We start from the raw sequence: 57671 nt of genomic DNA, 5'->3' as shown, positions 1-57671 counted from the left end.
ATGAACTTAAAACTCGATTTCTCTCGAATATGAGTCACGAGTTTCGCACACCGCTAAACTCTATTTTGTCTCTGTCCCGCCTACTGCTAGATCGGATGGATGGGGAATTGACAGATGAGCAAGAAAAGCAAGTAAGGTTTATCCGCCAATCAGGTGAAGGCCTTTTGGAGTTAGTTAACGACCTTTTGGATCTGGCAAAGATTGAAGCGGGAAAAATTGTTATTCATCCGAATGAGTTTGAGGTGAGCGAGCTTTTCGGCGCTTTAAGAGGGATGCTGCGTCCTCTTCTCGCCTATAATTCTTCAATTTCTCTGATTTTTGAAGAACCCGTTGGTATTCCCACACTCTACACTGATGAAGGCAAAGTTGCTCAGATTCTGAGAAATTTTGTTTCTAATGCAATCAAATATACAGAAAAAGGTGAAGTTCGCATTGCTGCCAAATTGGTTGGTAGAACGGTAGTTTTTTCGGTGGCTGATACCGGAATTGGCATTGCACCGGAGGATAAAAAGCGAATTTTTGAGGAATTTGTCCAGGTAGATTCCGCTTTTCAAAAGCGGGTTAAAGGCACAGGACTTGGACTTTCTCTATCACGGCATTTAACCGAATTGCTGGGCGGCAATGTTTCTTTAACAAGTGAGCTAGGAAAGGGGTCAACGTTCTTTGCTACCATACCGATTAGCTACAATAATTCCGAGTTTGGGGCAGTGGTGCCAGATGTAAACTGGCAGTTAGATCCGTCTCGTTTTCCTGTACTCGTAATAGAGGACAACGAGGAGACATTCTTTACTTACGAGAAGTATTTCCAGGGTTCAAATTATCAGCTTATTCAGGCGCGATCGCTCCAAGAAGCCCAACTTGCTCTTGAGATGTTTAAACCTGTTGCGGTAATATCTGACATATTACTAAAAGAGCAAAATACCTGGAATTTGATTTCAGAAATGAAACAAAATGAAGCAACGCGGGATATCCCCCTGCTCGTGATTACCGTTATCAATAACGATAAAAAAGCGCTAGAATTGGGAGCAGATGCGTTTTTTGTCAAACCAGTAGAGCGATTATTACTATTGGATAACTTTAATAAACTTATTAATAAAAAGAGACAACAGAAAATTTTGATAATTGACGATGACAAAGTATCCCGATATTTACTAAAGCAATTATTAGCTTATGCTAATTTTACAATCCTTGAAGCCGAAAATGGACGCGAAGGTATCCGCTTAGCGGGAGAAGAAAATCCGGATTGCATTTTTCTGGATCTGGCAATGCCACACATGAACGGATTTGAGGTGATAGAACTTCTAAAAAGCGATCGCGCTACTAGCAATATACCGGTAATTATTAATACATCAAAAGTGCTAGAAGAAGAGGAAAAAAGGGATCTTGCCCGGAGGACGGTAGCGATTCTCTCTAAAGATCCATTGCGGGAAGATGCGATCGCCCGAAGTCGGGAAGCACTGCTTAAAGCTGGGCTAGTGCTGGAACCTGGAGAAAAAAATCATGGATGATAGCGTTGTAACTATTCTGCACGTAGACGACAACGAAACCAACCGCTATGTCGTCAGCCGGATGTTAAAACAAGCCGGATTTCTGGTGAAGGAAGCAGCAACAGGCGAAGCTGGTCTGCGAATGGTGGTAGCACAACAACCCGACTTAATAATCCTTGACGTAAAGCTTCCAGATATCGATGGGTTTGAGGTATGTCGCCGGATTAAGGAAAACCCTGAAACGTCCTTTATTCCCGTGTTACATTTATCCGCTAGTTTTGTCAAGAGCCGAGATAAGGCACAGGGATTAGAAGGCGGTGCAGATGGCTACCTAGCCCAACCTGTAGAGCCAATAGAATTGATCGCCACTGTCAAAGCGCTGCTCCGCATCCGAGAAGCTGAGGAATCGGCCCTGGCTTTAGCGAAGGAGTGGCAGACTACCTTTGATGCAATAAGCGACGGTGTTTGTTTACTCGATGCCGAAGGAAAAGTTGTGAGATGTAACAGCGCCATGTGTCAGCTTCTGGAGAAACCCTTCAGCCACATCGAGGGTAGCTTTCACCAGGAACTCCTACAACAAATACTGAGTTCTATCGAGGAGTGTCCCTTTTCTAGCATTCAGCAAACTCAGCGTCGCGAAAGCAGAGAGCTAAAGAACGGTACGCGCTGGTTTGCCATCACCGCAGATCCGATATTTGACCAGAGCAAAGCTTTCACAGGTGCCGTTTACATAGTAGCTGACATCAGCGATCGCAAGTTTGCCGAGGAAGCACAGCGGGTAAGCGAAGAGCGGTTCCACCTGTTGTTGGAAAATGTGAAGGAGTACGCGATTTTCTTTCTCGATACAGAGGCGCGTGTTGTCCGTTGGAGCGCTGGGGCAGAACGCATTTTAGGCTATCAGGAAGCAGAGATCCTGGGACAACATTCTTCAATTATCTTTACCCTAGAAGACCTGGAGCGCGGCGAGGACAAAAAGGAACTCCACACAGCAGAAGCGGAAGGTCGGGCTGAGGATGAGCGCTGGCACGTTCGCCAAGACGGCAGCCGTTTCTGGGCAAGTGGCTTCGTAACACCCTTAAAAGATGAAACTGGGTTGCGAGGCTTTGTCAAAATCATGCGCGACTTCACCGAACGCAAGCAAGCTGAGGACGAACGTGCCCAGCTACTCGCCTCGGAACAGGAAGCACGCGCCGCCGCCGAGGCAGCCAACCGAATGAAGGACGAATTTTTGGCGACACTTTCCCACGAATTGCGATCGCCACTAAATGCCATGCTAGGGTGGCTGCGGCTGCTGAATACTCGAAAGTTTGACGAAGCGACTACTGCTAGAGCTATGGAGACAATTGAACGCTCTGCCAGAGCGCAAGCACAACTGGTTGAGGATTTGCTGGATGTCTCCCGGATTATTCAAGGCAAACTCCGCTTGAGTGTCCGCCCAGTGGAACTGTCCACAGTGATTGAGGCGGCTCTTGATACCGTCCGCCCAGCGGCTGAGGCTAAGGCAATCCGGCTGCAAAGCATACTCGACCCGGCAGCCGGGCCAGTTTCAGGCGACTCAGACCGTTTGCAGCAGGTAATCTGGAACCTGGTATCTAATGCGATTAAGTTTACGCCCAAGGAAGGGAGTGTTCAAGTTAGCCTGGAACGGATTAACTCTCATGTGGAGATTACAATCAGCGATACCGGAGAAGGCATCAACCCCGACTTTGTGCCTTATGTTTTTGAGCGGTTTCGTCAAGCTGATAGCTCTATCACTAGGCAATACAGCGGACTCGGACTAGGTTTAGCGATTGTCCGCAACTTGGTAGAACTGCACGGGGGAACAGTTCGCGCCCACAGCGAAGGCGCGGGGAAGGGAGCGACATTTATTGTCAAACTTCCAGTTATGCCTGTCCGTGTGGAGGCAAGCAATGGGGAGCGGGTACAGCCAGCAGCTGTTGAAAGTGGAGTATCGTTCAATCCGCCCTCGCTGGATGGGTTAAAGGTACTTGTGGTCGATGACAATGCTGATACTCGCCTGTTTCTGACTACGGTACTCGAAGAGTGCAAAGCCCAAGTAAAAGCAGCTGCATCGGTGAGCGAGGCAATGGAGCTGATTAAACAGTCAAAGCCAGATGTTTTAGTCAGTGATATCGGGATGCCTGAAGAAGACGGCTATACTTTGATCACCAAGGTACGAGCGCTATCGCCAGAGCAAGGGGGTCTGATTCCAGCTGCTGCACTAACAGCATACGCTAGGGCTGAGGATCGGACGCGATCGCTTATGTCCGGTTTCCAGATACATTTACCTAAACCTGTGGAACCAGCCGAGTTAGCTGCGGTAGTTGCAAACCTCGCTGGGAGAAGTGGAATTCGGTGCTAATTGCTAATTGCTAAATGTCATTAACCCTTGACTAATACCTGTCATAATCTATCGGGTCATCTCGTCTGCTTTCCAACCGAGGCGGCAGAAACTCAGAACGCCTTCTTTGAGTTACACTTGGCGGATGAGTAGGAATCGGATGAATCACTTGCACTGTCCGGGAATGACGCTGCTGTTGCGAGAACACAACAAAAATTCCTGCAACGACAATGCCACCAAACAAAGTTAAAACGATTCCTCCAAATGCCCAGAGTACACCGGAAAGAATTTGATTATTCGGCTGCCCCGCGGTTGCCAAAGTCGCTGAGTTTACCTGTCCCCCCAGCACATTTGTTTTTGCCTGCGTCGTCAGAGCCTCGATAAGCGTCTGCTGATTCCGCAGTTGAAGTTTCATCTGCTCAGTTTCATTCCGCTGCTGTTCCAGCTGATCTCTGAGACGTTCTGTGTCGTTCTGCTGTCGTAGACAATAGGAAGAAGATTGAGTCTGATCCTGCGGCGCGATCGCGTTAGCAGCAGGAGGAGGCGGCGGCAGCTGCCCGGTCATCGAAGGCTGACCAAGCGGTGGCGGTGGCACCGCAGTATAAGCGGATAGGTTAGTTTGGCCTGCACTACCTCCTGTCTTCAGCAAGACGATAGCCGCAATTCCAGCGAAGGCAGCCCCGGCCAGAAATGCCATACTTTTATCACTCATCGTTCTTGCTTCTTAACTGCAACTTAACCACACACAGAACTGACGCACTCTGACCAACCTCACTTTAACCCGACTTTACTGGCGTTGAACACCGCAACTGAGTATATGGGGTATTGAGCAAATTGTTAACACATCATATCGTTTATGAATACTTCTAATACATTCATGCACCAGAATATTTTAGCTGTCTACTTCAAATTTTTTTACCTAGGCTTTTGCCCACCTACATACTCATCGGTGCTATGCTTGCCACACTAGGCGGTTATCATGTCTTGGGGTCTACCATCGGCATCAAAACCACCGCCATTTAGCCCAAGATTCTGCGAAATGAGCGCATCAGAAGAACTGGTTACTTATGAAGGCGGCTGTCACTGTGGCGCAGTGCGCTTTCGCGTCATAGTGGACGAGCATAAGGCAGATGATTGCAACTGCTCCATCTGTAGAAAGAAGGGTTTTTTACATTTAATCGTGCCACCGGAGCATTTTACCTTACTGTCTGGTGCAGAGGTTTTGACAACCTATACCTTCAACACTGGTATTGCCAAGCACACTTTCTGTCGTGTTTGTGGGATTCACCCATTTTATCGCCCCCGCTCCCATCCCGACTCGATTGATGTCAACGTGCGCTGTTTGGATGGTGATGTCTTGTCTCGTTTTTACATCGTTCCTTTTGATGGCATGAATTGGGAGGAAAACGTACATAAGATTCGCTCTGAAATATCAAAAACCGAGCTATAAATCGGCAAATATCTCAAAAAAAAATTAAAATCAAGCTAAATGGTAGATTAAGTCTGCCAACGATGGGTACTAAAATGCAAGCATGGTCAGGGGCATTGGTTCAAAGAAGCTGTTGAAGGCTCCAAACGTCTGTAGGCAAGCTCTTACCCAACAGCCGTAGCGGTGGGAAAAATTAGCAAGTTCTGACACCGTAAGGGTTCTTTAAGGGTAGGGAACGTTTTAGGCTGACAGCCTTCCTTGGCTTCTAATCTTATAACCTGACATTTATGTAATGGCTCAGCTCTCAAAGCCGAATTTCAGTGGAATGCGATCGCGTCTGGTACGCACAGGTGCCTCAGTATGGAGGCTACCAACAGTTGTAGTGAGTGTGGCAGTCAGTATCTTTGTGGTGGGGGTGCGGCAGCAGGGTCTGCTGGAAACCTTGGAACTGGGTGCTTATGATCAAATGGTGCGGCTGCTACCTGAGAAAGAACCAGACCCCCGGCTGTTGGTGGTGGCTGTCACGGAAGCGGACATCCAAACTTACAAAAAGTACCCAATAACTGATGGCGTGATGCAGCAGTTATTGACAAAATTGCTCTCAAAAAATCCGCGTGCTATCGGGCTAGATATTTATCGCGATTTGCCAGTAGAACCGGGTCATGCGGCATTCTCCAAGCTGATGAGTAGCGATCGCCGCATCGTTCCTGTGTGTGCAGTCAAAGACGGGGAAGCCCCTGGCACGCCACCACCGCCCAAGATTGCCGATGACCGCGCTGGCTTTGCCGATATAGGGAAAACTGATTCTGATGGCGTTATCCGCCGGGGTTTGTTATTTGTCTCTCCATCCGCTCACCAGCCTTGTCCTAACTTTAACTCCTTGGGCTTCCAGCTGGTACAACGTTACTTGGAAAAAGAAGGAATTAAACCAACAGAGAGTGAGGAAGGTTATCTCAAAATAAAAAATGCCGTATTTAAACCGCTAGAAGCCAATGATGGAGGATATATAGGGGAAGATACACGCGGTTATCAAATCCTGCTAAATTACCGCGCCCCCAAATATCCGGCAAAGCAAGTCACAATGTCCCAAGTTCTCAACGGTCAGGTTGACGAAAACTTGGTAAAAGACCGCATCGTTCTCATCGGTGTCACCGCCGCCAGCGTTGATGATGCTTTTTATACTCCTTACAGCGCTGGAGTGACGGGAAACCGCAAAATGCCCGGAGTTGTGATTCATGCCCAGATGGTAAGTCAGATTCTCAGTGCTAGTCTGGATGGCCATCGTCAATTTTGGTTCTGGCCTGAGTGGGGAGAAGCACTTTGGCTGGTAGGCTGGTCTGTAGTCGGCGGACTGGTGGCTTTTCGGCTGCGGCATCCAGGGCATCTGGCACTAGCAGAAGGGGCGTGCTTAGCGGTTTTGTCTGGAACTTGCTGGCTTCTGTTTACTCAGGCGGGATGGGTGCCGCTGGTGCCGCCAGCCTTGGCTTTGGTGATGACTGGTGCTGGGGTGATGGCTTACAATACTCACCAAGCCGAGAAAGAGCATAAAAAGATTGCGCTTTTGGTTCGGGAACAGCAGAACAACCTGCTGGAGATGCAAGCGCTGCTGAAAGAAAAACGGCAGGAGACGTTAGCGACAGGAGCGATCGCTCCTGAACAATCTTGGGCGCTAAAGGATGATGATTCAACAGCGATCGCTCCTGAACAATCTTCGGTCACAGATGATAGTTCGACTGCGGTCTGGGAAGACAATCCAGACGCGACTACCAAAGCCGCCGATCTGCACAACGAGCAATCAAAGCGGCCTCTCTTACCATTGTCCTTAGCCGGACAAATAGGCGATCGCCGGGGTGGTTCCCTACTAGCAGGACGCTACAAAACCGTTCGGGGTTTAGCTTCCGGCGGTTTTGGTCACACATATCTAGCAGAAGATACCAAGCGACCTGGTAATCCCCTGTGTGTAATTAAGCACTTGATGCCTGCTCATCGCGATGAAAAATTCTTGCAACTGGCAAGACGACTGTTTCACACAGAAGCTGAAATTCTAGAACAGTTGGGTCATCATCCTCAAATTCCCCAATTATTAGCTTATTTTGAAGAAAACCAAGAATTTTACTTAGTTGAAGAATTTGTCAAAGGTCATCCGTTGAGCGACGAATTACCAGTAGACAAGCGCCTACCAGAAGCGCAAGTAGCTGAAATACTGTATGGGATTCTGGAAACTTTGGCTTTTATCCATGAAAACTACGTAATCCACCGGGATATCAAACCCAGCAACATTATCCGCCGCGAAAAAGACAATAAACTGTTTTTGATTGACTTTGGAGCGGTTAAACAAATGCAACCCCAAAACCCTAACGAACAGGAAAATCTCACCGTTGCCATTGGTACGAAAGGTTACACGCCGCCTGAGCAATACAAAGGTAAGCCAAACTTCAGTAGCGATATCTACGCTGTTGGCATAATTGGCATTGAGGCGCTGACGGGCATATCTCCCCAAAAGCTTTCAAGTGACGAAACCTGCAACGTCATCTGGCGCGATTTCGCCTCAGTTCAGGAGGAATTTGCCAACATCATCGATAAAATGGTGCGTTACCACTTCCTCGACCGTTACCAGACAACTTTAGAGGTGCTAAACGATTTGAAACGCCTAATAGATTCTGGCACTTTACAACAGTCGGTCATGCCTAGACAAGATTTGGGACTCACAAGTGCGGAGCCAGAAATTAGAAGTACCTCTTCAGGGGTGCCGCGATGAGGGGGATTGGGGACTGGGGATTGGGAATTGGGGGCTGGGTAGCAGAGGGAGCTAGGGGATGACCACTCCATAGTTAATAAAGGGATTGGGGATTGGGGATTGGGTAGCACAGGGAGCTAGGGGATTACCACTCCATAGTTAATAAGGGATTGGGGATTGGGGATTGGGGACTGGGTAGCACAGGGAGCTAGGGGATTAGCACTCCATAGTTGAAAATGTAATCATTTTTAAGTTGTGAATTAGAATTTTTAAGGGATAAAAGTGGCACAATGAAAGTCTGTCAATAACAAGCCCGGAGTAAAAATTCTGTGAGTCCGACTGCCTCAGCGCCTGAAAAAAGAGCAAGCCGTGCGGTTTTTCCTTTCACTGCGATCGTCGGTCAGGAAGAGATGAAACTGGCTTTGCTGCTGAATGTAATTGACCCCAAAATTGGCGGTGTCATGATTATGGGCGATCGCGGCACTGGCAAATCCACCACCATCCGGGCGTTGGCTGACCTATTGCCCGAAATCGAAGTCGTTGCTGATGACCCCTTCAATAGCGATCCCAACGACCCCGACGTGATGAGCGACACCGTGCGCGACCTGGTTGCACAGCAACAGGAAATACCCGTCGCCAAGAAAAAAGTCCAGATGGTTGACCTGCCCCTTGGTGCCACAGAAGACCGCGTTTGCGGCACCATCGACATCGAAAAAGCTTTATCCCAAGGAGTCAGAGCCTTTGAACCTGGACTCCTCGCTAAAGCTAACCGGGGTATTCTCTACGTGGATGAAGTCAACTTACTTGACGACCACCTGGTAGATGTGCTGCTGGACTCAGCAGCTAGTGGCTGGAACACCGTAGAACGGGAAGGCATTTCGATTCGCCACCCTGCCCGGTTTGTGTTGGTGGGTTCCGGCAACCCGGAAGAAGGCGAACTGCGCCCCCAATTGCTCGACCGTTTCGGAATGCACGCTGAAATCCGCACGGTGAAAGAACCAGCGTTGCGAGTGGAAATTGTAGAGCAACGAGCCGAGTTTGACCAAAATCCGCAGCAGTTTCTCGAAAAGTACCAGGACAAGCAACAAGAGTTGCAACAAAAGCTAGTCAGCGCCCAGGAGTTACTACCCTCGGTCAAGATGGAGTACGAACTGCGGGTAAACATTTCCTCTGTTTGCTCAGAATTGGATGTGGATGGTCTGCGGGGTGACATCGTGACCAACAGGGCCGCCAAAGCGATCGCAGCCTTGGAAGGACGCACCGAAGCCACTGTAGACGACATCCGCCGCGTCATTGCCCTTTGTCTACGCCACCGTCTCCGCAAAGACCCCTTAGAGTCGATTGATTCCGGCTACAAGGTAGAAAAGGTCTTCGGGCGTGTCTTCGGACTGGAGATGTCCTCAGAAGAAACTGGCACGGCTACATCGAACGGAGTCCGTCAGGGCGTAAGGTAATGGGATTGGGGATTGGGGATTGGGGATTGGGGATTGGGGATTGGGGATTGGGGATTGGGAAAAAGTCTTATCTAGTCCCTAGCCCCTAGTCTCTAGTCCCCAGCCCCCAGCCCCCAGTCCCCAGCCCCTAACCCTATATGTCTGAACCGCTAATTGAACTAAAGGGAATTTCTAAATCTTTTGGCAGCAGTGTCATCCTAGATCAGGTTAATCTGACGATTTATCAGGGTGATGCGCTGGCAATTATTGGCCCCTCTGGAACTGGGAAATCGACGATTTTGCGAATTATTGCCGGACTGCTGGCTCCCGATGCTGGCGAGATTTATGTCGGGGGGAAGCGTCGTCAGGGTTTAATTGAAGATGCTGAAGATCCGATAAACATTGGCATGGTGTTCCAGCAGGCGGCTTTGTTTGACTCCTTGACAGTGGAAGAAAATGTCGGCTTTCTGCTGTTTGAGCATTCTAAACTAGGGTATCGGCGGATACGAGAACTGGTAGAGGAAAAGTTGGAGATGGTCGGGTTGGGGGGAATGAGCGATCGCTACCCCTCCCAGCTTTCCGGCGGGATGCGGAAGCGAGTCAGTTTCGCTCGTGCTATAATGTCGAATCCAGACAGCTCCCAGGACACGCCAGAAGTTTTACTGTATGATGAGCCTACCGCTGGACTTGACCCCATCGCCTCTACGGTGATAGAAGATTTAGTCCGGCAGTTGCAACGTCAGCAAGGCGGTTGCGGCAGTTACGTGATGGTGACGCACCAAGATAGTACCATTCGCCGCACCTCTGACCGAATTGTGTTTCTCTATCAAGGACAGATACAGTGGTCAGGTGCAACGAGCGAGATTGACACTACAGATGATCCTCTGGTGCGACAATTTTTTAGCGCCAGTGTAACCGGACCAATTCATGTTGTCGGCTAAAATCAATTAAAAATTAAAAATTAAAAATTAAAAATCTGCTTTTTTAATCTTTAGTTTTGCATTTTTAATTTTATGAGGAAGACAGATGCGATCGCGAACAGTTCGAGAAGGCTCCGTCGGTTTGTTAATCCTAGTGTCCCTTTTCTTGTTTGGTGGACTAATCTTTTGGATACGTGACATCAGGTATGGTAAAAAAAGCTACACGGTAATCGCAGAATTTGCCAATGTTGGAGGAATGCAACAAGGCGCTTCCGTCCGCTATCGCGGCGTTAACGTCGGTCAAATTACCGCCATTAACCCTCGCTCTAATGGCGTGGATGTGACAATGGAAATTTCCCCAGCAGACTTGGTAATGCCAAATGAAGTCGTAGTTGAAGCCAATCAATCCGGTCTGTTGAGCGAAACTTCCATCGACATTAATCCCCTCAAGCAGCTCCCCCCTGAAGTTAAAGTTGCGCTGCCACTTGACCCCCAATGCCCGACGGGCCTGATTGTTTGTAACAACGAGCGTGTAAGAGGTCAAATTGGTATTAGTTTCGATGAACTGCTTCGCAGCACTACCCGCATTGCCAATCTGTACAACGACCCAACTTTATTAGCTAACCTGAAAGCAGCCACTAAAAATACCAGCGATGCCGCAGTTGGAGTGGCGCAACTCACTCGCGATTTCTCCGGTTTGAGCGCGACAGTACAACAAGAGATAAAAACCTTCTCAGGTGCTGCCAATGCTGTAACCCGTGCCGCCAACCAAACCAGCGCCCAACTTAATCAAATTGGCGGTACAGCAAATCAATTCGGTTTGGCAGCAAATCAGATTACTAGAACTGCCAATCAATACAGCCTAACTGCCACTCAGTTAAACCAACTGCTTGGCAATGTCAACAGCTTAGTGGTACAAAATCGCTCGACTCTGCTCAGCACTTTAGATAACTTTTCCACCAGCAGCCAGCAACTACGCACTACAGTAAACAGCCTGACAGGACAAGTCAACCAGTTTGGCAATACGCAACTGCGGCGTAATTTAGAAGTTCTTTCGGCCAACGCAGCGCAGGCATCTGTTAATGCGGCGCAGGCATCAGCTAACTTGCGCGACCTTACCACCGCTCTTAATAGTCCAACAAATTTGGTGGTGTTACAACAAACATTGGATTCGGCGCGGACAACTTTTGAAAACGCCCAGAAAATCACATCCGATTTGGACGATCTCACAGGTGATCAAGCTTTCCGTAACAATTTACGAAATTTGGTCAATGGACTCAGCGGTTTGGTGTCTTCAACGGAGCAGCTAGAGCAGCAGGTTCAGATAGCTGAGGTTTTGGAACCAGCAAGAGCGGCGATTAACACGCAAGTTGCCGCCGGAAAAATGAATAAAGACGTTTCTTCATCGTTCTCCTCTAGCCCTTTGACAGATATTAAGGCCCAGAAGCAGTTAAAGTCTAACCCAATTGCTCGACCGAAAGCGATCGCTTTACCCCCTGCCTACTGGCATGAAGAATCAACTCAGCCAGCTGCGGATTTTGAAAAGAAAAAGTGAACTTGCTTTTATTACTCAGGATGAATGACTGTTTCTATCATCCAAACTTCTGCTGCGGCTAACTTCAGACCAGCAGGAGGCAGAAATGCCTAGCCTAGATGTGAATGGAACCCCCGCTAAACGCCAAAGATGTTATAGCGACCCCAGGATGTCAATATAATATTTTACTGGTTCTGTCGCGGAGCGTGTTTAGAACAATCTAGTATGGCAACAATTAACACCAACTACCTGAAGCTGAAAGCAGGCTATCTGTTTCCCGAAATTGCTCGACGGGTGAATGCTTTCGCACAAGCCAATCCTGATGCCAACATTATTCGGCTAGGTATTGGCGATGTCACGGAACCACTGCCGGAAGCCTGCCGCGCGGCTATGATCAAAGCTGTGGAAGAAATGGGTGATCGCGCTAGTTTTAAAGGTTATGGCCCAGAGCAAGGCTACGCCTGGTTACGCGAGAAAATTGCTATTAATGACTTCCAATCGCGGGGATGCGAGGTTGATGCGTCGGAAATCTTCATCTCCGACGGTTCCAAGTGCGATACAGGCAACATTCTCGACATCTTTGGAGATGATAATGCGATCGCTGTTACCGATCCTGTTTATCCGGTGTATGTAGACACTAACGTGATGGCAGGACATACGGGAGACGCTAACGAGAAGGGCGAATTTAAAGGTTTAGTGTATCTGCCGATCACCGCAGAGAACAACTTTACCGCAGAGATACCTCGCGAGAAAGTTGATTTGATTTATCTGTGCTTCCCGAATAATCCTACGGGAGCGATCGCTACCAGAGAACACCTGAAGGCATGGGTAGACTACGCCAAAGCCAATGGCTCCATCATTTTCTTCGATGCAGCCTACGAAGCATTTATCACCGATCCCAACCTTCCTCACTCCATCTACGAAATTGAAGGAGCAAGGGATTGCGCGATCGAGTTTCGCTCCTTCTCCAAGAATGCAGGTTTTACTGGCACCCGTTGTGCGTTAACAGTAGTACCAAAAACGCTCACAGCAAAAGCCACCGATGGTTCTGATGTGGAACTCTGGAAGCTGTGGAATCGCCGCCAGTCCACCAAGTTTAATGGCGTGTCTTATATCGTGCAACGCGGAGCCGAAGCGGTTTACTCCCCAGAAGGTATTTCACAAACTAAGGCGCTTGTCAACTTCTATATGGAAAACGCCAAAATTATTCGCGAGAAGCTGACAGCAGCCGGATTGCAAGTATATGGCGGCGTGAATGCACCTTACGTCTGGGTGAAAACGCCCAATGATTTGTCTAGTTGGGATTTCTTCGATAAGTTGCTGCACACAGCGAATGTTGTGGGAACCCCCGGTTCTGGTTTTGGTGCAGCAGGCGAAGGCTACTTCCGCATCTCGGCGTTTAATAGTCGGGAAAATGTGGAAGAGGCAATGAAACGGATTACCGAGCAATTTAAGGTCTAGGGCGAGTAGTTTTGACTATCGATTCTCGTTGATCATACTAGACCTTGTATTGGTAGTGGTAAGTATAGCAATCCTATCTGAGACGTGAACTATAGCAATTCAAGGATTGGGTGCGATACATCTGTAGGGGCATGGCAATGCCATGCCCCTACCAACGTTAGAACCACAATATATTCCACCCAACTGAGAAACGCTATATATATTTTTCGTAAGCCACGCATACAGTTTACAAATCAAATAGGATTGCTATATGTAATGGAAAATACACTAAACAGTTAATGAGGTATTTATGTATATGTCTACAGTTACCCCGAATATTATCCTATTCGGCATAGTAAGCGTGTGTAAGCTCTGCTAGATTCTAAGCTTTGATGAGTGTGATTTTTTGTATTTATAGTAACCAAGTAAACTAAACGCAGAACTATTCCTTATTATGTAGAGCAATAAACTGCTCAACCCAATTCAATAATGCCTTTGGGTAGATTTAAAGCGATATTAAATCAGTTTAATAAAAAGTATAGTATCCGGCAGGAAGTTCCCCGGATTACTTCTTACCATCATGACGGATAGTAAGTTAAACCGAAATTCCTCCCTGACCAATTGTGAGTGATTTTTGTTAGAAATGAGGTATCAATATGCAACAGCGTTATGCTGATTTAATCAACCGGATTAGCGACAAAGAGCGTGCTTTTGCCCTAGCCATTGGCATCTTCTTTTTGTTTGTAGGCATTGTTGGATTTATACCAGGCTTTACTGCTATGCCTGAAGTTGCATCCGATGCGCCGCTTTATGTACCTAATCTCAAGTTTAGTGACGGATACGGCAATGTGTTGGGACTATTTCCCACCAATTATTTGCATAATGCCGTACACATTGTAGTGGGTATTCTGGGAATTGCTGCGGCTACTAGCCCTAGTGGTGCGCTGGTATTCAATCAAGGTTTTGCTATTGTATATACCTTGATAGCAATTATGGGTTTGTTGCCCTTAACGAACACAACTTTCGGCTTAATGCCAATCTTAGGAAACAATGTTTGGCTTAATGCTCTCACGGCGGCAGCAGCAGGTTATTATGGGTTCTTTAAGCCTGCAAAATTAAAGGATGTTGGTGTATCGCCTGGCGTCTAGTTTGGTAGGGTGCGTTACGCTTGGCTAACGCACCCTACGCTGCAAGTATTTTGTATATTAAAATACAATCTTATTTAACATAAAACTATTCCTTAAGTAGAAGTAAGACAAGCTTTTAGGCTGAAGCTGAAATTTCCCAGGATATCGAAAATAAAAGAAGTATTTGATTCCCTCGGTGTTAATTGCGGATTCAGTTGGCTATGTGGAGGAAGCTCAAGCTGACCCCAGTGTGGGTAAGATTCCAAAAGATGCTGCGATGTTTCAAGCTGTACCTTCAATGCTAGAAACATCCCTTGCACTGCCTGGTAAACATACGTGGATTGAGTTTTTTGCCCCTTATCAAATTAAAGGTGCAGCAGGTACTGGTTTAAACGGTACAGGATGGACTGAGGAGTCGAAAAATCAGGCGGCTTCCGGGATGCCGGGACGCAAGTGTGCGCGGGTTTTTCTGCATAATCAGCGTCCGATTGCTCAGACTCTGGCTGATATGAGTTCTGCTGTGAAATCAACAGCAAAATCTGTCTTAAATATCAAATAGGGAAAAACAAAATTATTATGATTGCACGAGATTTCATTATTTGTTTGCGAGAAACAACCTTCAGTTTTGCACTGAAAAAACCTCAAGAGTGTTTGCTGCATCTTCCCTGTGGGTGTGCTAATCCAGGGCAAGCAATCAAGTGTGAAGACTGTCCTTATCTTGAGGCTTGTTTGTCTCGTTGTAAGCCGAAGAAAGCTAAGGGAAGCAATGTCAAAATTGTTTGATTGTACCAAATTGCATTCATAGGAACTATAGCAATCCTATTTTATGTGTGAAATTTACCTTTTTTTTACGAACCGCAGGGGAAAGAGAGAGCGCAGAAGAGGAGAAAAGGGAGAATCTAAATAAATTAGGATGGCTATAGCAATCTCAAATGATTTGTCAACCCCTGTAGGGACAAGGCATTGCCGTCCCCTTACACCAAGGGAATACTTGTTCACAACTTAAATAGGATGGCTATATATGCGATGCTGAAGACAGCATGACATATTTGAACGCTACTTGATATTACCTAATGCAGCCTAAAGTTATTTTTGGAAACGCTCAGACTGAAGGTAAAAAACGTTGGGGTTGGATTCTTGGTCACTTTGTAACTCCGACGGATGACCCGCGTTCGACCACGGATTTAGAGGTAAAATGGGCTGTCCACCAAGCAGGAGATAGTAGAAATCAGTGGGCAACGAACGAGGAAGCAACTACACTTTCTATTCTGATTAAAGGGCGATTTCGCCTGCAATTTCCGGAGGAAGAAGTATTATTATCTAGTGAGGGTGACTATGTTCTTTGGGTGCCTGGTGTAGCTCATTCTTGGTCTGCTCTTGAAGATTCTATTATTCTGACTGTCCGATGGCCTTCAATTTCAGGCGATAGCATAGAAGTTGGCTAATTGCTAAAACTAATGCCAGCCCTCCCCAACCCTCGCCATTTACGGCGAGGGTTGGGGAAGGTTTTAAAAGACTACAATTAAATTTCTGGAACTAGAATGCGTCCGGTGTTACCTGCATTGTTGTAACGTTCAAGTACGTTTTGCGCGATCGCGCCCGCTTTTCCCGCCTCAACCAAAGCTACGCACGCGCCCCCAAAACCAGCACCAGTCAGCCTCGCACCAAAAACTCCCGGAGTTTCTTGCAAGATCGCCACGAGGGTATCCAGCGCTGGGACGGAAACTTCGTAATCGTCGCGCAAGCTGGCATGTGAAGCATTCATCAATTCCCCAAACCGCTGTGCTGACACTCCTTGCAGAACCTCCAGCACTCGGTTATCCTCGGTGACGACATGACGAGCGCGACGCCGCTGAGGTTCGGGTAAATTTTCCACTGCTTGCGGATCGCTGATATCTCTGAGTGCTTTAACTCCCAGCGATCGCGCCGCTTCTTCGCACTCAGCGCGACGCTGGTTGTATCCGCTAGTCGCCAAAGTGCGCGGTACGCCACTATCGATTACCAAAACTTCTGCACCAGCAGGGAAAGGGATAACTTGGCGTTCTAGCGATCGCGTGTCTAAAAACAGCATAGAATCTGTGTCAGCCAAGCTCGAAGCCATCTGATCCATAATGCCGCAGTTGACGCCAGCATATTGAATTTCCGCCTGTTGTGCTATTTCGGCGATGCGGACATCATCGAGATCGAGATTGAGGAGCGATCGCACTCCCCTGAGCGTTGCAACTTCCAAAGCCGCACTGCTAGACAAACCCGACCCCATCGGTACCGACGAACTAACGTGCAGGTTCAGCGGCGGTATTGCTTGTCCTTCCTGCTGCAAAAGCCTGATGCACCCTAATATATAGCTGGCGAATCCTGGCGGCGTGTGTTCGTTGTCTGAAATGCTTACCCGTTCGTCGAGTTCTTGTGAGTAAAAGTGGTGCTGTCCATCCTTGCTGAAACCCAAATTTACCGTTGTCCGTTGTGGAATCGCTGTTGGTAACACGAATCCATCATTGTAGTCGGTGTGTTCGCCTAACAAATTCACCCGCCCTGGTGCGCTGGCTTGCATTTCAGGTGTTTTACCAAATATCTGCTGGAAGTCCATCATAATTTATTACGAACTAGCGTTACATTGACTTTTTTTCGTATTTTCTCAACGAAAAATTTGGAAAAGTAATTTTTTTGTGGCTGGCTATCCCTAACTGAACCAGGAAAATATAATTTCCCACTAACTATGATATCTATATAAAAACTTGACTTTTATTAACATCATAGTATGCCTCATTTCGTTAACCTTTACCTCAACCAGCAATAGTTATTCTTTCAATATTTAATTTAACTCTACATCTTTTACTATTTTATAATAAGTTTAGTATAATTTATCACAATTGCCCTTAACACTACATCCTACCGCAGATAGTCCTGAAAATTAGCTTTAATTAGCTCCTAGAAAGAGTAAATAATAAGTAGAGCTTTTATAAAATTAATTAGACAAACAGAAATCTTTTAAGAAAACAAAGAGGCTTGGTAATTATGCTTAATATAGGTGATTATGTCCTAAGCAAAAAAACAGGACACATCGGCAAAGTTATCGGCTACGGGCATGAAATAATTGGGAACACTTACACTTCAACACTCAAAGTGTTAGTCGATCATACCGTAGATTTTAGTAAGAAAGGACTTGTGGAGGAAGACATATATTCCGCATGGACAGCTTGGCAGGAAGCTAATAATTCCCAAGCCATAAGTTAAGTGGCATCACTAGGATTAACTAAAGTTGAGAACCTCCTCACTACCAAAATCATTAGGTAGAATAGGCAACCCCTCTAGATACAACTGGAGTTAACCCCGACAGGACGGGATGCCCGGACTTGACCACCTGCTCAACAATATCAGCAGCTCTTTTTACGCCGCCTGATTGACGGATAGATTCCTTCAACTTTAAGGCATTATTTAAGTAAGAATCCTCCGTTAGCACCCGTTGAATAGCTGCTTGCAGTTCAGTCGCGTTCAGGCTAGCCAAAGGAAGCGCTTCCCCAGTCCCTGTCCACTTAATTCGCGCTGCCGTTCCTGGCTGTTCGTATGTAATTGGGATGGCAACCATAGGAACCCCGTGACTCAGCGAATCTAGTACCGTGTTGAGTCCTCCGTGAGTGATGGTTAACCTAGCTTTGGAAAGCAGTTCTAGTTGAGGGGCATATTTTACAACTAAGGGAGAACCGGGCAGTCCTTGCACCGCTTCTACATCCATCCCGCCCCCAAGAGTGATAACCAGTTGCACATCCAGCCCCTCGCAGGCTGCGGCGATGCAGTGATAAATATCCTCTTTAGTATTTTGCACAGTTCCCAACGAAGCATAGATCAGCGGTTGCCCGGTCAACCGTTCGTAGGGAAAGGAAATTTTGCACGGCGAGGGATTGCGAAAAGGCCCGACGTAATGGAAGTGCTTTGGTAGGTTGGTGCAGGGGAAATCAAAAGCAGCGGGTTGCTGGCTAATGTGGGCAAGTCGAGAACGGGAGGCATACAATTTGCGAACGACTGGTAACTTCCACTGTTTACGATACTGATTGAGGGCTTGCAGAAGTGGTTGGCTATTGCGATCTAATAGGTAATAAGCAGCCTGATTGCGAAGACGCGCCCACAACTTATTCTCGTAGTTCCAAAGAGTGAAGAAGGGAGGAATTTCTGCTTTGCGGTGGATAGCTTGGGCGCAGGACACGGTAACAAAAGGGATACCCAAGTATTCGGCTACCGTTTCGCTTGCTGGTTCTAGCTGATCTGCCAGCAGTGCTTCAATTCCCGCTTCTGCAATGGCACGGGGGGCATCCTCGCACATCGTAGCTGTGAAACGTTGGCACACTTCCACTGAATAACGTAGGGATTCTATACCGCTTAATTTACCTAATTCTGTAAAGCTTTCGGCAAGTTCGCCCGGTTGATAAGCAGACTTTCCAATAGGCCAAAAGTTTAGTCCTTCTGAGCGCACTGCTGTTTCTAAATCGGGTATTTGCAGGAAGGTGATGCGATGACCGCGCCGTTGCAGCTCTCGTCCCAAGGCTGCCATAGGATGAATATGACCAGCAAAAGGTGGGCAAATTACACCAAAGTGAGTCATGGCTTGGATCAAATAAAGTTTTAACGATGTTTGGGTTTTATGGGAGTGCTATAGATTCAGAAGATAAACTACCAAAAGTAATCGCCGAGAAATTTGCCTCAAGAGCGATCGCGCAGTTAACTTCTGAGACTGATAGCTAAAAGCTTAAGTCAATAATTAAAGCACGAAAGAGCATAAAAGATTCTTGTCTTATGGTATTTAAACCCTACAAGAATATTTTTTATTAGTTGCTACTAACCAAAGTAATTGCTACTACTTAATCTATACTTCTAGCTAAAGAATAGTCTTACTGTTAAGGTAGGTTGTAATTTTAAATACTAAAAATGTTAGTTCTTGTCAACTAAAAATAAGTGTAAGTTCATTGAACGATAGTAAAACTCAACAAATTCTTATAATAATTGGGGTTCGTTACTCAAGACAACCTACGTAGGTTTTATATTATTAGCCCTAATGTACATGACTTTGGTTTAAGTTTGAATGGCAAACTCTTCCGGGGAAATTCCCCAATTCACCCAACGAATAGCCTCTCGCGCCGATACTACATCAGGCGGTACGCGCAAAACATGAATAAATTTGGTGCTTGGGCAAGTCATCTTTAATAAATATATTGGCTCTATATCAATATCAGTATCAATTTTTAATAAAGTATATTCTTGATATGAATCTAACTCAATTGCCCCTAATTCGTGGGCAATCCTATCGTAGCCAATTCCCTGAATTAACACTCGCCGCAGTTCGGCGTTATTTTCTTCTAAAAGCCATGAAGCTTGCCAGTGGTGCGGGTGATCTGTGCCGTATTTTTTAGGTAATGTCACGCCATGATAGGCGTAGAGACTGTATCCGTCGGCAAACTGTATTGCTGGTGCGCCTTCCCCGTGGAGACGCTGCTGGTTGTCGAAGGAGAGGACGCGAGGGCGATCGCATACGAGGCAAATTTTATCATCTAACAAAATCCAGCCACAATCCTTGACTAGCAGCTTAAATACTTCCCATTCTCTTCGAGGATATGCACAATTTAAGGCTGAAATACAAAAATCAAATCTACTTCCATGAAAGCTCCACACTTCGGATTGAATATACAAACGTGTAATCCAAGAACTACCAAATTGATTTCTGAGTTGATTCTCCAGTTGACTACATAGTGTAATGAACTGCCTGCTTTCCAAGTGCCTCTCTAGTTGCATCCATACTTGACCACATTGGTTTTGCAGTTTGTTCCTTAACTCGCTACACAGTTTTGTAGTTAATTCGGCCCTCATTTGCTCGCCAATCCAGTCACTAAAGCCCTTTAATTGCTGTAAATATCTGAATCCTGAATATGGACTAGAATAAAAAATAACTTCAGGCTGAGACAAGCCTATAAAAGCATAGGCTTTTTTTATCGCTTTTGCAGCTTTTTCTTTATCAATCGGTTCAGTAGAAAGCGCAATCTTTCGCCACTTTTCGCGATAAACAGGGATTAAAGCTTCTTTCTCTGGAGTCAGCTTTTCAATCCTTTCCTGTGACATATTACCCCGCGTTGCTGAATATACCTTTGGCAGAAAATCCCCTGGCGATTAGAAATCGCGGCTATACAAACAAAGTCCGCCTGCGCGGACTTAAGAAAATTTGGTATTTTGAAACCTTTGTAAAGCAGGTTTCGTGTGTATAGCCGCGAATTCCATTCGCTAGGGCATTTCCATTATCCAACTTCCAAGGGTACGGGGCGCAACCTTCCTTCTACCTCTACGCTAGGCCAATTTGGATCTAAAGTCAGATTTTCCAACTTGCCATCATTAGCAAGGACAAAAGTATCTTCAATCTTTGCTCCTGGTACACTTGGATTCCAAGCAACAGCCATATTCTCCGCCAGCGTGTCATTAGTCGTGGGATTGGCTACAACTTCTCGCGCCAAATATCCCGTAGTTCCACCCTGATGATGTTGGCGGATGGCATTAGGAAAACCGTGCTTTTGATAAGCATTAGCCAAAGTGTCATAAACTGCATTAAGCGATACCCCAGGCTTTAAAAAATTTAAAGCTTCCGCTTCAATTTCCCTGACATGGCGGTGTAATTTGGCGCTTTCATCGGACGAACCGAATGACACAAATCGGGTAAGATTTGCATACAAACCATGTTCCCTAGCGCAAAACACTAGCATCGCTTGCTGTCCAATTTTTTCGCCGCTAGCGGTAGCGTGACGGTAAAGCGGTAAACGTCTCTCGCCTGCTACTAGCGTCAGCGCTGGATGTATGCCCCTCGCCCACAAAGCCTCTGCACCCGCACCCGCAAGCTGATATTCTGTCCAATCCGGCTTGGCAGCTTTTAGCACCTCTGTCATCGCTTCGCTTGCTTTACGCCCTAGCTGGCGATATCGCTCCAGCTCACTTGACATCAGGGTTCGTTTATGATGTTGTAGAGACGCGGGTAATCGCTTCTCGACATGAGGAAGCGGGCGATCGCTTAAAACTTTCCCTCCATTAGTAGCTTCCTGCACAAAAGATTCACGCGCCGCAGCATCAGCCCAAGGATTGACGTAAAACTGGAAATTTGCTGAAATTTCCTCATCTTTAAAACGCTGCGCTTCGATTTCGTCAGTTAATATCCAGGCATCTTGGGCTGTCACCAGCACTTCTGCGACTCCGGTTTCTGCGGTTAGCAGTACGGTGCTGGAACCCCCAGCAGTCGCCCACGCGAACCAATCTGTGCCGCGTAGTCGTAAACCCTGCGCGTCGGCTTCAGTTAGGGCTTTTCGGATTAACTCTATTTTCGAGGAAACTTCTTCACTAAATTGATTCATAACTCACCTTTTACACCAGGAAACCCCTCTCCAGCCCATAGCCGGAGTTCTTCCCCCTTCCCTTGCAGGGAAGGGGGGAAGGGGGTTAGGTTTTGATTCACAACCGTACCGGATTTTCAAGTGTTATGGCTACAGCTTGTAAATCCTTAGCTTTCTCCTCCGGAAGCGCATCATTAGCAAACATCCCTGCTGCTAGTTCAGTTCCCGCCAGATACTTAAGCCGATCCTTGGTACGATAAGGCGGATAAAATTCAGCGTGCAGGTGTGCTTCTGGATGCGGTTGTCCATCGGTAGGTGCTTGGAACCAAGCCATCAAGTAAGGAAAGGGACGATTCCACAAACCATCGTATTTAAGAGTAACAGTCTTTAAAGCTTTGGCAAGTCCCGCCCGTTGCTCTGGGGTAAGATCCATGAAAGTTGCAGCAGGCTGGATGGGCGCAAGCCAAACTTCGTAAGGATAACGCGCACAAGCGGGGATAAATGCGATCGCATGCTCATCCTGATAAATTATCCGCTGCTTGTCTTCGATTTCCTTTTGTATCAAATCTTGCAGCAACCCCCGGTTCTTTTCCTGATAATAAGCCTGCTGACGCTCTAGCATTCGGGCGGGAACAGGCGGGACAAAAGGATAAGCGTAGATTTGTCCGTGGGGATGCTGCAAAGTCACCCCCATTTCTACACCCTTATTTTCAAACGGCAACACATACTGAATGTGGGGATTTTCGCCGATAACGCGAGTGCGATCGCTCCAAACTTGGAACAGCAATTCTAAATGATCCAGTTCCAGGGAACCGATAGTAGCCTGCGGATCTTGAGTAAAAACCACCACCTCGCACGCACCATCTGCGGGGAGAGTTTCAACAATGCTGGCGGGTGGGTTATGCGCCGCCAGCGTCATTGAGGGAAAGCGGTTATCGAAAACCGCTACATCATATCGACCTTGGGGTAGTTCAGTGGGAAAGTTAGGATCGGTGGTAGGTGCTAGAGGATTGTATTCTGGGGGCGGCATAAAAGTCCGCCCCTGACGATGCGAAGCATAAGCTATCCATTCTCCCCGCAAGGGATGCCAACGTAGATGAGGATTTGCGGCTACAGGTTCATTGCTGGGACTAGGAGCTATAATTCCCTCCGCAATGGGGTATCTGCTGTACAGCTTCAGAGTGCGACCATCCGGTTTCAACAGATCCAGGGAATGCATTTTTGTCTTGCGACCATCCAGCTTTCATCCCTGAGAGCATAGCGTCTTCCTCGTCTTCGCCGCCCCTACCTAGAGTCGCAGATGCGATCGCTTCTATGGGGAATTTCGGTGTCCGGTCAGCATACAACAGTCCGTTAGCTTCTTGAAAAGTATCCGTTAGCTGGGTGTAACAAAATCCGCTAAATAATTCGACTTTGTTAACCACGTTCAGTAACGCGGTATACCTTACTTCCAGTTCTGAGAGATTCTCAGAACGCACGTATCCCCATATTTTGTTAGAATCAGGGCTTTCCCGATGTGCGTAGGCAATGCCCCCAAACTCAGTCAGCATGATAGGCTGTCCTTGATGAGGATACCCGTCAAGCGTCAAGACGCGCCCACCCGGACGCTGGCGATCGAACAGATCCGATAACTTCACCTCTGGCCCATAGCGCTTGGATAACCGAGTCGGCTTATTATCGTAGTCATGAATAGCCAAAATATCGGTCGCCGCACTTTCCCAGCCATCGTTACCAATTACAGGGCGAGTCGGGTCTAGAGTTTTGGTTAAGTGATAGAGTGCTTGCACGCAGTGGCGATGCGCGTCTGTTGCTGTCAAGTCGGGAACTCCCCAAGATTCGTTGAACGGCACCCAGACTACAATACACGGATGGCTGGCATCGCGTTCGATTACCTCAGTCCACTCCTTCGTAATGCGTTCTACGGCTTTGGGACTGAAGCGATAGGGGCTGGGCATTTCTTCCCAGACCATCAAACCAAGTACGTCCGCCCAATACAAGAAACGGGGGTCTTCTATCTTTTGGTGCTTGCGGACACCGTTGAAGCCCATCGCTTTGGCTAACTCCACATCGCGCCGCAACGCCTCATCTGAGGGTGGAGTCATCAGCGTGTCGGGCCAGTAACCTTGGTCTAGAACCAGCCGCAGATAGTAAGGGCGACCGTTAAGCATAAAGCGATCGCGCTGAGTTGACACAGTCCGCATCGCTGTATAGGATCTTACGTCATCCAACAGCTTGTCATCAGACCACAACTGCACAGAGGCATCAATTAAAGTCGGTTTCTCCGGACTCCACAGTAACTCGTTGCGGTAGTCGTCGATACCAGGGTCAGATAAAGCAATGCGGCGGTGAATCTCCCCGTTAATCACTTCGTAGGTATCGTTTACCAGCAGATGACAGCCGACGGTTAGTTTAACTTTAATTTGGATGCCATCGCGCAGCTCACCCCCAACAAAAGCCTCAAAACCAATCTCCCACCGCTCAAAGTGCGGAGTCCAGCGGATACGCTGAATATAAGTAGAGGGAACGCGCTCAACCCAAACAGTCTGCCAAATTCCACTGGTGCGCGGATACCAGATACTGTGGGGTTCCAACTGCCAATCTTGCTTACCGCGAGGTTTAGCTAAGTCTTGCGGATCGTCTTGCGCCCAAAGTGTTACCCGCTGGGGTTCATCTTTATTCAATACAGATGTAATATCTATAGTGAATGGGGTATGACCGCCCTCATGTTCAGTCATAAACTGACCATTGACCCAGACTTTCGCACAATAATCTACAGCTCCGAAATGGAGGAGTACCCGCCCCTCACCTTCCGGTACGTCAAATTCCCGCTCATACCAGCAATTAGGATGAAAACCCGTATCGCCTATCCCACTTTGGGCGGATTCGGGAGCAAAGGGGACTTGAATGGTATGTGTCCACTCAGAAATATCTGAAGGACGAATTTTTTTGCCATCGTCATCAAATGTAAACTTCCAGGAGCCATTCAGACAAACCCAGTGCGATCGCTCCAATTGCGGACGCGGATACGCTGGTTGCCGATCGTAACAATCAGCGGAGTCAGCAGGATTGCAGGGGATATAACAGTTTTCCAGCCACTTGCCTAAAAATTGCATAACTTCATCTACCCAAGGTTATATATCTAGAGTACCCGCAAGTATCTGACCTGTAACTGTTTTTGGATATTTTATTTAAAAATATTTCAAAGTCTCACACAGTCTAGGTTTCAACAAGTTGAGCCTATATTTATTTTACCCTTTAGTACAATTGCATTACCAGACGTAGTGTGCGCTTTGGAGACCGTAACACAAGCCCAGCCTTCTACTGGACTACTCGAAGCGACTTACAGAACGTAGATTGGGAAGCCAGTACCGTACTGCTTTGTATTTTTATCATTGAGCAACGTGGGTGGCGTTTGAGGAAAATATGCTATTGGTGTCTAAAAGAAACCGCAAGCCACCACACTCATCGCCTAAAATTTCATTATCAATGCCACAGGCAGTATAAGGAAGATATTACCAGTATTTCAACCGTATTAATGCAGTACCAGAACAAACAGTTTATATTGCCTCCCCCAAGGAAAATTCTTATCTAACTTTACACAGATGCAATAGTGAAAAAAATTCTTTTAGTTATACATCAAAAAACATCAGATTCCGGACTTGTTGGGCAAATTCTCCGCAGCAACGGTTATGAACTTGATATCCGTTGTCCCAGCATCGGAGAGGAACTACCACACACGATGGACAGCCACGAAGCTGTTGTCATATTTGGTGGGCCTATGAGCGCAAACGATAGCGAAACCCTACCATTTATCCGTACAGAACTGGATTGGATACCGACTGTTCTCTCTTCTGGTAAGCCTTTTTTCGGAATTTGTTTGGGCGCTCAGTTATTGGCGCGTGTACTTGGTGCATCCATTGCACCTCATCCAGAGGGCATGACTGAAATCGGCTATTTTTCAGTCGAGCCAGCAGACGCAGCACAAGAACCTTTTGACTCCCTTAGATATGTTTATCACTGGCACCTTGAGGGATTTGGACTGCCAACAGGAGCAGTTAAGTTAGCTAAAGGTGAGATTTTTGAAACACAAGCTTTTCGTTATGGAGATAATGCTTACGGCGTACAGTTCCATCCTGAAATGACCAAAAAAATGCTCAGAAAATGGACTACCCTTGGCGCTCATATGCTGACACTTCCAGGCGCACAGTCTCGCGAAGAACAGATACAAAAGCAATTACTTTATGGCAGCGAATGTGAAAATTGGCTAAAGGGTTTTCTTCCCTTCTGGCTGCAAACAACAAAATCAAAAGTGTGACTACTTTTACTCTGGTTCCCAGTCAGAGCCTGGAAACCAGAGATGATAGAGAGCTGCTATTTGGGCATCAAACTGGCGAAGCAATCTTGCAGTAACTCCCGATTCAGCGAGTTATACTTGGTTTGCCCTTCTTTTCGGGTTTGGATTAACCCAGCTTCCAGCAGTGTCTTAGAGTGATGACAAAATAGAGCCAGACTAATCCCTAACTTATTGGCTATCTCGGAACCGCTCTTTTCCCCACACTCGTCGCAAAGAGCTAACATCTCCACAATCCGCAAGCGCGTTGGGTCAGCGAGAGCCGCAAATATTTTCGCCCGACGTTCTATGTCCCCTTGTGCAACTCGATACACCGAGGGGGATTGAACGCTATCGTTGTTATTCATAATTTCTATTTTATGTCTAAAAATAGTTAAATAACTACTTGACTACTATAGAAGATTGTTCTAGTATTTAGTTAAATGGTTGTTTAACTACTAAACCAGTTGATTCGCCTCACGTTGCGCTCCAGCCTGAAGGAGGCTGAAAATTATGTCAGACAACTCTAAGTATGTCATCTTGACAGAAGATAACTTTGAAAACGAAGTCCTTGCTAGTTCAGTTCCGGTTGTTGTAGATTTCTGGGCTGCTTGGTGTGGGCCTTGTCGAATGCTCAATCCTTTGATTGAAGAATTAGCTGCCAATTTTGAAGGAGTTGCTAAGGTTGGCAAGTTGAATATTGATGAGTACGGGCAATTGGCTAATCAATACAAAATTCAAGCTGTTCCAACTGTTTTGTTTTTCAAAGATGGTCAAGTTGTGGATCAAGTAGTTGGGGTAGCGCCTCTGGGGGTGTTTGCTGCCAAAGTCAACGATTTACTTCCACAGAATAACTCAACAATAGAGCAAGCTGCTTAAATTAGTCAGTTTTTATATCGGTGATTTCAGCCAGCGAAAGTATTGTACTAGCTGGCTGAAGTTCCTGATACTTTAATGTCGTTGCAATGGAGATTCTATCTATGAGTGCTAATGTCAATCTTTTCTCACCTGTTAAGTTGGGTTCCTTAGAACTTCCTAATAGAATTGTGATGGCTCCGTTAACTCGGATGCGTGCTGGTGAAGGAAATGTTCCCAGAGCAATGAATGTTACTTATTATGAACAACGGGCATCAGCGGGGTTAATTATTGCTGAGGCAACTCAAGTATCGCCGCAAGGACAGGGATATGCCAATACTCCAGGGATTCATTCGCAAGAACAAGTGGCTGGGTGGCGATTGATAACGGATGCAGTTCATGCGCGTGGCGGGCGGATTTTTCTACAACTGTGGCACGTTGGGCGCATTTCTCACCCGTCACTGCAACCGGGAGGAGAATTGCCAGTAGCACCAAGCGCGATCGCTCCCGTCGGAGAAGCGATGACTAATGAGGGGCCAAAACCCTTTGTAACTCCTCGCGCCCTCTTAACTCAAGAGATTCCAGGGATTGTTGAACAATACCGCCAAGGTGCTGAAAATGCTTTGGCGGCGGGATTTGATGGTGTGGAAATTCACAGCGCTAACGGTTATTTACTTGACCAGTTTCTTCAGGATGGCACGAATAAACGCACCGATGAGTATGGGGGTTCAATTGAGAACCGCACCCGACTTTTGATGGAAGTAACTGAAGCGGTGGTAAGTGTTTGGGGTGGAGAACGGGTAGGAATTCGCCTTTCTCCCAGTGGCACTTTTAACAGTATGTCTGACTCAAATCCAGCAGCTTTGTTCAGCTATGTAGCTTCTGCACTGAACCGTTTTGGTTTGGCTTACTTGCACATTGTGGAGCCGAGACTTGATGGCAATACTACGCTAGAAGTCAATACAGGCGGCTTGTCTGTGGGATACTTCCGCCCCATCTTCAAGGGAATGCTGATTGCGGCGGGAGGATATGACCGCGAGTTGGGGAATGCTGTCTTGGCTTCTGGTGATGCGGATTTGGTGGCATACGGTAGGCTGTATATTGCAAATCCTGATTTGCCAGAGCGTTTTGCAGCTAATGCTCCACTCAATAAGCCGGATCGCGACACGTTTTATGGTGGAGATGAGAAGGGATATATTGACTATCCCAGTCTGGAATTACAAACTGTGTAAATCTCTCGTTCCCAGCCACTGACTGGGAACGAGGAAGGTTACATCAAGCCGCTAAAATTGTCTTCAAACCGCGCACTAATCGCTCAATACCTTCTGCTGCGGTCTCTTGTTGCAATGCACCGTAGGCGACGCGCAAGTAACAACCGTCGTCCATACCAAAGGTTGTACCGGGAATGACAGCTACACCATGTTCGCGAATTAGTCTTTCTACCAGCTCCATTGCGTGCAGATTAGCATGAATTTTCAACAGAAAATAGAATGCTCCGTCTGCGGGGGGAACTGTACAAATATCTTGTATGCCACTAAGTTTTTCTAGTAGGAGTTGACGCACGGATGCGATCGCGCTAATTTTTTCCTGACAGTAAGCAACTCCTGTTTGCAATGCTCCTAATGCTGCATACTGCGAGATGACTGGCGGACAGATTAGAATTGTATCTTGGACTTTCTTTACCGACACCAGCAGATGTTCTGGAATTACCATATATCCGATACGCCAAGAAGCAAAACCGTAGGCTTTTGAGAGGGTATAAAGTGAAATTGTGTAATCGGTATTAGCATAAATTGAGCCTGGAGAAAAGTGTTTTACGTTATTGTAGGTAAAATATTCATAGGCTTCATCGCTAATATGATAAATTGCGCGATCGCGACATATTTGATTAACTTGGCGCAAGGCTTCTGGCGAGTAGACTGCGCCTGTGGGATTATTAGGTGAAATCGTGACGACAGCACGAGTTTTATTTGTGATTGCAGATGCGATCGCATCTGGACGCAGCTGATAATTTTCGTCTGTAGCAACGAGTACCGGACGGCAACTCGACATGGTAATTGCCATTTCATGATTGAAATAATAAGGCGTTTGGATAATAATTTCGTCCCCTGGAGAAGTGATAGCAAGAATCGCATTCATAAATGCCATGTTACTTCCAGCAGAGACGACGATGCAATTTTTTTTATTAATTTCGATATTATTATCGGCTTTCAGTTTTTCCGCAATTACATCTAACAAAGGTGCAATACCTTCTAGTGCTTTGTACTTATGATTTTCTGGTTCGGCTAGAAATTGCGAAATCTGTGCAATTGCCTCTTTTGGCGGATTGTAATATACCACGCCTTGACCCAAGGAAATCGTCCCCGGATGGTTGCGGATTAGTTCTCCGACGACGGGAATTATTGGCGATTGTACCGCCTGCATACGAGCATTTAAGGTTGACATTAAGGAATGGATTGGTGGCTAGGGGTTGGGGACAAAAAAAAGGCTGAGAATAGGTAATTAGGGATTGGGGTAGGGGGAGAATTCAGGGTTATATTCTTCTCTTCCCCAGTCCCTAGTCCCCAATCCTCAGTCCTTCATCCTGAAGAAAGCACTCCTTCTATAAATTGCTGCATTCGTTCATAATGCGCCCCTTTCCAATAAATTTGACTGCATTCAGTACAGCGATGAAATTCATTAATTTGCAAGGCGGTATTGTGTGGTAATTGATCAATGATGGTTTCCTTAGCTACGGGTTTTAATAATCCATTGCAACGCAGACACCTTTGCAATGGCGAAACTCGTTCAAATAAGTTAAAGCGCCGCAGGACTTCCACAATTTGTCGCTCTGGGTTAGTGTCTCTGACATAATATCCATATGTTACTAGACTACGCATTAATAGACCTTTATCGCGAGTCAAGAGAATTCGTTCTTCAGCAGATGAAATTTTGGCTAATTCTTCGTCGTCGTAATCGTTGCGGTAAAGGGTATCAAAGCCTAACATTCGTAAAGATGTTGCCAGCTTACCTAAATGTATATCTAAAACAAAGAGAAAAACATTTAGCGGTTGAGGTCGCACGAGAGAGATTATTGCTGCGTTTTCATCGGCAGCGGAAACCGGATAGACTTGGATGCGATCGCTATCAGCTAAAATATACGAAAAATCTACAGATTTCCCATTAACTAAAATTAAGTCAACTTCCGGATGGGGTACACCCAGAGATTCAATTGTGTCCTTAATCGATGCTCGTTCTTCAAAGAGATGAGTAATTGTTATTTGCCTTCTTTTAGGGGGCAAGAAATCATTGAGTTCTGCATAAAAGCAAAAATCTCCTTTAGCCATATTTAGAAATTAATAAAATTGTGTTTCTCACAATTTTATTTTATAATAGTCCTTGAAGGAGTTGTAATTTTTTTTCGTTTGTAGCGTCTCGTCATGAGAGCAAATTGCCGGATGCTATACCAGGAAAATTTTAAGATTTCCTTGGATTTACTAACCTCAATTATCTTTTCCTCCTGCCTCTTTTAATGGTGGAAAGGACAGCATTGCAATTCCTGCCATGAACGCGCACTCAAACTAATAGCAATGCTTAATAACGTATCCATAATACTCAAATTCAGTCATCAGATAGGGTTGCTGTTGCCAAATCAGCTTCAATTAACTTGGCACCACTTAAGTTAGCACCACTCAGGTTAGTTCCAGTTAAATCAGCGCCTCTTAAGTCTGCCAATTCTAAATTTGCTCCCCTTAAATCGGCTTCGCTGAGATTAGCCTCACTCAAGAAAGCTTTACTCAAATTTGCCCCTCTTAAATCTGCCAGCCGCAGGTTAGCTTTAGCCAGGTTTGTTCTAGCCAAGTTAGCTGTACGCAGGTTGGCTTCGGTCAAGTTGGCTTCAATCAAATCTGCATCACTTAAGTTGGCTTTACTTAAATTGGCTCCACTCAGGTTTGCTAAACTCAGTTTTGCCCAGTTCAGGTTAACTTCACTAAGTAAACACTCACCAAGCCTAGCGCACCTCAAGTTAGCATTGATAAAATGCCTTTCTCCTGCTGCATAACGTCGCCTTAAGTCATCAGCACTCAATCTGCTTGTATGGGCGATTTTGGCACCATTGTAACACCATCGCGCCCCTAACAATTCAGCAGCCGTATTAACCGCTACTTCATCATTTTTAGTTACCAAAACCCCATTACAACCATCCCACTCCCCGTCAATTATAAAGGCAATGTCTTGGGCAGCAAATGAGGAGTCAAATAAGAGAACATCTTGCTTGCTCCGTCCTTCAAAACTATTGAAGTTATTTGGAAAATTTAATATTTTTTGTATTAAGTTTTTCATACCGTACTTTTTCTCACTATCATTGAGGTAAAAACGCTTGACGGCTAAAGTCAATGGCGAACAAACGCGATTAGCCGGATGGCTATATTTGCCTTAAAATAAACTTTGAATAGCCTAGCAAACGCAAATATATTTAGACATCAATCAACAGGCGTATTTATCTTCGGGAAGAAACCGGGGAGAGGGTTTCATTCCAATTGCTGCCTCCGTTGTTATCCCAATTGTTCCCATCAGTGAAAGCAAAATTTAAAGCGGTTTCACTCACTGGTATAGAAATTGTGGTTTCCCAAAAGCCATCATTTCGCTTAAGCATCGGCTTGTCAGCGACGCTTTGCCAGTTGTCGTGTCCCCAGTGTAATTTTAACTGTTCAGAACTCGCCAAAAAACCTTTGTAGTAAATCGTTAAAGCTGTCCCTGGTTGCACAGAAGCTTGGTTGTAATCAACTGTTTTATCCTTATGCGGCTTGTATAAGTTGCTCACATAGCGCTGATAGACAATCTCCGGCATATCCATTACTTTGCCAGTATAATTCGATGCCAACAGCGTGATGTATTCTCCCATCGACCAGGAAAGCGGTGTCATTGATTTCGTTGGAGTTCCTGGCGTAAAACCAGAGGGTGCGTTTAAATCCCACACTTGTTCAGAAATCATGTAAGAACTGTTAGCAAATGCACGCATTGTTGCCAAATAAGAGTCAGCATTTCCACCACTGGCAATGACAAAATGACCGCGTTCTCCGGTGAAAATAGGCCACAAACGCCCGATACCAGCACCAGTATAATCAGCGCCAGTTGATGTTTCACCATAACCATCATGATTGTAGCGAAACCATCCGTCTCCTTTACCGGGAATTGTTTGTTTAATGGTCGAGTCAATGGCAGCAATCGAGGATAAGATATAAGGATTATTTCCAGGTTTTACCCCATGACGTACCAGTTCTAAAAAGCTGGTATCAACGATAGAACGCTCATCATAAGAACCGCCACCGTTGCTTATATTTAAAATGTGTCCGTCGTTGGGATTCCCATTATCATCAATCCGTTGAAAATATTTGCCATTGCCGATAGAACCGCTAGCCGTGAACGTCCAATTTTCCACCATGCCTTGCCAGTAATCTGCTTTCGCGAGATAGTTAGTTTCGCTAGTTGTATCACCGTTGACTTTAGCAATGTCTGCGGCACAGACTAAAGCTGCAATTTCAGATGCAATGGTTCCTGGTGAATAACCTGCATTTTCTTCCCAACGCTCTTGTTGAGTCCACGGCCCATTTTTTACAATATAGTCAGCAGCAGGTTTGATATGATTTGTATAAGTTGTTGCATCGTTACGACCGAGTTTCCAAGCCAAAATAATTGGAAACGCTGTCTCATCCATTTGAATTCCTGTCCAATAAGGCGTACCATCTACAAAAGCATTCTGAAGAAAATGTCCGTCGGGTTGTTGCATGGTAGTTAACAACCAGCCGAGAGCTTTAGAAGCAGTAGCCGAGTCACCCGCTACAATTAAGGCGCTAGCTGTTTTATACAAGTCACGAGGCCAAACTAGATGGTAGCCGCCTTGCATTTCGATGCCTAGCGGATTGCAGATTGAGTAGTTAGAATTACCCCAAGGATTGCCTAAACCTGCAACCATCGCACCAGAAGTTTTGTCAGTAGCTGCCTTTAGTGCCATTGCAGCTACGTAATATTGAGTATCAGCGGTGCCGCCAAAGTTGTTTAAATTATTGGTGTAGCTGTTCCATTGTGCGTTGTAAGCGGACAGCATATCAGGAACATTATCGTTCAGAGTTTCTGCTGCCACTTTTTTAGCGTTGGTTTCGTTGTTGCCAAAGCCGAGAACTAAGTTAAAGGTGACTGATTTCTGTTTAGCATAAGGACTTAAATCAAACATTGCCATTTGTGCAATGTTTCCATTGGTTGCTGATTTATAAGCCCAGTTCATCGTATTATCAATTTTACCACCTTTTAAGTCTTGCCAGCCGTCGCTGTGTCCAACAAAGCCAGAGGACATCATACCTTTTTTGAAATTTAGAGAACTTGCTAGTGCTGATGCCATACCATTGGTTGAATTTTTAGCAATCAGCATCCCAATGCCGTTGTAGGTGGTGTTGTAACCCGTGGTAGATTTTCCATCGTTGCCAATTGCTGGATGGTACAAAGTATAAAGTTTGAAGTTATCTAACGTTCCCCTCAAAGCAGTGAAAGTCACTTGCTGAATTAATGTATTTCGGTTGGGGTCGGTGAATATGGTTTTTTTAATTTGATAGTTGCCATTTTTTGCTTTGTTGGTGATATTCCAAGAAAGCGATCGCGTATTATTTAAATTAACCTGACTGGTAGTATCCTGCTTCTCTTCATCAACCCAAGTGTTAGCACCATCCCCCACTAAAAACTGCCAGTCTACCGTAGCCGCCTTATCAACAGAAGGGTAAAATACCTCACCAATAATGCCATTAAAACCAGTGAACCACACTTGGCTAGTAGGATTTTGGGCAGTACCAAGAAAGGTAAGGGTTGAAGGCGACCAAATGGGACAAGCACCCGGATAACCAAAAGCTTCATCTTTGGTGATAGCAACCGAAAATAAAACTTTACTTAATATAACCAAAGTCATCAACACAATGACTACGATGGCCCTTGCAACCCAATTAAATTTCTTCAAAGACTTTCTCGCACCAGACAACAGATGTGATTTAATCTTACACTTTTATAAATAACTAGATGGTAGGATAGAAAGTCTGTTTACAAACGAAAAAATATTTCACAATCTATTTAAGATTGCTATATATAGCAATTCAAGGGTTGGGTGCGATACATATTTAGGGATATGGCATTGCCATGTCCCTAGCAAGGTGGGGAGAACGTCAGAACCGCGATATATTCCGCCCAACTGAGAAACGCTATATACTAATCTTTATTAAGTCAAAAAGTCTAAGGCGACAACACCGGAGGGTTAGCAATAGAGAAACCCCGACGTGTTTGCCTATACTCAGCCAACTGCACTTGAAAGCTTACCGTATCCATCATTTCACCGCTTTTAGCTTGCAAAGTCCACTTACCAGGACGAAGCTGCCAAAATAGAGAATTGGACGACTGGGTAGTTAACTTCTCCCCATTCAACCACCACTCTACAGGCTGCGTAGGCATTGCCGCCAACCTAAACTCCAACCGTTGCGTTCCTCCTCCCTCTGCGTCCTCTGCGCCTCTGCGGTTCGTTTCTTCACCTGGATGCAACAGGAAAAAATCGCCATTGTGAGGCGACAAAATCTTTAGACTACTAGAAGTAAAACTCGGTTGATCCTGCCTTGCCAACCACTCATCATACTCTGAAGCCAAGTTAACAGTGTGTGACTGACGCTCATAATTGCTAATATCTTCTGTAAACAAATATTCTTGCACTACCGAGGGACAATCTGGCGTAGGCTTCAACCCAGAAATTGCACATATAGGACGTTGCACAAGATTTTTTGGAAGCGGAAAAGCGGCGGGTTCTTGATGCGAGTGCAGGTGTAACATAATTCGATTCCATAGAGGTGCTGCACCTGTCACTCCAGAAACTTGTCGCATCGGTTCGCCGTTGAAATTGCCTACCCAAGTTGCAACAGTATAATCGGTGGTAAATCCCACAGTCCAAGTATCTCGAAAATCGGAAGAAGTGCCAGTTTTTACTGCGGCTGGAAACGGTAAAGCTAGTACAGATTCTACACCAAAAGCTGTAGCACGAGCATAGCGATCGCTTAATATATCAGTAATTAATTCCCATTCCGATTTTCGATTTTGAAATCCCCCCTTTTGTAGATCTCCCGTTTGATAAAATGTGGTTACAAGCGGTGTCGCTTCTCCAAGTCTTGCTAAGGTGACATAAGCCCTCGCCAACTCCCATAGGCTAACTTCACCGCTACCTAAAATTAATCCCAAACCGTAATATTCTGGCGACTGAGTTAAATGCTCAAATCCCAATTGATGTAGACGATTAAGAAAATTTTGTACGCCTACCTTTTCTAACACCCGCACCGCTGGAACGTTTAGAGAATTTGCCAAAGCTAGGCGCACCCGCACTGGCCCTAGAAAGGTTTCATCGTAATCGGTAGGGCTATACAGTTTTGCGCCGGGAATAGCGTAATGAGTTGGCACATCAGCTAAAATTGTATTAGGGCTAATGGTACGATTTTCTAAAGCTAATTCATATAGAAAAGGTTTGAGAGTTGAACCCGGTTGACGCAATGCCTGAACTCCATCATTGCGCCCCAATGATTCTTCATTAAAATAATCGGGAGAACCGACATAAGCCAAAACTTCTCCAGTGTGGTTGTTAATTACCAAAGCAGCCGCATGATGAACATTATTTGGAGTGAGGGCGCGAATTACCTGCTGAACTTGCGCTTCCACAAATTGCTGTAAGGGACGATCTATAGTGGTGCGAATTTGAGAAGAATTATGCTGAGGTAATTGGCTGGCTGCCCAGAATAAAAAGTGAGGTGCGGCAATAATTCCCTGTTGTCGAGGTGCTAGGGAAATTTCTTCTTTATATGCTCGTTCTGCTTGATTACGTGTGATATAATTGTCTTGAACCATGCGATTTAAGACATAAATTTGCCGCTTTTTTAAGCGTTTCCAATGGTCGTAGGGGTTGAAGTAGGTGGGATTATTAGGAACGGCTGCGAGAAGACTAGCTTGGGCAAGATTAAGATCGCTTGCAGGAATATCGAAATAGTTGCGGGAAGCAGCTTCTAAACCATAAATATTTCCTCCCATTGGCAGGCGATTGATGTAAGCAGCGAGAATTTCATCTTTATTCATGCCAGCTGCTAGTCGCCAAGATAGCCAAATTTCCTGTATTTTGCCCGGCAAAGTGCGGGGAACAGGATCTAACATCCGGGCTAGTTGCATAGTAATAGTGGAAGCACCGGACGTAATTCTTTTGCTGTGAATTGCATCTTTAAGCGATCGCGCTACAGCCTTCAGATCCAACGCCCCGTGATGATAAAATCGTTTATCCTCGGCAGCTAAAATAGCGTTGATAAACTGGGGCGAAACTTGATTCAGCGGCACAACAGCAGTATGCTCTTGATCGCGAGTGAGTAACGTGCCGAGAGCAAGTCCATTGCGATCGCTAAATTCTATTGCTTGCGTGTCCTGGGCAATATCTTTGGCGCGAACAGGTGCCAGATAAGGAAGCGATCGCACTGTCAAACACAGCAACACTAAAGCTAACAATACGCGAAATTTCTTGTTTATACGCCAAATCAACCAATTTTTGGGTTGTCTCATCACATAACCCCACTAAAACAAAGACTTACCATTACTTCATTGTGGCGATCGCCTTTACCGGATGAGGGTGTTTTTAGGGGAAGTGCGATCGCATCTTCCCTCTAAGCGCTTGAAACTGGCAGATGGTACGCTTCCACCTCAAGACAATGATGGGTAATTCTTCCTAATCACCCAATAGAGTCCACCAATCGGGTGAAGAAAGTACCCTTAAACCGCCATAGTTTTGTAGTAATACAAGTAACTCATCTATAAAAAGATACGGTAGCCATTATGAAGATTGTTCTACACACTTATGGTTCCCTAGGCGACCTGCATCCTTATATAGCGATCGCCCTAGAATTAAAGGCACGCGGGCATCAAGCAGTAATTGCCACAGCTGAGTTCTACCGTAACAAAATCGCAGCGGCTGGTCTTGAGTTCCACCCAGTCCGTCCCGATTTTCCCGCAGAAGTTGAACAGCAACGAGAACTTGTGCGTCTGATCATGGACAAGCAAAACGGCACAGAATACGTCTTTCGCCAAGCAATCTTACCCTATGTCCAAGAAACTTATGCGGATCTGATGTCGGCAGTGCGCGATGCAGACCTGTTGGTGACACACCCTCTGAGCTTCGCAGGAACGCCCGTTGTTGAGAAAACAGGAATTCGTTGGATTTCCAGCGTGTTGTCTCCGATGTCGTTGCTCTCCGCCTACGATCCGCCAGTGGTGGCGACTTTCCCCAGTTGGCTAAATCTACGCATACTTGGCCCTGGGGTCAATGGAGCGCTCATCCGCCTTGCCAAACGTCGTTTCAGTTCTTGGGGTGAACCCCTGCGACAGTTACGGGCGCAGCTTGGTTTATCTCCCCTTGCCGATCCTATGTTTGAAGGGATGAACTCCCCCGACTTAGTGCTGGCTTTGTTCTCAGAAGTTTTCGCCACTCCCCAACCCGACTGGCCAAAACAGACTTGTGTCACCGGATTTACTTTCTACGATCGCAATGGCAATACTGGTCTATCTCCGGAACTGGCATCATTTTTAGATGCGGGAGATCCGCCAATTGTCTTTACTTTGGGAAGTTCCGCTGTATGGGTTGCTGACGAGTTTTACGTCGAAAGTGCCAAAGCTACCTTAAAGTTGGGTCATCGGGCTGTATTGCTGGTTGGCAAAGATAAACCCTACCTGCCAAAAGAGTTGCAATCTAAGGATATTGCTGTTTTTGACTACGCTCCCTACTCGGAACTGTTTCACCGGGCTGCTGCTATTGTGCATCAAGGAGGCGTGGGGACAACTGCACAGGTGTTGCGTTCCGGTCGCCCGATGTTGGTGGTACCCTTTAGTAACGACCAACCAGACAATGCAGCACGTATTACTCGTTTAGGAGTCGGACGGACTATCGATCGCGATCGCTACACAGCTTCTCGTGCAGCTAAGGAACTCGATCACCTGTTGCGCGAACCTCGCTACCAAGCTAAAGCCGCAGAAGTTGGCACTAAGGTACAGGCAGAAAATGGGGTCAAGGTTGCCTGCGATGCGATTGAAGCACAATTGAAAAAAGATAAGAATCCTACGTTTCATCGTGTGTCCGCCTCGCCTGTTTAAGCATCTTGTGGAGAGATGCGATCGCGCCTTTAGAAGATTGGAGCGATTTTGGATAGACGCGATCGCACCTCTTGCATCAGTAAAATTTGCCAAAACTTTTATCGCTGAATAGGGAGATGACCTTTGGCAATACAGTGTTATAACATACGTAACTACTATCTAATCAAAAGGTGATAGTATGCACGTCATCCAGATTCGACGGATTGGCAATTCTTTGGGAGCAACGTTACCTAAAGAAGTATTGCAGAAACTGAATGTCAACGAGGGAGATGCTATCTTTCTGACAGAAACGGCAGATGGTTTTCAAATAACTGCTTACGATCCTGATTTTGAAGCCGCGATGCAGGCTTTTGCCGAAACCCGCAAAAACTACCGTAATGCCCTTCGTGAATTAGCTAAATAGGATGGAACCGCGATGGATGTCAGAAACAGCACCAATCTCGATCTATGCAGCGTTACTTGAAACTGCTAGTTGGTATTTGGCATATAGTGTAAGTATGGAGTGAATACTATGGCAACACATAACACTTGGGAAAGACTGGGAAATGCTGTAGAATACTTGGCTTCAACGCAAGACAAACTACAAGAAAGACTGATCCGAGCTTTTTGGGCATATTTATCGGCGCTTCAAGTCAAAGATTTTCCGGAAGAATTGAAAGAAAAATTCAGTAAAATACGTGAAGAAATGCTAAAAGAGGCACCTTTTGGAGCAGAACGTAATATTGAGTCAACGATCAAAGTAATGACTGATGAAAAAGCGGAAGAAATAGCTAAAAATATTTTCAATTTATATGACAAAATTACCCGGAATTACTGTACTCCTGACGAATATTAAATTAACAATACAAGGAAGTAGCTCATCAATCTACAGTCATTCATAATACTAAAGTAGGCACTGCTAACCTTACCAAACTTAAAAATTATCGGGGTCTATTCCCTTTTGTCGTAACTTGGCAATTAGCGATTCAAGCTGTTGTTGTGCTTGTTCAGCTTGCTCTTCAGGAGTGAGAAACCGATTTCCCTCAGAGTCGTACCAGTACAACCATTCCCGCGTCCATCTCTCACAAGTGCCTCGTCCCCGCCCAATTCCCAAACCAATTTCAGGCATCCATACAGGCTCACCGGGGCAACGCACATAGTTCCCATTAACCAGGCCATAGACTTCAAAAGGTTCATGTTAGTCACGCCTTGAATATTCAGGATTATAAATTAGGTAATACAACACACCTAACTGAGAATATTTTGTCTGTTTCTCGTCGTATTCTACGCCGTAAGTTTGAGAAACGACTTCTAATGCAAAAATTAAGACAACATAATTTTCTTCCCACAAAACACAGCTTAAAAATCCCCTAGCCTTTTTACGCCGTTCTACGTTCAAGCGGAGAAAATCATCAGGAACGAGAGGAGTTTGACGAACTCTATCTGTCATGTAGTAGATGCCCACGTTTACCCCAAAAAACCAGTCCATGCGCTATTGCCAGAGCAAAGCTAGAATTGCTCTTAGCAAGTTGGAACTAGGTTTTGCAGTCCATCATCCACAGGGGTATCGTCAGAATCAGGTAGTTCTGTTGAGGATGGTAGATAAGGCAATGAGTTGTACTGCTTTCCCTAGACTTTGTTGCCTGGAGCTTAGCCGAGCGTGAGTAGTGCTAGCTCAGCATAAAGTAAAGATTTTAAGCGTAATGATTCAGCTACCCGGAAGGCTGAGTAGTTGAGATGTAGACCTCTTGTTAGTGAGTCATGTAGGAGTAACTCTTGTGGTTTACCCTCCGATGAATTACCTGCAATGAGGGGAAAATTTATGCCAGTTTCAATTCCTGATACAGATTCGCTGTCTTCCCCTTTTGCAGAGGATAGTACAGATAAATCCTTACAACAGATAGGCACAATCGTGAGAATTTGGATGCGGTTTCTGGTTGTCGTAGCACTCGTATTAGCTATCGCTGGATGCGGCGTGATTAATCTCTCTGGAAATGACCTACTTCCAGCCGTTCCATCTTTACCCACTCCGCAATTACCAGATTGGATTGAGCAAATTAGTCCGACTGGGGAAGCTGAACCTCTAAGCCAAATCTTGATCCGGTTTAAAGAGGCTGTAATTCCAGTGGAGAGTCTTGATAGTCCAAATCAGCAGGAAAAACTGCAAAAGTTTGAAATTATACCGCCTTTGCCGGGGCAATTTCGATTTTTGACACCGCGAATGGTGGGATTTCAGGCAGATAAAGCACTGCCAAAATCAACGCGAGTTAGAGTCACCCTCAAGGCAGGTTTAGCGGATCTAAAAAATCATCGTCTGGATAAAGATTTGGCTTGGACTTTCAATACTGAAACGATTAAACTAACTAATTTACCTAACACTAATAGTGAAAATCCCGATGAGCAAGCTATTGATTTAAAGCCAACCCTGAAATTTAACTCAAATGTGGAATTGGATATTGCTTCAATACAAGAACATTCGCAGCTAATTCCAGAAGGTAAGAATAAGGGCGTGCGGCTCAAAGTTGACTTGGAAAAAGATGCAACTCCAGCGGATAATGAGCAGCCGCAGGATAAATTTGACCCTTCAAATCGCACCTGGACGTATACTTTAGTACCGCAACAAACTCTCTTAAAGGCAACTCGTTACCGCTTACAGTTTTCTCCCGGTTTGCGTCCGGCGCGTGGTAATTTGCTTACTGCAATGCCAATTGTCAGTAAAGTAGCAACCTACTCGCCGCTGAAATTTGAAAAAATCCAATATTACGGACAGTCGGATGCAGGCGGAACCTACGGGCGGTTTGTGAAAGGTAGCCCACAACTGCAATTTAATAACGGCATTGTTGCAGATTCAGCTATAGAGAACATTACCATAAATCCTGCACCAAAACAAGCTCCTAAACTGATTCAAGCGGCGGATGGGGATAATTTGGTTAGCCTCAATCCTTGGGCTTTGGAACCTGCTACAAATTATACAATTACCATTGGTGCCATCAAAGATAAGTTTGGGCAAACTTTGGATAAACCAGTGGCCCTGAAATATGAAACAGGCGATGTAGCTGGGGATATTTGGGTGCCTTCCAGCTTGAATATTTTTCCCGCAGGTAAAGATTTACAACTGAATATTTCTACAACAAATTTGCCGGAATCGAAGTATAAAGCAGCTTATCGAGTAGTTCAACCAACAGATTTAGTTTATAGCGATTCTGCTTATCCGAGAGGAGAGGGAAACGATTTATTGCCTAATCCCAATTCTTGGCAAAGCTTCAAGGTATCGGGTAAGAAAAATCAGTCTATTGATGTTACTGTTCCTTTGCGAGAAAAATTGGGTAACGCTACGGGAATGTTAGCTTATGGCGTTCAGGCGCGAACTAATCGCTACTTAGAAAATAATAAGCAGCAATGGCGCGAATCGACGAATTATGGAATGGTGCAATTAACTAATTTGGGTGTATTTACACAGTGGTTTCCAGAGTCAGGTTTCGTCAGAGTGCATCATCTTTCTGATGGTTCTCCTGTAGTAGCTGCACGCCTTGAGATTTATGAATCAAAGTTGGAAGCAAAATCTCGTCCTCAACCTACGCCTTGTGCAACTGGCGAAACTGATCAAAATGGTACGCTGTTGTTAAATCGTCAGAATTTGCAGCAGTGCTTGGGTGGAAATACTGGCTTTGAGAAAGAACCGAAATTGTTAGTAATTGCTCGTGAAAATCAAGATTGGGCATTTACCCGGACAGAGGAATATAGCGGTGCTTATGGCTATGGTATTGATTCTGGCTGGGATGATGGTAAGCCACAATCGCGGGGGGTAATTTTCTCAGATAGACAGCTTTATAAACCTGGGGAAAAGGCGGCATTTACTGGTTTTGCTTACTATTTAGAAAATGGCAGTATCAAGCAGGACAAAAATGCTAGTTATAAAGTAACGGTATTAAATCCAGATGGTCAAAAGACAGATTTAGGCACTCAAAGCACAAATGAATTTGGCACGTTTTCCCTGGAATTGCCCTTGCGAAATAATCAGCCTCTCGGCTATTATTCCATTCAAGCTAAAGGTAAAAATAGTAGGGAAATTTCTGGCGACTTTCGGGTTGCTGAATTCAAACCACCCAATTTTAAGGTTGAGTTAAATTTAGACAAAGAATTTGCTATAGGTGAGCAACAAGTTGAAGCGAAAGCTGCTAGTAATTATCTGTTTGGTTCGCCTGTGGAAGGAGGGAAAGCTCAATATTATGTCACTAGGTCGCAAGCTGATTTTAAACCGAAAGGGTGGGAGCAATTCTCTTTCGGGCGACAGTGGTTTTGGCCGGAGGAAAGTCCTACTGTCGCCAGCGATGTGCTGCAATCAAATCAGGTGTTAGATGGTGGCGGGAAGAGTAGTCAAATTGTCAAAATTGCTAAGGATTTGCCTTACCCGATGATTTATCGGGTGGATGTGCAAGTTGCGGATGTTTCTAATCTGTCTGTCTCTGATTCTAAAACGTTTACGGTATTGCCGAGCGCTCGCTTAATCGGACTTTCCAGCAATTTCGTTGCTGATGCTCTTCAACCTTTCCCCGTCCAGGTTATCGTCACCGATGCTACCGGAAAAGCGATCGCAGGTCAACGGGTGCGCGTCCAACTGCAACAAATAAAGTACAGCAGTGTCACGCGAGTAGTGGAAGGCAGCAATACTGCTAAAAATCAGGTTGAATATAAGACGGTAGGAGAAGTAGAGGTAAAATCGGGAAATAGTCCTCAATCTGTCTCGCTGACTCCGACAGAATCCGGTTCTTATCGGATTCGCGCCAACTTTGCTGATTCTAAAGACGAAGTAACCGCCACAGATTTACAGATTTGGGCAACTGGCGACAACGCGGTAAACTGGGGAGAAAGAGAAAGCGATCGCGTAGAAGTAAAACTCGACAAAGACACCTACAAACCCGGTGAAATTGCTACAGCTTTAATCCAGTCTCCCTATCCGGAAGCAGAATTATACTTTGCAGTTGTCCGCGACAAACCTCTTTATAAAACAATTACCAAAGTTAAAGGTGGTGCGCCGCAAATTAAATTCCAAGTGACACCAGAAATGCTGCCAAATGCAGCAGTAGAGGCTGTCTTGGTTCGACAAGGCGCTAATATAAACCAGGTGGATTTGGGAAATCTGAAAAACTTGATGCGAATTGGTTTTGCACCTTTCAAAACCAACTTGGACGACAAGTATTTAAAAATTGTCGAGACGGTGAATGCACCATCTTTACAACCCGGTGCAGAACAAACAGTACAACTAGAATTGAAGGATGCTACCGGAAACCCAGTAAAAGGACAATTTACTGTAATGGCGGTGAATGAGGCGGTGTTGCAATTGAGTGGATACCATCCGCCGGATTTGGTAAAAACTGTTTATGCAGAGCAGTCTATTTCTACTCGCTTCAGCGATAATCGTCAGAATGTAGTAGTCCAACCCAATCAATTAGCTAAACCCAAAGGCTGGGGTTATGGCGGGGGACAATCAGCAGGCGCAGCAAGTACGCGCATCCGCAAGGATTTCCAAGCTTTAGCTTACTACAATAGCGTCGTCACAGATGAAAGTGGACGAGCTAGCGTGACTTTTAAGTTACCAGATGACTTGACGACTTGGCGGGTCATGGCTGTTGCTACTGATGGAAATTTGCGCTTTGGGAACGCTGAGACGACGTTTATCACAACTAAACCGTTGCTGTCTAATCCTATATTGCCGCAGTTTGCGCGTCCAGGCGATCGCTTGGAAGTTGGTTTATCTGTCACTAACAACACCCAACAAACAGGAAATTTGGCGATTAACGGTGTTGTCGGCGGTTCCTTACAGTTTGCAGACAATCATCGCGGGATACAAACCAAAGCAGAATCTGGAACTCGCGCCTATCGCTTTCCTATAGTTGCAGGTAGTGCAGGCGAATCTCAGGTGAAGTTTACCACGCAGTTGAACGGTATATCTGATGCTTTTGAAGTGCCTTTGCAGGTGAAGCCGTTAGAAATTACTGAACAGGTTGTAGAGTCGGGAACGATCCCCCCTAACCCCCCTTCAAAAAGGGGGGGAGAGGTGAAGATTCCTGTGAATGTTGATAAAAATGTTGTTCCTGATGCGGGAGGTTTGGAGATTTCCCTAGCTAGTACGCTGATACCGGAAATTACCGCACCAGCGAAACAAGTTTTGCAGGATGAACAATTACCTTTCTTGGAACCTGCGGCGAGTCAGTTAGCGATCGCATCCAGCTTACAATCTCTTTCTGAAAAATATGGGAATTTCAAACAATTTAACCCCAGCCAGCAAGCAGCTACAGCTATTTTAAAGTTGCAAAAACTCCAGCAGGCTGATGGTGGTTTTGCTGCTTTCCCCGGACAAGAGAAATCAGATCCTTTTGTGACTCCCTACGCCGCACAAGCTTTGGCTAAAGCCTCTCAAGCAGGATTGACAGTAGATTCTCGAATGATGTCTCGGCTGAAATCCTACTTAAAGAAAATCCTAGCAGCTCCCGGTCAAAATGATTTGTGTTCTCAAGAATGCAAAAATCAGTTGCGACTAAAAGCCCTGATAGCATTATCAGAACTGGGAGAAAAACGCAATGACTTTTTAGCAGATATCTATGCACAACGCAGTCAATTTGATTTAGTTACTCAGATTAAACTGGCGCGTTACTTATCTGGGTTTCCAGAGTGGCAAGAAGAATCGCAAACTCTATGGAATCAATTGCAGGAGAATATCTATCAAACAGGTCGTACAGCTACAATAAATCTTCCCCAAGGCTTATCGTGGCTAAGTTCGCCAACAACTGCACAAGCTGAAGCTTTACGTCTTGCTATTTCTCAAAAGAGTAAGCTTGAAACTTTGGATCGCCTAGTGCAAAGTCTTCTGGGACTGCGGCGCGATGGCACTTGGCCGAATACTTATGATAACGCCCAAGCATTGACAGCTTTGGTGGAATACACTCAACTCCAGCCAACACCGCCTAATTTTGCCGCCACTGTGAAACTAGCTTCGCAAAATTTAGGTTCAGCTCAGTTTAAAGGTTACACCAACCCCAGCCAGGATATTAAAGTGCCAATGGCACAGTTACCGCGATCGCGCCACGACCTGATTCTGCAAAAATCTGGTCAGGGTACGCTACACTACCTTGTTGCTTATCGCTATCGCCTACAGGGAAATCAGCCGGGGAGATTCAATGGTTTGCGAGTGGTGCGGGAAATTCGTCGGGTTAGCCAAGAAAAAATCTTGCAAAAACAAGGTCTTTATGCTGAGGATGAGCCGTTGACTGTGGAAGCGGGACAGGTGTTTGATATTGGTTTGGAGATTATCGCCGATCGTCCTGTGGATCGGGTTGTGATTACCGATCATCTCCCGGCGGGGTTTGAGGCGGTGGATGCCAGTTTCCAGACTAGCGGTGTCAACGTGCGATCACAGTCCGATAACTTTGGCTTCAAGACAATTTATAGCGATCGCATTGTCGCTTATAGCGATCGCCTTGAACCTGGAGTTTACAGCCTGCACTACCTCGTCCGTTCCGTCACCCCAGGCACGTTCCTCTGGCCCGGTGCAGAAGTTCATCTGCAATATGCTCCCGAAGAGTTTGGACGCACTGCTTCTTCTACATTGAAGGTGTCCCAACCGAAGTAACAACGCAAAAGCAACGTGTAGAGACGTTGCTTTTGCCTATTTTTGCCTTTTGCCTTTTGGTTTGGTTGCGATCGCCCATAGCCGTGCAAATATTATGATTATTTGCCACAACGGCAATTATTGCGATATCAAGACCTAAGTATATTCAATAAGCAACATGGCTGGAAAACCCGTAAATAGTAGTGCAGGTGGTTGTCTGGTTGTCCTTTTGCCTATTGCCTTTGGAATTGCCTTTCTGTTTGTAGCATGGCCTGTGCTGTTAGCACTGCTGTTGCTGGGAATTATTTTGAGGCTTTGGCAAAACTATCAATGGCAAAAGTGGAGTCAGCAAGTAAATCCTTTTTTTCATCAGCTGATCCAAGAAACCCAAGGGCGCGTTACCGCACTTGACTTGGCAATGAAAGCAAATCTGCCTGCATCAGCAGCGCAACGGTACTTAGAGACAAAATCTCAGGAATTCGGCGCTCGCGCCCTTGACTATCAAGACCAAGGCACAGTTTATTACTTTGTTACCGCTAGCACTCTAGGCACCATATTTGACGATAGCGAAGAGTACAGTCTAGATGATGATAGCGATGATGATGCCTCAGAAGACGAAACAACCTCACTAGATGAGCAGCCAAGCACGCGCTTACAAGACAAACAAGCGACTGAAAAACCAACAAGCTCTAAAGGTATCATCCAATCCGAACTGGCAAGGCGGCTTGATGTTCATTCCAGCACTGTTTACAAACGCAGAAGTGAGCCATACTTTTCAGATTGGAGCAAGAGCCGAGATCCAGAAGGAATTGCCTGGAAATACTCCTCCAAAAGTAGGCTGTTTTTTCCCATAGAATCGTAGCCGAAAGAAAATAAATCAGCCACAAGGAAGAAGGTAAAAATGCTTAGTTTTGCCTTCTTCACTTCCAGAAACAGCCTAGATATTATTTTGCCTGCAAAATATGATAATAATAATAACTTTGATATTTTGCCTTGCCTTCACACGAGCAATCGTAGCTTCATACAAACAACATATCAATCCTGTAAAAGATTGAGAATAGTTAAGAAATAACAAGAATATTAAAAATTAATAAAAATAGTAAAATATTAGTTATAAAACGGTTTTGCAGCCTATATATACCCATGCTTAAATGAGTATTTATAAATGATAAAACCACAACTAGCTAGTAATCAAAAAGTTAAACTAGAGACAAATCCCCAACCTCGTATCATTGATGCCAATATGAGCCTAGTGCCGCGCCAGTTCAGCCCAAAACAGGCAGAGGCACTGCAAAGTTTAGCACGTCAGATCGTTGCCCAACAAGAATTACGCCGCGATTTGGCCCGTTTGACCTATGCCCCGCCACACCAAGAAGTAGAAAAATTAGGACGTTTCTTCACGCTTTCTGAGGAGCGCCTGCGCCTACTAGAGTCAGTGGTGGTCAACGCTAATGATGGGATTGTAATTACCAAAGCCGAACCGATGGAGGAGCCGCTTGGCCCTAAGATTGTCTATGTCAATGAAGCCTTTACCAGGATGACAGGTTATAGCCTGGAAGAGGTTGTTGGCAGGACTCCCCGGTTTTTGCAAGGGCCAAAGACCGAGCGATCGCAACTAGACAAAATACGTCAGGCTATTTCGCGCTGGGAGTCAGTCAGAGCCGAGTTAATCAATTACCACAAAGACGGTTCGCAATTTTGGGTAGAGCTGAATATCGTGCCACTGGCAGATAGTAGCGGTTGGTTCACCCATATGCTGGCGGTGCAACGCGATATCACTGAACGCAAAGCCGCTGAAGAAGAACTAAGATCCCATGCGTGTGCCTCAGCAGTGATAGCGCAACTCGGTCAACGGGCGCTTTCTGGCACGAGTCTTGACAAGCTGATGGATGAAGCCATCACCATTGTTGCCCAAACCTTGGAAGTGAAGTATTGCATGGTTTTGGAACTGATGGCGGGAGGTAATGCTTTCTTTCTCAGAGCGGGTGTCGGTTGGCAGGAAGGGTTTGTCGGGTCTGCAAAAGTAGGCGCTCACGACCGTTCCCAGGCAGGATATACGCTGCTGACAGGGAAGCCAGTCATTGTCGAAGACCTCCGCATCGAAACGCGCTTTTCTGGAACACCATTGCTGCACAACCACCGGGTCATCAGCGGCATGAGTGTGATTATTCATGGTCAAGGCGAACCTTTTGGGGTGTTGAGCGTTCACACGACGACTCACCGAAAGTTTACTGAAGATGACGTACATTTCTTGCAAGCTGTTGCGAATGTTTTGGCGGCAGCTCAGGAGCGCCAGCAAGCAGAAGAGGCGCTGCGGGAAAGTGAGGAGCGCTATGCGCTGGCGGTTCGTGGCAGCAATGAGGGACTGTGGGACTGGAACCTGAAAACAGAAACAGTCTATTTTTCACCCCGCTGGAAATCCATGTTGGGTTGCCAAGAAGACGAAATTAGCGACAGTCCCCAAGAGTGGTTTAACCGGGTGCATCCGGAAGACTTTTATCGAGTCAAAGCAACACTGGACGCGCATCTGGAAGGGCTGACTCAGCACTTCGAGAAAGAGTATCGGATGTTGCATAAAGATGGAAACTACCGCTGGATGCTCTGTCGGGGGCTAGCTATTCGAGATGCCGATGGGAAAGGGTATCGGATGGCTGGATCGCAGACTGATATTACAGACCGGAAGGTGGCTGAGGAACAGTTGATTTATGATGCGTTTCACGATCCGCTGACTGGTTTGCCAAATCGAGCATTGTTTATGGATCGGCTGGGACAAGCGATCGCGCGATCTAGAAGACAGCCAGAGTATCAGTTTGCAGTTTTATTTCTGGATCTGGATCGGTTTAAAGTGGTCAATGACAGCCTGGGTCATGTTACAGGCGATTCTCTGCTAATTGCGATCGCAAATCGTCTGCAAATTTGCCTGCGGGAAGGCGATACGGTGGCGCGGCTTGGGGGCGATGAATTTGTCCTCTTGTTGGAGGATGTTTGCGATCTCAGCTTTCCGATTGCGATCGCCCAACGCATCCAAGAGGAACTGCGGACACCTTTTAATCTCGATAGGCATGAGGTAGTTGTTACCGCCAGCATTGGCATTACTCTGAGTGGCGGCCAGATGAGCGATGGCTCATCCGGCATCCAGAATGTATGTCCCTATCCCGGAGACATTCTGCGCGACGCTGATATCGCCTTGTATCGCGCCAAAGCTCTCGGCAAAGCCCGCTACGAGGTGTTTACCACCGCCATGCACGCCCATGCTGTGGCTCGCTTGCATTTAGAAAATGACCTCAGACGCGCCCTTCCAGAAAATTCTGAATTCTCAATTAATACTCCATTAACTCAAAATTCAAAAAACCAAGCTCAGAAATCAAAACTCTTGCTGCACTACCAGCCAATTGTCTCCTTAGCCACTGGCAAACTTGCTGGCTTTGAGGCATTGGTGCGGTTGTCTCACCCGATGCGCGGCTTAGTTTCTCCAATTGAATTTATCCCCGTCGCTGAAGAAACTGGTTTAATTGTGCCTATGGGAATCTGGATTTTGCGGGAAGCTTGTCGTCAGATGCACCTCTGGCAACTAGAATTTCCTGACTTAGCGCCGTTAACCATGAGCGTCAATTTATCCGGCAAACAGTTTTCCCAACCCGATTTAACTGAACAAATTAAGCAAATTCTTGAGGAAACCGAGTTACCAGCCCATTGTCTGAAACTGGAGATTACTGAAACTGTGGTGATGGAAAATGCCGCCGCTGCTACCGCGATGCTTCAGCAACTAAGTAACTCTGGAATTCGGTTAAGTATTGATGATTTTGGCACAGGATATTCTTCTTTAAGCTACCTGCACCGTTTCCCCCTCAATACTCTAAAAATTGACCGTTCCTTTGTTAAGGGTATGCGGGGAGAAGGGGAAGATTCCGAAATTGTAAAAACAATTCTTACCCTGGCTCACAATCTGGGACTGGATGCGATCGCAGAAGGGATAGAAACGGCGGATCAGCTGGAGAAATTGCGATCGCTAAACTGCGAATTCGGGCAAGGATACTTTTTCTCTAAGCCACTTGATAGCAATGCGGCTGGTTTATTCATTGCCTCAAATTTGGATAATAATTATTAAGTTGATACAGCGGCTTGCAGTCTGATGAAGTACAGGCTATGTGGAGAGATACCCGACTTCTTGGAGTTGTCGGATATCTGTGTAGCTCACTCACAAGGGAAAGCCCTGTGTTTCTCATTCCCAGCCTCTGACTAGGAACGAGAAATATCAACTCAATATTTCAATAAATTCATTAACGCTTCTTGCACTGGTCGTTGACTGATGTAAACCCTTGCAGCTTCAACCAGATTTGCAATATTCACCGGACTAGCATCATCTATATCGTCACTCAAGCGTTTTCCGGTCAATTTGCTATCTAATCTAAATTGCAAACGCAAGTAACGATTATCCTGAATAATCTGCTTAGCGATGTAATTATTAATGTCAGATGAGGCATCAAAAATTACATCAAGAATTGGTAACGCCCATTGTGTTGCACCCCATTGTTGAGCAGATTCTAGGGGAATTTCACGGGTAAGACTTCCTGTACCCACTGAGAGGACAGAAAGATCATTGGGTTCATAGCCAAGTCGCAATGCTTCAGCGATCGCGCAAGCTGTCGGATTATTTGCGCCTACACCGCCGTCAATAACTGAATATACCTTTGCCACTCGGTATATAGAAGTATTGTCAGGCACCACTGCCCAAGGTTCATCCACTATCGCCTGATGAATTGCCCCTCTGTACCCGATGATAGTACGAGTTTGACCCCTTCCCGTACCACCGATGATCTCAATGAGCATTTGATTGTAATCACCATTGTCGTCCGCTGCCTCTGGACTCAGCGTTATAGTGTTTATCTCTCCACCTTGAGCTTTGCCTTCTTCTTTCCGATCCAATTTGTGTGCAGGAAAAAAGGTAGGCGCAGATGCAGAACAAACACACGCTTCCCACACAGGAAGATCGCCAAAAATTTTGCGCCAGCTTTTAAAAATCAGCGGTTCCCGGCCAATTGTATCGTAGGCAGTAACCAGCAGATTTGTTGAAGTGATATCTGACAGTTTTGTGTATTTGAATTCTTCTTTGAGAACGGAAATTAAACCGTTATCTGAATACTTAGGAGCAGAAATTCCATACTGAAGAACTAATCCCGCCCGTTGCGGCGACCAAATGCTTCTATAAGGGAAAATTCTAGAACCTTTTCTTTGGTATAGTTCCACCATCTGGGAAGGTTGAAGACCTGTGGCAATCCCCGCCGCCAAAACTGCTCCCGTGGAGGTTCCAGCAATTAAGTTAAAATACTGATTTAAAGGTTGGCCGATCATTTTTTCGATTGTTGCCAGCATCGTTGCAGCAATTACGCCTCGAATACCGCCACCGTCAAAGCTTAAAATCCGAAAAGTCACGTTTTTTGTCCCTATGTATAATTTTATTGTCGGTCAGGTTGCTAATAGCTAATAATCATCAACAATAAACCATTAGCTATTAGACTTCTTGCTTCGTTCTTGTCACTTCAAGGGTGATTTTGCCGCCAAAGTCTGGAATTGGTGCGGCGGGTTTGCTGAGTCTAATTTGAACTTGTGTCACTTGCTCTAATTCTAAGATGTTCGATGCGATCGCGCTGATTAATCGTTCCACCAAGGCAAATTTAGACGTTTTCACCAGATTCTTTACTGTTGAAATCACTGTGCGATAATCCAGAGTGTCTTCTATAGCATCGCTTTTTCCCGCTGGTGCCAAATCCAGCCATAAAGTCACGTCCACTTCAAACCATTGTCCCAGTACCTGTTCCTCTGGTAAATAGCCTGTGTAGCCGTAGCAGCGAATCCCTGTTATCTGAATGTTATCCATTGCAATTTTGAGTTTAATTTTTCAGAAGCCAAAATTTATGCTATATCCTGTACAGATACATTTGCACTTAAGACTTCTGCCTCCTGAGGTTTATCTATAATTAAATCCTCAATATTCTGAATCATTGAGCTACAAATCTCATCTAATGGCAAATCATTAGTATCATGTCCGAAAGGATTCTCTATCTCATTGCCGATTTGTTCGATTCCAAACAAAACAAAGCTTAGTAAAATAACGATTATACCTGTCCACCATCCCGATTTTGCAACTAATTGAAAAGGTAACAAAAAGCAATATATTAGCAATAATCGCTTGAGGTAGATAGAATAAGCTAAAGGAATTGGCGTTTTTACAATGCGTTCGCAGCCAGTTAAAGCTTCTACCATTTTATCTAGCAATTCGTTCATAGCAATCAACTGATTGCTACTTAATAAATTTCGGTTATACTGCTGTTGTAGGTAATCGCCAATCCAAAGAGCAACTTCTAATGGGGGATTTTTCACACTTTTGAGCTTGAGCGATTGGGATGGGGTAATTATATCTTCCAACTCGCTTATCGGTTCTTGGCGCAACTGTAATTTAGTAGCGATCGCAAAAGCACCCAATAGGCGCAGCGTTGAATCTTTGTTGTCTTTATCTATCAGTTCTGTAGTAGCGATCGCTACCCGAATCTGACGCGCTAAGTTGCGGACATTCACAACTAAAATACCCCATGATTTCCTACCTTCCCAGAACCTATCGTAAGCCGTGTTTGTCCGAAAAACTAATAATAAACCTAATACCAAGTTGTAGACAACATTAGTAACTAAGCTAGCCAAACTATTCTCTGATACTGGTAACCCCCAATAATAGAATAGAGAGATTAAAAAGCCAAATCCTCCGCACAACAAAACACGAGGAAAAATGATGGGAGCCACTGACCCCCGCAATTGTAAAGCCATTGCAAACCAGTTTAATTCGTCATTAATCATTAATTATTAGCCCTTAGCCATTCTTTCGCTCCCCGGCTAGAACCAGGGAATACACTCGTAAAGGCTCTCCCTCTGGTTCCGAAATTGTCCTAGTTTAATCGCAAGCTTATAACGTAGGGCTATACGAATTTCTTAGTAGAAAGTCGGCTGATTGGCATTCCCAGGCTCCGCTTGGGAACGAGAGATTACAAATCGCGATGGATAAAAGGTTTGGCATCTGCACCGCTGTAGGAGGCGGCAATATGCCCATCACCTACAATTTGATATTTGTATGTCACCAATCCTTCTAAACCCACTGGCCCACGAGGCGGCATTTTTTGAGTGCTAATTCCCACTTCTGCGCCAAATCCGTAGCGGAAGCCATCAGAAAAGCGAGTGGAACAGTTGTGGAAGACACCAGCAGCATCAACTTGAGCAAGAAATGTTGCAGCAGCTTCGGAACTTTCGGTCACAATAGCATCTGTATGCTTTGAGCCATAAGTATTGATGTGGTTAATCGCGTCCTCCAGGGAATGCACAACTTTAATAGAGAGAATTAAATCGCTGTATTCTGTCACCCAGTCTGCTTCTGTAGCAGCTGCAATGTCTAGAATTTGGCAGGTTTTCTCATCTCCCCGCAATTCCACATTTTTTTCTTGCAAAGATTTAGCAACTTTCGGCAAAAATTCGGAAGCGATCGCGTTATGCACCAGCAGAGTTTCTAAAGCATTGCAAGCGGCTGGATAGTGGGTTTTGGCATCTACGGTAATGGCTACAGCTTTCTCAATATCAGCAGCTTCATCCACATATACATGACAAATTCCTTCTGCATGACCCAAGACCGGAATCCGAGTGTTATTCTGCACAAATCGGACAAATGAGTTAGAACCTCTAGGAATAATTAAATCCACATACTGATCTAACTTCAGCAATTCCAGCGTTTCTTCTCTGGTAGTTAGCAACTGCACAACATCTGGATTAATACCAGTTTGGGTTAATCCTTGACGAATTGCTTTTACTAAAGCTTCGCAAGAACGCACTGCTTCCTGTCCGCCTTTGAGAATGACACCATTGCCGGATTTAATCGCCAGAGTAGAAATTTGCATTACCGCATCCGGACGTGCTTCAAAAATCACTCCTAGAACACCTAGAGGACAAGTTATGCGCTTGAGAATTAAACCTGTATCTAGTTCCCGATGAATTTGGACTGCGCCGACAGGATCGCTCAAGCGTCCCACATCTCGCACACCCGCGATCGCGCCCTGCAATTTTGTCTCATCCAACTTTAACCGAGCATAAAGCGGTTTAGGAATTCCCTCCGCCTCCGCCGCCTTGCAATCAGCCGCGTTAGCCGCCAAAATTTCAGATGTTGCGGCTTCAAGCGCGATCGCGATCGCCACGATTGCTTGATTTTTAGCATCAGTTGAGAGAACCGCCAGCTGACGTGCGGCTTCGCGGGTGAGTCGAGCAATGTCGTCAATTATGGATGAAGAAGCAATCTGGGAAGCAGTCATAGTATTGAATCGAGTACCGCCGTGCAAGCCAAAGTCTAGTCAAAAATCTCTGTATGCCTTTACTTACATCTTGCCTGACGGCACCTTTAGATGTTGATAATTGCAGAGATATAAAAGTTTAATTTTACTACAGGGTGAATTGTGGCCACTGCCACAGTACAAAATAATTGTGCAAAATCAATCTTATTGAAAGTTTGGCTTTCTTAAGTCAATCGCGCTTTAGTCTAGCAACTTTGGTATTCTACCCAAAACCGCTAGTTGTGTGTGCTAAGGTGAACCTAAAACTAGCAGCTCTACGAGTCTAATAGTTCCCCACTCTGCAACAACCTTTACATGAAGCGCGCTCGCCTGATCATGAACCCGATTTCGGGCGATACTCAGCCCAACCCGATGAAGCTGCCCGAAATCATCGCGGGGATGGAAGCCCAAGATATTCGAGCTGACCTCGCATTTACTACTGCTTCAGAGTCACCTTCCTTGATTGCACAACGAGCAGTAGAAGAAGGCTACGACATGGTTGTTGTCGGTGGTGGCGATGGAACTGTAAGCGAAGTTGCCAAAGGCTTAATCCACGCACCAATTCCGCTCGGCATTATCCCCATAGGCACCTATAACAATATCGCCCGCAGCCTCAACCTGCCAACCGATGTCGCTGAAGCTTGCGCTGTGTTGGCGCACGGTGAAATTAAAAGCATTGATGTAGGTCAAGCCAACAATGAAAATTACTTCTTTGAGGCGGCTGGTGTGGGACTGGATGCAGCCCTGTTTCCATTAGGTGAAGAAATCAAAGGTGGGCGTTGGGGTCGGATGCTCCAAGCTGCTCAACTGGCAATTGGCTATAAACCGCAACGGCTAAATATCCAGTTTGACCGTCCAATATCTGAGGCTATCCTTCAACCTGCCTCTCGGCGGCGATTTTTGCTGCGGCGACTAGGGCGCAACCGAAGTAAGTTTCGGATAGAAGCTTTGCTGGTAGCGATCGCCAACGGCCCTTATTACGGTACTGGTTTTACTGTAGCTCCAGATGCCATTATGGATGATGGTCTGCTGACGGTGAGCGTCTTCCGCGACTTTAGTAAATGGGAACTGATTCGTCACTTCTGGTCGATTAGCAAGGGACAATATCGTCGGAGTTCTAAAATCGAAACTTACCAAGTTGCAGAGGTAAGACTAACATCAAAGGCGAAGTTACCAGTCCACATCGACGGTCATCCGTTGGGAGAATTGCCCGTCACCCTCAAAAGCATCAAGCACGCGCTTAAAGTTATTGTGCCAGCAGCAGATACGCCTAGCTACAAGCGAAAAGACGACCCAAATCCTCCGGTAGCCTTGCCAGTAGCCGCTACTGATGGGTTGGAAACTTAATCAACCAAGTGTGTCAGATGCGGGTAACACAGAGGAGGTGGGGAGAAGTCAGAATGTACTACACCCAATTGCAAACCGCTATCTGAGATCAAAGCCAAAAGTTAAATTGCAAACGGTTCAAGTTCGCTATTGTTCCACTGTTTTCTAAATTGCTCAGCGATAAACGGTCGAATTTTGAACTTAGGCGGGCGACCGTCTTGGACATCGATCCGCAAAAACGAGTACGGTCGTCGCTTGTAGAAACCTTGACCATTGCGCCCCACAAAAAGCAATGATTTCGCTACCAAGCGGGTGCGATCGCTCTGACTATTCCGAAAAGTTTCTGTCAATTCCGGCCCTTCGGAGCGTTGGCGGCGGAGACTGTAACCACTGCCACCACACACGATCCAGTTCAGGTTGGAATCTGCGTGTCCAGTATCGCCAGTACGGATATATTCCAAGCAGTGAGCATGGCCACTGAGAATTAGATCGACCAACGGACGCCCCGCCGCCTGCTTGCCTACAGCATTAGCCACCGCATCCAGCACCTGGCGGAGTCGGTTGCGAATCGCTAAAGTTTGTGCTTGGTGCCACTTTGTCGCTTCCGTGACATAGGGAGGATGGTGAAAATAAATCACACGTCCGCGCACCTGGGCTGTATTCCAAGATTCAATTAGCTTTTGTCGAAGCCAGTTTAGTTGTTCCAGGTCGATGACAGTTGTTTCGTCGGCTGCTAGTTGTTTCTCAATGTCGAGCAGAAGCTCGTCGATTTGCTCTAACTTGGTACGATTGTCATCAAGCTGTTCCGCATCGTCAGGTTGGTTAGAGTCAAGTTCAGATGAAGTTTCAATAATTTGCCGCTTTTGCCGCTCTAGGTCATCCCGACGCTTTTCCAGTTCCCGGCGGTAAGCGTCCCCCTCTTTTGTGGCTGGAAGCGGTGATGGCGCGTTAAAAGTATTTGAGTCAAGTGCAAAGAAATCAATCCCACCGCTACGGAAGGTGTAATAGCGGTTAGGTAGGCGGGTAAAACGTCCCGGTTGATAACGAAGACAACGACCTGTTTCGGTTTTGGCGGTGTAATGACTGTCTAGATGATGTTCCAATTCTCCCTTGGGGTCAAACGCCTTCAGGTAGTCAAGAAACGCCCGTGCATAGGCATTGCCTTGTCCCGAACCATGCCAGCCAATGTCGAAGCCGCCATCTAACTTCGACTTTAACAGGCGGCGCAGTGGCAGAGCCGCGTGTGCTATCAGACCGTAGATAATCGGCACGTCATAGTAATCGTGGTTCCCTAGTACAGGAAGAAACGGCGTATTGAAGACCATTTGGTCATAAGTAATGCGCTCTGGTTGTTCGCCCCCCACCAAAAATTCTCGGTAGGGAGAAATGAAGTTTTTCAGGTAGTATTCGCTGGAGCCAACCAGATAGATCACGTCCCCCGTGTGCAAGACGAAACGACTCTCTTCGCGGTGGGGCAGCATTAGTTCTGCAACTTGCCGTTGAGGGTTTTCTCCCCGATAGGCACCAGAACCGCTATCACCCACCACTAAAAATGAAAACTCTGGACTCTCACAGGCATCATCTAAAACCATCCGGGTTTGATCGATTCCCCGCTCCACAAGACTCGGTTCCAGCCACCGCACCCGCTCCTTCATTTTGCGGATTTTGAGTGATATCGGTGGGTCGGACACGAATCTCATAGTTTATTACTCCCGGCTTTCTCTGTTCGTTGGCTAACTTCCATGCTTGCTGATTTTACCTGTCTGCATCGCAGAAGACATCTAGGCTTTGATATATAGCGGTTCTCCGTTGAGTGGGGCCACTTATTTTTGCCAAGCTGCACTAGCCTGAGCGCTACAGGACAACGATTAGCCTCACTGAAGGACATTGGCAGATTGAAAATCGACTCCATTGGGTTAAAATCGAGAACAATCTTTAAGGGCGTAGCACTCGTCAAAAATCGAATCAAGCTGCTATGGATAATAATTACATGCTCAAGATTTTGGCTGCTTGTTTAACCCAAATTGATGAAAACTCTCAACCCGCTTGTCAATAGCATTTGAGATGCGCTTGCCCTGTGTAATAGATTAAGCAAAATTTTTAGGGGTAGTGGTAAATATGTAGCCCACATTCCGCCCTTTGACTGTCACAAGTGGATAATTTAGTGGAGCGCAATCGAGGCAAACGCAAGGCAAGTGGAGTTAGAGATAGCCTTGCCAGCTTTTTTGCCGACA

40 protein-coding genes and 2 pseudogenes (1 of these 42 running past the window's edge) are annotated in these 57671 nt (G+C 45.8%); 23 read left to right on the top strand and 19 right to left on the bottom strand.

What is annotated here, in order from left to right; all coding sequences use genetic code 11:
* On the top strand, window positions 1–1508 hold the 3' portion of the coding sequence (locus tag NDI42_RS13780; RefSeq protein WP_190458772.1) for an ATP-binding protein. It extends 655 nt beyond the left edge of the window; only the last 1508 of its 2163 coding nucleotides appear in the window; the start codon falls outside the window, past its left edge; it ends in the stop codon at window positions 1506–1508.
* Entirely contained in the window at window positions 1501–3849 is a 2349-nt protein-coding gene (locus NDI42_RS13775) for a response regulator (RefSeq protein WP_190458770.1), read from the top strand. The genes NDI42_RS13780 and NDI42_RS13775 overlap by 8 nt, the downstream gene beginning before the upstream one ends.
* Before the next feature lie 31 nt (window positions 3850–3880).
* Here NDI42_RS13775 and NDI42_RS13770 read toward each other — a convergent pair whose 3' ends face one another.
* Window positions 3881–4540 carry a heterocyst differentiation related protein gene (locus NDI42_RS13770; protein WP_190458768.1) on the bottom strand — a complete coding sequence of 220 codons (660 nt, stop codon included), beginning with the start codon at window positions 4538–4540 and terminating at the stop codon, window positions 3881–3883.
* 327 nt (window positions 4541–4867) lie between these two features.
* Between NDI42_RS13770 and NDI42_RS13765 the strand changes: the two genes are divergently transcribed.
* The 9 genes and pseudogenes from NDI42_RS13765 to NDI42_RS13725 all read left to right on the top strand — a co-directional run bounded on the left by NDI42_RS13765 (window position 4868) and on the right by NDI42_RS13725 (window position 15893).
* Complete coding sequence (locus NDI42_RS13765) at window positions 4868–5278, top strand: GFA family protein (RefSeq protein ID WP_190458819.1); 411 nt, start codon at window positions 4868–4870, stop codon at window positions 5276–5278.
* A gap of 271 nt (window positions 5279–5549) precedes the next feature.
* Window positions 5550–8015, top strand: coding sequence for a CHASE2 domain-containing serine/threonine-protein kinase (locus NDI42_RS13760; protein ID WP_199311368.1), 2466 nt, complete (start codon window positions 5550–5552; stop codon window positions 8013–8015).
* Between the two features lie 308 nt (window positions 8016–8323).
* A complete protein-coding gene (gene bchI / locus NDI42_RS13755) occupies window positions 8324–9448 on the top strand; it encodes a magnesium chelatase ATPase subunit I (RefSeq protein WP_190428100.1) in 1125 nt (374 codons plus the stop codon).
* Window positions 9449–9585: 137 nt separating this feature from the next.
* Window positions 9586–10368, top strand: coding sequence for an ABC transporter ATP-binding protein (locus NDI42_RS13750; protein WP_190458766.1), 783 nt, complete (start codon window positions 9586–9588; stop codon window positions 10366–10368).
* Window positions 10369–10453: 85 nt separating this feature from the next.
* Window positions 10454–11902, top strand: a complete 1449-nt coding sequence (locus NDI42_RS13745) for an MlaD family protein (protein WP_190458764.1) — start codon at window positions 10454–10456, stop codon at window positions 11900–11902.
* A gap of 204 nt (window positions 11903–12106) precedes the next feature.
* On the top strand, window positions 12107–13342 hold the full coding sequence (locus tag NDI42_RS13740) for an LL-diaminopimelate aminotransferase (RefSeq protein WP_190458760.1): 1236 nt from the start codon (window positions 12107–12109) through the stop codon (window positions 13340–13342).
* Window positions 13343–13977: 635 nt separating this feature from the next.
* Window positions 13978–14469, top strand: coding sequence for a DUF4383 domain-containing protein (locus NDI42_RS13735; protein WP_190458758.1), 492 nt, complete (start codon window positions 13978–13980; stop codon window positions 14467–14469).
* Window positions 14470–14626: 157 nt separating this feature from the next.
* A pseudogene (locus tag NDI42_RS13730) lies at window positions 14627–15007 on the top strand (hypothetical protein); the annotation flags it as partial.
* 514 nt (window positions 15008–15521) lie between these two features.
* Window positions 15522–15893 (top strand): cupin domain-containing protein, encoded by a 372-nt coding sequence (locus NDI42_RS13725; protein ID WP_190458753.1) that lies wholly within the window; start codon window positions 15522–15524, stop codon window positions 15891–15893.
* 77 nt (window positions 15894–15970) lie between these two features.
* Here the strand turns inward: NDI42_RS13725 and galK are convergent, their stop codons facing one another.
* Complete coding sequence (galK, locus tag NDI42_RS13720; protein ID WP_190458816.1) at window positions 15971–17035, bottom strand: galactokinase; 1065 nt, start codon at window positions 17033–17035, stop codon at window positions 15971–15973.
* Window positions 17036–17463: 428 nt separating this feature from the next.
* Here galK and NDI42_RS13715 point away from each other — a divergent pair, with 428 nt between their 5' ends.
* The gene (locus NDI42_RS13715; RefSeq protein WP_190458751.1) at window positions 17464–17682 is read left to right on the top strand and encodes a hypothetical protein; all 219 of its coding nucleotides are present in this window, start codon (window positions 17464–17466) and stop codon (window positions 17680–17682) included.
* Between the two features lie 52 nt (window positions 17683–17734).
* On the opposite strand, the gene NDI42_RS13710 is transcribed toward NDI42_RS13715, so the two are convergent.
* The 5 genes from NDI42_RS13710 to NDI42_RS13690 form a co-directional block, all read right to left on the bottom strand.
* Entirely contained in the window at window positions 17735–19045 is a 1311-nt protein-coding gene (locus NDI42_RS13710; RefSeq protein WP_190458749.1) for a glycosyltransferase, read from the bottom strand.
* 467 nt (window positions 19046–19512) lie between these two features.
* Window positions 19513–20553, bottom strand: coding sequence for a DUF6745 domain-containing protein (locus NDI42_RS13705; RefSeq protein ID WP_190458747.1), 1041 nt, complete (start codon window positions 20551–20553; stop codon window positions 19513–19515).
* A 173-nt stretch (window positions 20554–20726) separates the two neighbouring features.
* Entirely contained in the window at window positions 20727–21824 is a 1098-nt protein-coding gene (locus tag NDI42_RS13700; protein WP_190458745.1) for a M24 family metallopeptidase, read from the bottom strand.
* 97 nt (window positions 21825–21921) lie between these two features.
* Window positions 21922–23022 (bottom strand): galactose-1-phosphate uridylyltransferase, encoded by a 1101-nt coding sequence (gene galT, locus NDI42_RS13695; RefSeq protein WP_190458743.1) that lies wholly within the window; start codon window positions 23020–23022, stop codon window positions 21922–21924.
* Entirely contained in the window at window positions 22934–24916 is a 1983-nt protein-coding gene (locus NDI42_RS13690) for a glycoside hydrolase family 2 protein (RefSeq protein ID WP_190428115.1), read from the bottom strand. Before NDI42_RS13690 ends, galT begins: the two co-directional genes overlap by 89 nt.
* Before the next feature lie 497 nt (window positions 24917–25413).
* Here NDI42_RS13690 and NDI42_RS13685 point away from each other — a divergent pair, with 497 nt between their 5' ends.
* Window positions 25414–26118, top strand: coding sequence for a glutamine amidotransferase-related protein (locus NDI42_RS13685; RefSeq protein WP_190458741.1), 705 nt, complete (start codon window positions 25414–25416; stop codon window positions 26116–26118).
* 56 nt (window positions 26119–26174) lie between these two features.
* On the opposite strand, the gene NDI42_RS13680 is transcribed toward NDI42_RS13685, so the two are convergent.
* Entirely contained in the window at window positions 26175–26501 is a 327-nt protein-coding gene (locus NDI42_RS13680; protein WP_190458739.1) for an ArsR/SmtB family transcription factor, read from the bottom strand.
* A gap of 145 nt (window positions 26502–26646) precedes the next feature.
* On the opposite strand from NDI42_RS13680, the gene trxA reads away from it, so the two are divergent.
* Window positions 26647–27012: a thioredoxin gene (gene trxA / locus NDI42_RS13675; RefSeq protein WP_190458737.1), complete on the top strand. Its 366-nt coding sequence runs from the start codon at window positions 26647–26649 to the stop codon at window positions 27010–27012.
* Between the two features lie 101 nt (window positions 27013–27113).
* On the top strand, window positions 27114–28220 hold the full coding sequence (locus NDI42_RS13670) for an alkene reductase (RefSeq protein ID WP_190458735.1): 1107 nt from the start codon (window positions 27114–27116) through the stop codon (window positions 28218–28220).
* Between the two features lie 43 nt (window positions 28221–28263).
* On the opposite strand, the gene NDI42_RS13665 is transcribed toward NDI42_RS13670, so the two are convergent.
* The 5 genes from NDI42_RS13665 to pbpC form a co-directional block, all read right to left on the bottom strand.
* Window positions 28264–29433 carry a pyridoxal phosphate-dependent aminotransferase gene (locus tag NDI42_RS13665; RefSeq protein WP_190458733.1) on the bottom strand — a complete coding sequence of 390 codons (1170 nt, stop codon included), beginning with the start codon at window positions 29431–29433 and terminating at the stop codon, window positions 28264–28266.
* A gap of 134 nt (window positions 29434–29567) precedes the next feature.
* Window positions 29568–30314, bottom strand: coding sequence for a Mut7-C RNAse domain-containing protein (locus tag NDI42_RS13660; protein ID WP_190458731.1), 747 nt, complete (start codon window positions 30312–30314; stop codon window positions 29568–29570).
* Between the two features lie 274 nt (window positions 30315–30588).
* A complete protein-coding gene (locus NDI42_RS13655; RefSeq protein WP_190458730.1) occupies window positions 30589–31311 on the bottom strand; it encodes a pentapeptide repeat-containing protein in 723 nt (240 codons plus the stop codon).
* Window positions 31312–31468: 157 nt separating this feature from the next.
* Window positions 31469–33925 carry a glycoside hydrolase family 15 protein gene (locus tag NDI42_RS13650; RefSeq protein ID WP_190458728.1) on the bottom strand — a complete coding sequence of 819 codons (2457 nt, stop codon included), beginning with the start codon at window positions 33923–33925 and terminating at the stop codon, window positions 31469–31471.
* A 317-nt stretch (window positions 33926–34242) separates the two neighbouring features.
* Window positions 34243–36582, bottom strand: coding sequence for a penicillin-binding protein 1C (gene pbpC, locus NDI42_RS13645; protein ID WP_190458726.1), 2340 nt, complete (start codon window positions 36580–36582; stop codon window positions 34243–34245).
* A 270-nt stretch (window positions 36583–36852) separates the two neighbouring features.
* Between pbpC and NDI42_RS13640 the strand changes: the two genes are divergently transcribed.
* The 4 genes from NDI42_RS13640 to NDI42_RS13625 all read left to right on the top strand — a co-directional run bounded on the left by NDI42_RS13640 (window position 36853) and on the right by NDI42_RS13625 (window position 38998).
* Window positions 36853–38163: a glycosyltransferase gene (locus tag NDI42_RS13640; RefSeq protein WP_190458724.1), complete on the top strand. Its 1311-nt coding sequence runs from the start codon at window positions 36853–36855 to the stop codon at window positions 38161–38163.
* Window positions 38141–38275, top strand: a complete 135-nt coding sequence (locus NDI42_RS13635; RefSeq protein WP_348231413.1) for a hypothetical protein — start codon at window positions 38141–38143, stop codon at window positions 38273–38275. Before NDI42_RS13640 ends, NDI42_RS13635 begins: the two co-directional genes overlap by 23 nt.
* Window positions 38276–38341: 66 nt before the next feature.
* The gene (locus NDI42_RS13630; protein ID WP_190458722.1) at window positions 38342–38566 is read left to right on the top strand and encodes an AbrB/MazE/SpoVT family DNA-binding domain-containing protein; all 225 of its coding nucleotides are present in this window, start codon (window positions 38342–38344) and stop codon (window positions 38564–38566) included.
* A gap of 108 nt (window positions 38567–38674) precedes the next feature.
* Window positions 38675–38998 (top strand): hypothetical protein, encoded by a 324-nt coding sequence (locus tag NDI42_RS13625; RefSeq protein WP_190458720.1) that lies wholly within the window; start codon window positions 38675–38677, stop codon window positions 38996–38998.
* A gap of 78 nt (window positions 38999–39076) precedes the next feature.
* On the opposite strand, the pseudogene NDI42_RS13620 reads toward NDI42_RS13625, so the two are convergent.
* A pseudogene (locus NDI42_RS13620) lies at window positions 39077–39753 on the bottom strand (Uma2 family endonuclease).
* 313 nt (window positions 39754–40066) lie between these two features.
* Between NDI42_RS13620 and NDI42_RS13615 the strand changes: the two are divergent.
* The 3 genes from NDI42_RS13615 (at window position 40067) to NDI42_RS13605 (ending at window position 49859) form a co-directional block, all read left to right on the top strand.
* Window positions 40067–45772 (top strand): alpha-2-macroglobulin family protein, encoded by a 5706-nt coding sequence (locus NDI42_RS13615; protein WP_190458814.1) that lies wholly within the window; start codon window positions 40067–40069, stop codon window positions 45770–45772.
* 157 nt (window positions 45773–45929) lie between these two features.
* Window positions 45930–46613, top strand: coding sequence for a hypothetical protein (locus NDI42_RS13610; protein WP_190458718.1), 684 nt, complete (start codon window positions 45930–45932; stop codon window positions 46611–46613).
* 303 nt (window positions 46614–46916) lie between these two features.
* Window positions 46917–49859 carry an EAL domain-containing protein gene (locus NDI42_RS13605; RefSeq protein WP_190458717.1) on the top strand — a complete coding sequence of 981 codons (2943 nt, stop codon included), beginning with the start codon at window positions 46917–46919 and terminating at the stop codon, window positions 49857–49859.
* A gap of 152 nt (window positions 49860–50011) precedes the next feature.
* Here the strand turns inward: NDI42_RS13605 and NDI42_RS13600 are convergent, their stop codons facing one another.
* From NDI42_RS13600 to NDI42_RS13585, 4 genes are all read right to left on the bottom strand, one after another.
* Window positions 50012–51184, bottom strand: a complete 1173-nt coding sequence (locus NDI42_RS13600; protein WP_190458715.1) for a patatin-like phospholipase family protein — start codon at window positions 51182–51184, stop codon at window positions 50012–50014.
* A gap of 79 nt (window positions 51185–51263) precedes the next feature.
* Entirely contained in the window at window positions 51264–51629 is a 366-nt protein-coding gene (gene folB, locus NDI42_RS13595) for a dihydroneopterin aldolase (protein ID WP_190458711.1), read from the bottom strand.
* 35 nt (window positions 51630–51664) lie between these two features.
* A complete protein-coding gene (locus NDI42_RS13590) occupies window positions 51665–52600 on the bottom strand; it encodes a bestrophin family protein (RefSeq protein ID WP_190458709.1) in 936 nt (311 codons plus the stop codon).
* Window positions 52601–52785: 185 nt separating this feature from the next.
* Window positions 52786–54093, bottom strand: a complete 1308-nt coding sequence (locus tag NDI42_RS13585; protein WP_190458707.1) for a glutamate-5-semialdehyde dehydrogenase — start codon at window positions 54091–54093, stop codon at window positions 52786–52788.
* A gap of 354 nt (window positions 54094–54447) precedes the next feature.
* Between NDI42_RS13585 and NDI42_RS13580 the strand changes: the two genes are divergently transcribed.
* Window positions 54448–55458 carry a diacylglycerol/lipid kinase family protein gene (locus NDI42_RS13580; protein ID WP_190458705.1) on the top strand — a complete coding sequence of 337 codons (1011 nt, stop codon included), beginning with the start codon at window positions 54448–54450 and terminating at the stop codon, window positions 55456–55458.
* 101 nt (window positions 55459–55559) lie between these two features.
* Here NDI42_RS13580 and NDI42_RS13575 read toward each other — a convergent pair whose 3' ends face one another.
* Window positions 55560–57137 (bottom strand): metallophosphoesterase, encoded by a 1578-nt coding sequence (locus NDI42_RS13575; protein WP_190458703.1) that lies wholly within the window; start codon window positions 57135–57137, stop codon window positions 55560–55562.
* Between the last annotated feature and the right edge of the window lie 534 nt (window positions 57138–57671).

Origin of the sequence: Funiculus sociatus GB2-C1 (genome assembly GCF_039962115.1) — a bacterium.
Lineage (GTDB): Bacteria > Cyanobacteriota > Cyanobacteriia > Cyanobacteriales > FACHB-T130 > Funiculus > Funiculus sociatus.
The sequence above is the reverse complement of the archived record's forward strand: the minus strand, read 5'-3'. Positions and strand labels throughout refer to the sequence as shown.

Coding starts and splice junctions, on each gene's coding strand:
- NDI42_RS13775 (WP_190458770.1), top strand. CDS start 1,501: ATGGATGATAGCGTTGTAACTATTCTGCACGTAGACGACAACGAAACC.
- NDI42_RS13770 (WP_190458768.1), bottom strand. CDS start 4,540: ATGAGTGATAAAAGTATGGCATTTCTGGCCGGGGCTGCCTTCGCTGGA.
- NDI42_RS13765 (WP_190458819.1), top strand. CDS start 4,868: ATGAGCGCATCAGAAGAACTGGTTACTTATGAAGGCGGCTGTCACTGT.
- NDI42_RS13760 (WP_199311368.1), top strand. CDS start 5,550: ATGGCTCAGCTCTCAAAGCCGAATTTCAGTGGAATGCGATCGCGTCTG.
- NDI42_RS13750 (WP_190458766.1), top strand. CDS start 9,586: ATGTCTGAACCGCTAATTGAACTAAAGGGAATTTCTAAATCTTTTGGC.
- NDI42_RS13745 (WP_190458764.1), top strand. CDS start 10,454: ATGCGATCGCGAACAGTTCGAGAAGGCTCCGTCGGTTTGTTAATCCTA.
- NDI42_RS13740 (WP_190458760.1), top strand. CDS start 12,107: ATGGCAACAATTAACACCAACTACCTGAAGCTGAAAGCAGGCTATCTG.
- NDI42_RS13735 (WP_190458758.1), top strand. CDS start 13,978: ATGCAACAGCGTTATGCTGATTTAATCAACCGGATTAGCGACAAAGAG.
- NDI42_RS13725 (WP_190458753.1), top strand. CDS start 15,522: ATGCAGCCTAAAGTTATTTTTGGAAACGCTCAGACTGAAGGTAAAAAA.
- galK (WP_190458816.1), bottom strand. CDS start 17,035: ATGGACTTCCAGCAGATATTTGGTAAAACACCTGAAATGCAAGCCAGC.
- NDI42_RS13715 (WP_190458751.1), top strand. CDS start 17,464: ATGCTTAATATAGGTGATTATGTCCTAAGCAAAAAAACAGGACACATC.
- NDI42_RS13710 (WP_190458749.1), bottom strand. CDS start 19,045: ATGACTCACTTTGGTGTAATTTGCCCACCTTTTGCTGGTCATATTCAT.
- NDI42_RS13705 (WP_190458747.1), bottom strand. CDS start 20,553: ATGTCACAGGAAAGGATTGAAAAGCTGACTCCAGAGAAAGAAGCTTTA.
- NDI42_RS13700 (WP_190458745.1), bottom strand. CDS start 21,824: ATGAATCAATTTAGTGAAGAAGTTTCCTCGAAAATAGAGTTAATCCGA.
- galT (WP_190458743.1), bottom strand. CDS start 23,022: ATGCATTCCCTGGATCTGTTGAAACCGGATGGTCGCACTCTGAAGCTG.
- NDI42_RS13690 (WP_190428115.1), bottom strand. CDS start 24,916: ATGCAATTTTTAGGCAAGTGGCTGGAAAACTGTTATATCCCCTGCAAT.
- NDI42_RS13680 (WP_190458739.1), bottom strand. CDS start 26,501: ATGAATAACAACGATAGCGTTCAATCCCCCTCGGTGTATCGAGTTGCA.
- trxA (WP_190458737.1), top strand. CDS start 26,647: ATGTCAGACAACTCTAAGTATGTCATCTTGACAGAAGATAACTTTGAA.
- NDI42_RS13670 (WP_190458735.1), top strand. CDS start 27,114: ATGAGTGCTAATGTCAATCTTTTCTCACCTGTTAAGTTGGGTTCCTTA.
- NDI42_RS13665 (WP_190458733.1), bottom strand. CDS start 29,433: ATGTCAACCTTAAATGCTCGTATGCAGGCGGTACAATCGCCAATAATT.
- NDI42_RS13660 (WP_190458731.1), bottom strand. CDS start 30,314: ATGGCTAAAGGAGATTTTTGCTTTTATGCAGAACTCAATGATTTCTTG.
- NDI42_RS13655 (WP_190458730.1), bottom strand. CDS start 31,311: ATGAAAAACTTAATACAAAAAATATTAAATTTTCCAAATAACTTCAAT.
- NDI42_RS13650 (WP_190458728.1), bottom strand. CDS start 33,925: ATGACTTTGGTTATATTAAGTAAAGTTTTATTTTCGGTTGCTATCACC.
- pbpC (WP_190458726.1), bottom strand. CDS start 36,582: ATGAGACAACCCAAAAATTGGTTGATTTGGCGTATAAACAAGAAATTT.
- NDI42_RS13640 (WP_190458724.1), top strand. CDS start 36,853: ATGAAGATTGTTCTACACACTTATGGTTCCCTAGGCGACCTGCATCCT.
- NDI42_RS13630 (WP_190458722.1), top strand. CDS start 38,342: ATGCACGTCATCCAGATTCGACGGATTGGCAATTCTTTGGGAGCAACG.
- NDI42_RS13625 (WP_190458720.1), top strand. CDS start 38,675: ATGGCAACACATAACACTTGGGAAAGACTGGGAAATGCTGTAGAATAC.
- NDI42_RS13615 (WP_190458814.1), top strand. CDS start 40,067: ATGCGGTTTCTGGTTGTCGTAGCACTCGTATTAGCTATCGCTGGATGC.
- NDI42_RS13610 (WP_190458718.1), top strand. CDS start 45,930: ATGGCTGGAAAACCCGTAAATAGTAGTGCAGGTGGTTGTCTGGTTGTC.
- NDI42_RS13605 (WP_190458717.1), top strand. CDS start 46,917: ATGATAAAACCACAACTAGCTAGTAATCAAAAAGTTAAACTAGAGACA.
- folB (WP_190458711.1), bottom strand. CDS start 51,629: ATGGATAACATTCAGATAACAGGGATTCGCTGCTACGGCTACACAGGC.
- NDI42_RS13590 (WP_190458709.1), bottom strand. CDS start 52,600: ATGATTAATGACGAATTAAACTGGTTTGCAATGGCTTTACAATTGCGG.
- NDI42_RS13585 (WP_190458707.1), bottom strand. CDS start 54,093: ATGACTGCTTCCCAGATTGCTTCTTCATCCATAATTGACGACATTGCT.
- NDI42_RS13580 (WP_190458705.1), top strand. CDS start 54,448: ATGAACCCGATTTCGGGCGATACTCAGCCCAACCCGATGAAGCTGCCC.
- NDI42_RS13575 (WP_190458703.1), bottom strand. CDS start 57,137: ATGAGATTCGTGTCCGACCCACCGATATCACTCAAAATCCGCAAAATG.